This window comes from Saccharothrix deserti, assembly GCF_009769385.1.
In the GTDB taxonomy this organism is placed as follows: Bacteria; Actinomycetota; Actinomycetes; order Mycobacteriales; family Pseudonocardiaceae; genus Actinosynnema; species Actinosynnema deserti.
Genome location: NZ_ML775960.1, coordinates 420,308 through 477,978, shown reverse-complemented (window position 1 = coordinate 477,978; position 57,671 = coordinate 420,308). Strand labels below are relative to the sequence as shown.

The 57,671-nt window shown below is 71.1% G+C and carries 55 protein-coding genes and 1 riboswitch (1 of these 56 cut by a window edge); of the genes, 36 read left to right on the top strand and 19 right to left on the bottom strand.

What is annotated here, in order from left to right:
* The first annotated feature begins 113 nt into the window (after positions 1-113).
* Positions 114-524, top strand: a complete 411-nt coding sequence (gene ndk, locus FM051_RS04510; protein WP_158840884.1) for a nucleoside-diphosphate kinase — start codon at positions 114-116, stop codon at positions 522-524.
* Positions 525-629: 105 nt separating this feature from the next.
* On the opposite strand, the gene FM051_RS04505 is transcribed toward ndk, so the two are convergent.
* Together FM051_RS04505 and FM051_RS04500 are read right to left on the bottom strand one after the other, a co-directional pair.
* A complete protein-coding gene (locus FM051_RS04505) occupies positions 630-1,160 on the bottom strand; it encodes a GtrA family protein (protein ID WP_158840882.1) in 531 nt (176 codons plus the stop codon).
* An 88-nt stretch (positions 1,161-1,248) separates the two neighbouring features.
* Entirely contained in the window at positions 1,249-1,845 is a 597-nt protein-coding gene (locus tag FM051_RS04500) for a GNAT family N-acetyltransferase (protein WP_158840880.1), read from the bottom strand.
* A 56-nt stretch (positions 1,846-1,901) separates the two neighbouring features.
* Between FM051_RS04500 and FM051_RS04495 the strand changes: the two genes are divergently transcribed.
* The 5 genes from FM051_RS04495 to FM051_RS04475 are packed head-to-tail and all read left to right on the top strand — an operon-like array spanning position 1,902 to position 6,930.
* Entirely contained in the window at positions 1,902-2,822 is a 921-nt protein-coding gene (locus tag FM051_RS04495) for an ABC transporter ATP-binding protein (RefSeq protein WP_420803569.1), read from the top strand.
* Positions 2,822-3,610, top strand: coding sequence for an ABC transporter permease (locus FM051_RS04490; RefSeq protein WP_158840875.1), 789 nt, complete (start codon positions 2,822-2,824; stop codon positions 3,608-3,610). Before FM051_RS04495 ends, FM051_RS04490 begins: the two co-directional genes overlap by 1 nt.
* Complete coding sequence (locus FM051_RS04485) at positions 3,607-4,479, top strand: ABC transporter permease (RefSeq protein ID WP_158840873.1); 873 nt, start codon at positions 3,607-3,609, stop codon at positions 4,477-4,479. Before FM051_RS04490 ends, FM051_RS04485 begins: the two co-directional genes overlap by 4 nt.
* Positions 4,480-4,523: 44 nt before the next feature.
* Positions 4,524-4,934 carry a DoxX family protein gene (locus FM051_RS04480; RefSeq protein ID WP_158840871.1) on the top strand — a complete coding sequence of 137 codons (411 nt, stop codon included), beginning with the start codon at positions 4,524-4,526 and terminating at the stop codon, positions 4,932-4,934.
* Between the two features lie 31 nt (positions 4,935-4,965).
* Positions 4,966-6,930, top strand: coding sequence for a TIGR03960 family B12-binding radical SAM protein (locus FM051_RS04475; RefSeq protein ID WP_158840868.1), 1,965 nt, complete (start codon positions 4,966-4,968; stop codon positions 6,928-6,930).
* A 27-nt stretch (positions 6,931-6,957) separates the two neighbouring features.
* On the opposite strand, the gene FM051_RS04470 is transcribed toward FM051_RS04475, so the two are convergent.
* On the bottom strand, positions 6,958-7,893 hold the full coding sequence (locus tag FM051_RS04470) for a ferric reductase-like transmembrane domain-containing protein (protein WP_238412125.1): 936 nt from the start codon (positions 7,891-7,893) through the stop codon (positions 6,958-6,960).
* A gap of 279 nt (positions 7,894-8,172) precedes the next feature.
* On the opposite strand from FM051_RS04470, the gene FM051_RS04465 reads away from it, so the two are divergent.
* On the top strand, positions 8,173-8,706 hold the full coding sequence (locus tag FM051_RS04465; protein ID WP_158840866.1) for a sigma-70 family RNA polymerase sigma factor: 534 nt from the start codon (positions 8,173-8,175) through the stop codon (positions 8,704-8,706).
* A 258-nt stretch (positions 8,707-8,964) separates the two neighbouring features.
* Entirely contained in the window at positions 8,965-11,670 is a 2,706-nt protein-coding gene (locus FM051_RS04460; protein ID WP_158840864.1) for a helix-turn-helix transcriptional regulator, read from the top strand.
* A gap of 12 nt (positions 11,671-11,682) precedes the next feature.
* Here the strand turns inward: FM051_RS04460 and FM051_RS04455 are convergent, their stop codons facing one another.
* On the bottom strand, positions 11,683-13,176 hold the full coding sequence (locus FM051_RS04455) for a S8 family peptidase (protein ID WP_158840862.1): 1,494 nt from the start codon (positions 13,174-13,176) through the stop codon (positions 11,683-11,685).
* Between the two features lie 237 nt (positions 13,177-13,413).
* Between FM051_RS04455 and FM051_RS04450 the strand changes: the two genes are divergently transcribed.
* The 6 genes from FM051_RS04450 to proB all read left to right on the top strand — a co-directional run bounded on the left by FM051_RS04450 (position 13,414) and on the right by proB (position 20,933).
* Complete coding sequence (locus tag FM051_RS04450) at positions 13,414-14,157, top strand: TIGR03936 family radical SAM-associated protein (protein WP_158840860.1); 744 nt, start codon at positions 13,414-13,416, stop codon at positions 14,155-14,157.
* Between the two features lie 189 nt (positions 14,158-14,346).
* Positions 14,347-17,259, top strand: a complete 2,913-nt coding sequence (locus tag FM051_RS04445; RefSeq protein ID WP_158840858.1) for a translation initiation factor IF-2 N-terminal domain-containing protein — start codon at positions 14,347-14,349, stop codon at positions 17,257-17,259.
* A 365-nt stretch (positions 17,260-17,624) separates the two neighbouring features.
* Complete coding sequence (gene rplU, locus FM051_RS04440; protein ID WP_077008623.1) at positions 17,625-17,939, top strand: 50S ribosomal protein L21; 315 nt, start codon at positions 17,625-17,627, stop codon at positions 17,937-17,939.
* 14 nt (positions 17,940-17,953) lie between these two features.
* Positions 17,954-18,217, top strand: coding sequence for a 50S ribosomal protein L27 (rpmA, locus tag FM051_RS04435; RefSeq protein WP_077008624.1), 264 nt, complete (start codon positions 17,954-17,956; stop codon positions 18,215-18,217).
* A 95-nt stretch (positions 18,218-18,312) separates the two neighbouring features.
* Positions 18,313-19,806 carry a GTPase ObgE gene (gene obgE, locus FM051_RS04430; RefSeq protein WP_158840856.1) on the top strand — a complete coding sequence of 498 codons (1,494 nt, stop codon included), beginning with the start codon at positions 18,313-18,315 and terminating at the stop codon, positions 19,804-19,806.
* Positions 19,803-20,933: a glutamate 5-kinase gene (gene proB, locus FM051_RS04425; protein WP_158840854.1), complete on the top strand. Its 1,131-nt coding sequence runs from the start codon at positions 19,803-19,805 to the stop codon at positions 20,931-20,933. The genes obgE and proB overlap by 4 nt, the downstream gene beginning before the upstream one ends.
* Positions 20,934-20,935: 2 nt before the next feature.
* On the opposite strand, the gene FM051_RS04420 is transcribed toward proB, so the two are convergent.
* From FM051_RS04420 to FM051_RS04405, 4 genes are read right to left on the bottom strand one after another with little or no spacing between them, the layout of a single operon-like run.
* Entirely contained in the window at positions 20,936-21,169 is a 234-nt protein-coding gene (locus tag FM051_RS04420) for an ABC transporter permease (RefSeq protein ID WP_158840852.1), read from the bottom strand.
* Between the two features lie 40 nt (positions 21,170-21,209).
* A complete protein-coding gene (locus FM051_RS04415; protein WP_158840850.1) occupies positions 21,210-22,487 on the bottom strand; it encodes an MFS transporter in 1,278 nt (425 codons plus the stop codon).
* A 60-nt stretch (positions 22,488-22,547) separates the two neighbouring features.
* Positions 22,548-23,105 (bottom strand): GNAT family N-acetyltransferase, encoded by a 558-nt coding sequence (locus FM051_RS04410; RefSeq protein ID WP_238412123.1) that lies wholly within the window; start codon positions 23,103-23,105, stop codon positions 22,548-22,550.
* 38 nt (positions 23,106-23,143) lie between these two features.
* Positions 23,144-25,222 (bottom strand): RecQ family ATP-dependent DNA helicase, encoded by a 2,079-nt coding sequence (locus FM051_RS04405; RefSeq protein ID WP_158840848.1) that lies wholly within the window; start codon positions 25,220-25,222, stop codon positions 23,144-23,146.
* 153 nt (positions 25,223-25,375) lie between these two features.
* Between FM051_RS04405 and FM051_RS04400 the strand changes: the two genes are divergently transcribed.
* From FM051_RS04400 to FM051_RS04345, 12 genes are all read left to right on the top strand, one after another.
* Positions 25,376-26,641, top strand: coding sequence for a glutamate-5-semialdehyde dehydrogenase (locus tag FM051_RS04400; RefSeq protein ID WP_158840846.1), 1,266 nt, complete (start codon positions 25,376-25,378; stop codon positions 26,639-26,641).
* Positions 26,638-27,198: a TetR/AcrR family transcriptional regulator gene (locus tag FM051_RS04395; RefSeq protein ID WP_158840844.1), complete on the top strand. Its 561-nt coding sequence runs from the start codon at positions 26,638-26,640 to the stop codon at positions 27,196-27,198. Before FM051_RS04400 ends, FM051_RS04395 begins: the two co-directional genes overlap by 4 nt.
* Positions 27,199-27,256: 58 nt before the next feature.
* Positions 27,257-28,441, top strand: coding sequence for a cytochrome P450 (locus FM051_RS04390; protein ID WP_158840842.1), 1,185 nt, complete (start codon positions 27,257-27,259; stop codon positions 28,439-28,441).
* A gap of 4 nt (positions 28,442-28,445) precedes the next feature.
* On the top strand, positions 28,446-28,667 hold the full coding sequence (locus FM051_RS04385; protein WP_158840840.1) for a ferredoxin: 222 nt from the start codon (positions 28,446-28,448) through the stop codon (positions 28,665-28,667).
* A 155-nt stretch (positions 28,668-28,822) separates the two neighbouring features.
* The gene (locus FM051_RS04380; RefSeq protein WP_158840838.1) at positions 28,823-30,007 is read left to right on the top strand and encodes a cytochrome P450; all 1,185 of its coding nucleotides are present in this window, start codon (positions 28,823-28,825) and stop codon (positions 30,005-30,007) included.
* Positions 30,008-30,251: 244 nt separating this feature from the next.
* Positions 30,252-30,845, top strand: coding sequence for a nicotinate-nucleotide adenylyltransferase (gene nadD, locus FM051_RS04375; protein ID WP_158840836.1), 594 nt, complete (start codon positions 30,252-30,254; stop codon positions 30,843-30,845).
* Between the two features lie 70 nt (positions 30,846-30,915).
* Positions 30,916-31,311: a ribosome silencing factor gene (rsfS, locus tag FM051_RS04370; RefSeq protein WP_158840834.1), complete on the top strand. Its 396-nt coding sequence runs from the start codon at positions 30,916-30,918 to the stop codon at positions 31,309-31,311.
* On the top strand, positions 31,308-31,922 hold the full coding sequence (locus FM051_RS04365) for a histidine phosphatase family protein (RefSeq protein WP_158840832.1): 615 nt from the start codon (positions 31,308-31,310) through the stop codon (positions 31,920-31,922). Before rsfS ends, FM051_RS04365 begins: the two co-directional genes overlap by 4 nt.
* The gene (gene octT, locus FM051_RS04360) at positions 31,919-32,650 is read left to right on the top strand and encodes a diglucosylglycerate octanoyltransferase (RefSeq protein WP_238412121.1); all 732 of its coding nucleotides are present in this window, start codon (positions 31,919-31,921) and stop codon (positions 32,648-32,650) included. The genes FM051_RS04365 and octT overlap by 4 nt, the downstream gene beginning before the upstream one ends.
* Positions 32,651-32,661: 11 nt before the next feature.
* Positions 32,662-33,504, top strand: coding sequence for a DegV family protein (locus FM051_RS04355; protein ID WP_158840828.1), 843 nt, complete (start codon positions 32,662-32,664; stop codon positions 33,502-33,504).
* An 86-nt stretch (positions 33,505-33,590) separates the two neighbouring features.
* Positions 33,591-34,316 (top strand): ComEA family DNA-binding protein, encoded by a 726-nt coding sequence (locus tag FM051_RS04350; protein ID WP_162470680.1) that lies wholly within the window; start codon positions 33,591-33,593, stop codon positions 34,314-34,316.
* A 407-nt stretch (positions 34,317-34,723) separates the two neighbouring features.
* Positions 34,724-37,507 carry a DNA internalization-related competence protein ComEC/Rec2 gene (locus tag FM051_RS04345; protein WP_338019450.1) on the top strand — a complete coding sequence of 928 codons (2,784 nt, stop codon included), beginning with the start codon at positions 34,724-34,726 and terminating at the stop codon, positions 37,505-37,507.
* A 50-nt stretch (positions 37,508-37,557) separates the two neighbouring features.
* On the opposite strand, the gene thrC is transcribed toward FM051_RS04345, so the two are convergent.
* Positions 37,558-38,820, bottom strand: a complete 1,263-nt coding sequence (thrC, locus tag FM051_RS04340) for a threonine synthase (RefSeq protein ID WP_158840826.1) — start codon at positions 38,818-38,820, stop codon at positions 37,558-37,560.
* A gap of 11 nt (positions 38,821-38,831) precedes the next feature.
* Positions 38,832-38,956: riboswitch (SAM riboswitch) on the bottom strand.
* Between the two features lie 98 nt (positions 38,957-39,054).
* On the opposite strand from thrC, the gene holA reads away from it, so the two are divergent.
* A complete protein-coding gene (holA, locus tag FM051_RS04335; RefSeq protein ID WP_158840824.1) occupies positions 39,055-40,038 on the top strand; it encodes a DNA polymerase III subunit delta in 984 nt (327 codons plus the stop codon).
* A gap of 101 nt (positions 40,039-40,139) precedes the next feature.
* Here the strand turns inward: holA and rpsT are convergent, their stop codons facing one another.
* Positions 40,140-40,400 (bottom strand): 30S ribosomal protein S20, encoded by a 261-nt coding sequence (rpsT, locus tag FM051_RS04330; RefSeq protein WP_158840822.1) that lies wholly within the window; start codon positions 40,398-40,400, stop codon positions 40,140-40,142.
* A gap of 127 nt (positions 40,401-40,527) precedes the next feature.
* Complete coding sequence (locus FM051_RS04325; protein ID WP_158840820.1) at positions 40,528-42,810, bottom strand: glycoside hydrolase family 3 N-terminal domain-containing protein; 2,283 nt, start codon at positions 42,808-42,810, stop codon at positions 40,528-40,530.
* A gap of 144 nt (positions 42,811-42,954) precedes the next feature.
* Between FM051_RS04325 and FM051_RS04320 the strand changes: the two genes are divergently transcribed.
* Positions 42,955-43,758, top strand: a complete 804-nt coding sequence (locus FM051_RS04320) for a TSUP family transporter (RefSeq protein ID WP_158840818.1) — start codon at positions 42,955-42,957, stop codon at positions 43,756-43,758.
* Here the strand turns inward: FM051_RS04320 and FM051_RS04315 are convergent.
* From FM051_RS04315 to FM051_RS04305, 3 genes are all read right to left on the bottom strand, one after another.
* Positions 43,703-44,506, bottom strand: coding sequence for a VOC family protein (locus FM051_RS04315; RefSeq protein ID WP_158840816.1), 804 nt, complete (start codon positions 44,504-44,506; stop codon positions 43,703-43,705). The genes FM051_RS04320 and FM051_RS04315 overlap by 56 nt on opposite strands.
* Positions 44,507-44,628: 122 nt before the next feature.
* Complete coding sequence (locus FM051_RS04310) at positions 44,629-44,847, bottom strand: type II toxin-antitoxin system antitoxin (RefSeq protein WP_158840814.1); 219 nt, start codon at positions 44,845-44,847, stop codon at positions 44,629-44,631.
* A 1-nt stretch (position 44,848) separates the two neighbouring features.
* Entirely contained in the window at positions 44,849-45,772 is a 924-nt protein-coding gene (locus tag FM051_RS04305) for an SPFH domain-containing protein (RefSeq protein WP_158840812.1), read from the bottom strand.
* A gap of 121 nt (positions 45,773-45,893) precedes the next feature.
* On the opposite strand from FM051_RS04305, the gene FM051_RS04300 reads away from it, so the two are divergent.
* Together FM051_RS04300 and FM051_RS04295 are read left to right on the top strand one after the other, a co-directional pair.
* On the top strand, positions 45,894-47,480 hold the full coding sequence (locus FM051_RS04300; protein ID WP_158840810.1) for a DNA glycosylase AlkZ-like family protein: 1,587 nt from the start codon (positions 45,894-45,896) through the stop codon (positions 47,478-47,480).
* Between the two features lie 13 nt (positions 47,481-47,493).
* On the top strand, positions 47,494-47,862 hold the full coding sequence (locus FM051_RS04295) for a VOC family protein (protein ID WP_158840808.1): 369 nt from the start codon (positions 47,494-47,496) through the stop codon (positions 47,860-47,862).
* Here FM051_RS04295 and FM051_RS04290 read toward each other — a convergent pair.
* Positions 47,839-48,435 (bottom strand): class I SAM-dependent methyltransferase, encoded by a 597-nt coding sequence (locus FM051_RS04290; protein ID WP_158840806.1) that lies wholly within the window; start codon positions 48,433-48,435, stop codon positions 47,839-47,841. The two genes, FM051_RS04295 and FM051_RS04290, sit on opposite strands and share 24 nt — an antisense overlap.
* 156 nt (positions 48,436-48,591) lie before the next feature.
* Between FM051_RS04290 and FM051_RS04285 the strand changes: the two genes are divergently transcribed.
* The 3 genes from FM051_RS04285 to FM051_RS04275 are packed head-to-tail and all read left to right on the top strand — an operon-like array spanning position 48,592 to position 52,029.
* A complete protein-coding gene (locus tag FM051_RS04285; RefSeq protein ID WP_238412119.1) occupies positions 48,592-50,241 on the top strand; it encodes a circularly permuted type 2 ATP-grasp protein in 1,650 nt (549 codons plus the stop codon).
* On the top strand, positions 50,241-51,185 hold the full coding sequence (locus tag FM051_RS04280) for an alpha-E domain-containing protein (RefSeq protein ID WP_158840802.1): 945 nt from the start codon (positions 50,241-50,243) through the stop codon (positions 51,183-51,185). Before FM051_RS04285 ends, FM051_RS04280 begins: the two co-directional genes overlap by 1 nt.
* 1 nt (position 51,186) lies before the next feature.
* A complete protein-coding gene (locus FM051_RS04275) occupies positions 51,187-52,029 on the top strand; it encodes a transglutaminase family protein (protein WP_158840800.1) in 843 nt (280 codons plus the stop codon).
* 73 nt (positions 52,030-52,102) lie between these two features.
* Here the strand turns inward: FM051_RS04275 and FM051_RS04270 are convergent, their stop codons facing one another.
* Positions 52,103-52,537 carry a type II toxin-antitoxin system PemK/MazF family toxin gene (locus tag FM051_RS04270; protein ID WP_158840798.1) on the bottom strand — a complete coding sequence of 145 codons (435 nt, stop codon included), beginning with the start codon at positions 52,535-52,537 and terminating at the stop codon, positions 52,103-52,105.
* Positions 52,538-52,675: 138 nt separating this feature from the next.
* On the opposite strand from FM051_RS04270, the gene lepA reads away from it, so the two are divergent.
* On the top strand, positions 52,676-54,520 hold the full coding sequence (gene lepA / locus FM051_RS04265; protein WP_158840795.1) for a translation elongation factor 4: 1,845 nt from the start codon (positions 52,676-52,678) through the stop codon (positions 54,518-54,520).
* A gap of 162 nt (positions 54,521-54,682) precedes the next feature.
* Complete coding sequence (locus tag FM051_RS04260; RefSeq protein WP_238412118.1) at positions 54,683-55,090, top strand: Uma2 family endonuclease; 408 nt, start codon at positions 54,683-54,685, stop codon at positions 55,088-55,090.
* Positions 55,091-55,145: 55 nt separating this feature from the next.
* Here FM051_RS04260 and FM051_RS04255 read toward each other — a convergent pair whose 3' ends face one another.
* Together FM051_RS04255 and FM051_RS04250 are read right to left on the bottom strand one after the other, a co-directional pair.
* Complete coding sequence (locus FM051_RS04255) at positions 55,146-55,367, bottom strand: hypothetical protein (RefSeq protein ID WP_158840793.1); 222 nt, start codon at positions 55,365-55,367, stop codon at positions 55,146-55,148.
* Between the two features lie 173 nt (positions 55,368-55,540).
* Entirely contained in the window at positions 55,541-55,966 is a 426-nt protein-coding gene (locus FM051_RS04250) for an HD domain-containing protein (RefSeq protein ID WP_158840791.1), read from the bottom strand.
* Between the two features lie 108 nt (positions 55,967-56,074).
* Here FM051_RS04250 and FM051_RS04245 point away from each other — a divergent pair, with 108 nt between their 5' ends.
* Positions 56,075-57,538 (top strand): chitinase, encoded by a 1,464-nt coding sequence (locus tag FM051_RS04245; RefSeq protein WP_162470684.1) that lies wholly within the window; start codon positions 56,075-56,077, stop codon positions 57,536-57,538.
* Positions 57,539-57,619: 81 nt separating this feature from the next.
* Here the strand turns inward: FM051_RS04245 and FM051_RS04240 are convergent, their stop codons facing one another.
* A protein-coding gene (locus FM051_RS04240; RefSeq protein ID WP_158840787.1) for an alkaline phosphatase D family protein crosses the window boundary here: on the bottom strand, positions 57,620-57,671 show its 3' end. It continues 1,514 nt past the right edge of the window; only the last 52 of its 1,566 coding nucleotides appear in the window; its start codon lies beyond the right edge, outside the window; the stop codon is at positions 57,620-57,622.

The following is a 57,671-nucleotide window of genomic DNA, read 5'->3' as shown; positions in this document are numbered from 1 at the left end:
GATGATGTCCGCGTGGGGCTTTTCGGTGGTCACGGCGGGCACTGTCGCACCTGCGGCTACCCTTGACTCCAGTTGCACAGTTGCACAATCCGTACGAAGGAGTACCGACCGCCGTGAGCGAGCGCACCCTGGTCCTGGTCAAGCCCGACGGCGTCAGCCGCGGCCTGGTCGGCGAGGTCATCTCCCGCATCGAGCGCAAGGGCCTCACGCTGGCCGCCCTCGAACTGCGCACCGTGGACCGCGCGACCGCCGAGCAGCACTACGCCGAGCACGACGGCAAGAGCTTCTACAACGACCTGGTGGAGTTCATCACCGGCGGCCCGCTGGTGGCGATGGTCGTGGAGGGCTCCCGGGCGATCGCGGCGTTCCGCCAGCTGGCCGGCGGCACCGACCCGGTCGAGAAGGCCACGCCCGGCACGATCCGCGGCGACTTCGGCCTGGAGGTCCAGTTCAACCTGGTGCACGGCTCGGACTCGCCGGAGTCCGCCGAGCGCGAGATCAAGCTCTGGTTCCCGAACCTCTGAGCTGCCCGTAAGAACGGCCCGTAACGGCTTGTAACGGCCCGGAACCGCTTGGTTCCGGGCCGTTCGCCGTACTGGCGTACTGGCGGCACTCGCGCGGCCCGAGGCCTAGGAGCGCTGCGCCGCCGTGCTCGGGATCAAGTCCAGGTTCGCCAACCTCTGCGCGACGCCTGACCACCGGGCCGGTCCGAAGCCGAAGCCGAGGCCGGGCCGCCGCGTCCGAAGACCACGGGCCCGCACACCGAACACCCACAGGCGCAGGGCGGCGAACCGGGCGAGCCCGCCGATCACGCTCATCGCCAGCAGCACGGCCGACTCCTGGTCGACCGTCGGCGTCGCGACCAGCGACGCGACCAGGAACAACCCCAGCGAACTGGACGAGCAGGCCCACACCCCGCTGACGACGTTCTGCACGAGCATCCGGCCACCGGCGGCCCGCGCGCCGCCGAAGGTGAACCGGCGGTGCAGTTCGGAACCCGCCACGGTGGTCACCGTGACCGCCACCACGTTGGCCGTCATCGGGGACAGCCACCCGCGCAGCGCCGCGTAGATGGCGATGCTGGCGAGCGTGGACACCGCGCCGACCGAAGCGAACTTCGCCGCTTGTCCGAGAACCCCGCCCTTGCCCGTCAACATCATGAGAAGAAGTCTGACCGGTCATGCTGTCCGGACTCTGTGCGTTGTCTATGTGCCGGCTGTCGGTCTTGCCGTCCCGGTGAGAGCCTGGTCACGACCGGCTGGAGGCCTCGGAACGCCGGGGTGACGAGCCCAGGCCACCGGCCGCCGAGCCGTGCAGCACGACACCCTCCCGGTGGCCGAGCGGGAAGTACATGCGGACGTCGTCGAACCGCACGTCACCGACCGCGATCACGTTCGGCAGCCGTCCCCACTCGCGGAAGCCCAGGCGTTCGTACAGCTGGATCGCGCCGTGGTTGTTGCCGCGCACGCCGAGCGTCAGCATCTCCAACCCGGCCGCGCGGGCGTGCTCGATCACCGCCCGCACCAACCTCGAACCCAGCCCCAGCCCGCGTGCCGCCGGGTGCGTCGTCACCCGCCGCACCTCGGCCATGTGCCCGAACACCTCGCTGTCGGACCGGCGCCACGTCGCCGTGCCGCGCAGCACACCGTCCACACGCGCCACGACGAGCGCGCCGTCCTCCGGTGAGCCGAGCACGCTGTCCAGCCACGCGTCGGTCTCCGCGCGTCCCGGCGGGGTCAGCCAGCCGATCGCGCCGCCCGCGGCCACCACCACGTGCAGCACCTCGTGCACCTCGGCCCGCAGCTGTTCATCGGCCACCGTCGGCCAGATCAGGTCGATCTCCACGGTGTCACCCTAAAACGGCTCCGGGAATGTCGGACGCCGCCGCTAACGTGATGGTCGTGACCTCCACCCTCGTCCACGCCAAGGGCCTGACCAAACACTTCGGCTCGTTCGAAGCCGTCCGGGGCATCGACGTCGAGGTCGGCAAGGGGGAGGCGTTCGGCTTCCTCGGCCCCAACGGCGCGGGCAAGTCGTCGACCATGCGGATGGTCGCCTGCGTGTCCCCGCGCACCGGCGGCGAGCTGCGCGTGCTCGGCATGGACCCGGACGTGGACGGCCCGAGCATCCGCGCCCGCCTGGGCGTGGTGCCGCAACAGGACAACCTGGACACCGAGCTGACCGTCCGGCAGAACCTCCAGGTCTACGGCCGCTACTTCGGCCTGTCCCGGTCGGCGGTGCGCGAGCGTGCCGTGGAGCTGATGGAGTTCGCCCAGCTCACCGACCGCGCCGACGCCGAGGTGGAGCCGCTGTCGGGCGGCATGAAACGGCGGCTCACCATCGCCCGCTCCCTGGTCAACGACCCGGAGCTGCTGCTGCTGGACGAACCGACCACCGGCCTGGACCCGCAGGCCCGCCACCTGCTGTGGGACCGGCTGTTCCGGCTCAAGCAGTCCGGCGTCACGCTCATCATCACCACCCACTACATGGACGAGGCCGAGCAGCTGTGCGACCGGCTGGTGGTGATGGACGGCGGCCGGATCGCGGCCGAGGGCTCGCCGTCCGAGCTGATCCGCCGCCACTCGACCAGGGAAGTGCTGGAGCTGCGCTTCCCGCCGGGCGAGCAGAGCGCCGCCGAGGTGCGCGACCTGGCCGAACGGGTCGAGGTGCTGCCCGACCGGGTGCTGCTCTACACCGGGGACGGCGAGGCGGCGTTGTCCGCGGTCCACGCGCGGGGCGTGCGGCCGGTGTCCACTCTGGTGCGCCGCAGCACGTTGGAGGACGTGTTCCTGCGCCTGACCGGCCGGACGTTGGTGGACTGATGAACGCGCACGTCCTCGGCCCGTTCCGCGCCGCGCTGGTCGCGGTGGAGGGCCACTGGACCTGGTACCGCCGCAACTGGCGGGCCACGGTCATCTCCAACTTCCTCCAGCCGGTGCTGTTCCTGCTGGCCATGGGCGTCGGGTTCGGCTCGCAGGTGCAGGCGGGCGAGGCCACCGGCGGCCACCCGTACGTCGTGTTCCTGGCGCCGGCGCTGCTGGTGATCACCGCCGTGCAGAACGCCGTGTTCGAGGCCACGTGGGCGGTGTTCTCGGCGTTCAAGTGGCAGCGGTCGTACCTGGCGGTGGTGTCCACTCCGATCACCCCGGCCCACGTCCTCTACGGCCAGCTGCTGTGGATCGCGTTGCGCCTGGCCGCCGGCACCGCGGTGTTCCTCGGCATCGCCGTCGCGCTCGGCGCGATCACCAGCCCGTCGGCGGTGCTCGCCGTGCCGTTCGCGGTGCTCGCCGGCATGGCGTTCACCGCGCCCGTGGTGGCCTTCACCGCGACCAGGGAGAAACCGGACTCGTTCAACGCGATCTTCCGCTTCCTGGTGATGCCGATGACCCTGTTCACCGGCGGGTTCTTCCCGCTGAGCCAACTACCGGACTGGCTGCACCCGCTGGCCTGGGTCACGCCCGTCTGGCACGGCATCGAACTGGCCCGCGGCGTCACGTTCGGCACCCTGCGCCTGCTGCCCGCCGCGGGCCACGTCGCCTACCTGGCCGCCCTGGTCGTGCTCGGCATCGTCCTGGGGCGCCGCTACTTCCACCGGAGGCTGGCCGTATGACCCGCGAGTCCTCCACGCAGGCGCCGCGAACCGCGGACACCGCGAACCCGCCGGTCGCGCCGAGGAGCAGCAACGGCCTGCTGTTCCGGATCGTCCCGCCCGGTCTGTACGCGGGCCGTTCGCACGTCCTGGTCGAACGCTCCTACCTGGTCAGCAAGCGCGCCTGGATGTCGGTCCTCTCCGGCTTCTTCGAACCGCTGTTCTTCCTGTTCTCCCTCGGCTTCGGCTTCGGGCAACTGGTCACCACCGTCGAGGGCCCCGGCGGGCCGATGCCCTACGCCGCGTTCGTGGCGCCCGCGCTGCTGGCGGCGTCGGCGATGAACGGCGCGGTGTTCGAGGCGACGTTCAACCTGTTCTTCAAGTTCAAGTACGCCAAGGTGTACGACGCGGTGCTGGCCACCCCGATGGGCCCGGTCGACATCGCGCTCGGCGAGGTCACCTGGTGCCTGATCCGCGGTGGCCTGTACTCCGGCGGGTTCATCGTGGTCATGCTCGGCTTCGGGCTGATCAGCTCGCCGTGGGCGCTGCTGGCGCTGCCGGTGTGCCTGCTGGTCGCGCTGGCGTTCGCGGCGGCCGGCATGGCCGCGGCCACGTTCATGCGGTCGTGGCACGACTTCGACCTGGTGCAACTGGCCGTGATGCCGATGTTCCTGTTCTCGACCACCTTCTACCCGCTGTCGGTCTACCCGGGCTGGCTCCAGACCGTGGTCCAGTGGACGCCGCTCTACCACGCGATCGAGCTGATGAGGGCGCTGACCACGGGTTACGTCGGCTGGGGCGCGCTGGGCCACGTCGCGTACTTCGTGGTGATGGCGGCCATCGGAGTGGTTGTCGCGGCCCGGAGGCTCGGCAAGTTGCTGCTCACCTGAAGTAGTTGAACACTGGACGAACCCCGAGGATCGGAGGTCCGTCCATGGATGTCATCGCACTCGTCGGCCGCATCCTGTTCGTGTTCGTCTTCTTCGGTTCCGCGATCGGCCACTTCACCCAGACCGGGGCCATGGCCGGGTACGCCGCCTCCAAGGGCGTCCCGGCGGCGAAAATCGTCACCCTCGGCACTGGCGCGCTCCAGATCGTCGGGGCGTTGATGCTGCTCCTGGGTGTGTGGGCGGATCTCGGTGCGCTGCTGCTGGTGATCTTCCTGCTGCCGACGGCGTTCCTGATGCACCCGTTCTGGAAGGAGACGGACCCGCAGGCCAAGCAGATGGCGATGACCCAGTTCAGCAAGGACCTGTCCCTCGCCGGCGCGGCGCTGCTGTTCTTCGGCCTGTACGCGGGCGCGGGGTCCGAACTCGGCCTCACCGTCACCGGACCGCTGTTCTGACGCCCGACGGCGCTGCCGTTACCCTGAATCCGTGAGTGTCGAGTCGGTCTTCCCCGCCCTGGAACCCCTGCTGCCGAGGGTGTCCAAGCCGGTGCAATACGTCGGCGGGGAACTCAACGCCACCGTCAAGGACTGGGACGCCGCCGCCGTGCGGTGGGCCCTGATGTACCCGGACGCCTACGAGGTCGGGCTGCCCAACCAGGGCGTCATGATCCTGTACGAGGTCCTCAACGAGCAGCCGGACGTGCTGGCCGAGCGGACCTACGCGGTGTGGCCCGACCTCGAGAAGCTCATGCGCGAGCACGGCGTCCCGCAGTTCACCGTCGACGCGCACCGGCCCGTCGGCGCCTTCGACCTGTTCGGCGTCAGCTTCGCCACCGAGCTGGGCTACACGAACCTGCTCAACGCGCTCGACCTGGCGGGCATCCCGATCCACGCCGCCGACCGCACCGACGACCACCCCATCGTGGTGGCCGGCGGGCACGCGGCGTTCAACCCGGAGCCGATCTCGCCGTTCGTCGACGCCGCCGTGCTCGGCGACGGCGAGGAAGCCGTCCTGGAGATCACCGACATCGTCCGCGCGTGGAAGGCCGAGGGCCGTCCGGGCGGGCGGGACGAGATCCTGACCAGGCTGGCCGAGACCGGCGGCGTGTACGTGCCGCGCTTCTACGACGTGGAGTACCTGCCGGACGGCCGCATCCAGCGCGTGGTGCCCAACCGCGAGCGGGTGCCGTACCGGGTGTTCAAGCGGACCACGATGGACCTCGACGCGTGGCCGTACCCGAAGCAGCCGCTGGTGCCGCTCGCGGAGAGCGTGCACGAGCGGATGAGCGTGGAGATCTTCCGCGGCTGCACGCGCGGCTGCCGGTTCTGCCAGGCGGGCATGATCACCCGCCCGGTGCGCGAGCGGTCCATCGAGGGCATCGGCGCGATGGTGCAGCGCGGCCTGGAGGCGACCGGTTTCGAGGAGGTCGGCCTGCTGTCGCTGTCCAGCGCGGACCACTCGGAGATCGCCGAGATCACCAAGGGCCTCGCGGACCGCTACGAGGGCACGAACACCAGCCTGTCGCTGCCCAGCACGCGGGTCGACGCGTTCAACATCGACCTGGCCAACGAGCTGTCCCGCAACGGCCGCCGCTCGGGCCTGACGTTCGCCCCGGAGGGCGGCAGCGAACGCCTCCGGCGCGTGATCAACAAGATGGTGTCGGAGGAGGACCTGATCCGCACGGTCAGCGCGGCGTTCAGCGCGGGCTGGCGGCAGGTGAAGCTGTACTTCATGTGCGGCCTGCCCACCGAGACCGACGACGACGTGGTCCAGATCGCCGAGATGGCCAAGAACGTCATCCGCGCGGGCCGGGAGGTCTCCGGCCGCAAGGACATCCGCTGCACCATCTCCATCGGCGGGTTCGTGCCCAAGCCGCACACGCCGTTCCAGTGGGCCGCGCAGTGCGACCCGGAGACGGTGGACGACCGGCTGCGCAAGCTGCGCGAGGCGGTGAACTCCGACCGCGCGCTGGGCCGCAACATCGGCATGCGCTACCACGACGGCAAGCCGTCGCTGATCGAAGGACTGCTGTCGCGCGGCGACCGGCGCATCGGCCTGGTGATCGAGCGGGTGTGGCGCGAGGGCGGCCGGTTCGACGGCTGGTCCGAGCACTTCTCCTACGACCGCTGGGTGAAGGCCGCCGAGGCCGAGCTGCCGCCGCTGGGCGTGGACCTGGCCTGGTTCACCACCCGGGAGCGCGAGGAGCTGGAGGTCCTGCCCTGGGACCACCTCGACTCGGGGCTGGACAAGGAATGGCTCTGGGCGGACTGGCAGGACGCGCTGGACGAGCGTGAGCAGGACGACTGCCGCTGGACGCCGTGCTTCGACTGCGGTGTGTGCCCGGCGATGGGCACCGACATCGAGGTCGGCCCCACCGGTCGGGCGCTGCTGCCGATCTCGCCGGTCGGCAAGGGTTCCCCGGTGCGCAACCCGGCGTTGACGCAGGGCTGACACCGGCCCTGCGGCGGCGCTCGCCCCTCAGCGGTCCAGGTCGATCGTTGATCGGCGGTGCTTCGGCCCCGACGTCTCGGGGACGCGGATCTCGTCGCGGGTGTTCACGTCGCTGGCGTTCACGTTGATCGCGCGCATCGGGCACGCCCGTGCCGCCGCGTGCACCTGCGGGGCCTGGTCGGCGTCGGGGTTGCGCGCGTAGCGCAGCCGCCCGTCGTCCAGCATCCGGAACACCCTGGGCGCCTGCACCTGGCACAGCGCGAAGTGCCGGCAGCGCCCGTGGTCGACGGCGACCCGGAGCCCGGTCGGCGCGCCGTCGACCGGCCGGTCGTCCTCGGCCGGCGGCTGATCGTCCGTGACCGGCCGTCGACGGTCGTCGACCCGCGTCGGGGCGGCCTCGATCACGCCGAGCCGCGCGAGCACGTGCGCCGGCAGGAACCGCAGCATGGTCAGCGTGACCGCGGGCATCAGCACGGTGATCCCGCCGATCCACACCAGGGAGACGTGGCCGTTGGCGGCGGCGCCGAGCCAGGCGTGCATCGCGCCGAGCCACACGCCGATGTACGCGAGCCGGTGCAGGCGCAGCCAGTTCCGGTAGAACACCGTGCGCTGCAGCGAGGCCGTCACCGCGGCGGCGATCATGAGCTCCAGGCCGATCACGCCGAGCGCGTGTCGCATCTCACCGCCGCCGACGAGCGGCAGCACGAGCTGGTAGATCGCCAGGGATCCGTTCTCCAGCAAGAGGAACGTCACCGCGTGGACCACGGCCGTGGCCACGGCGAACGTCGCCAGCACCTGGTGCGTGATCCGCAGCGCGGCCCGTCCGGTGATCTTGCGGACCCAGCCGGTGGCGGTCAGCACACCCCAGCACGCGGTCAAGCACATGGTCACGTAGGCCATCCGGCCGGACAGCGTGGCGACGTCCCACACTCCCGAGTCGTGTTCCGAGACCGCGAGCACCACGTGTGCACCCCCTGTTAAAGAGAACCACTTCCACCCTCTACTGAGGAACTACGAACGTCGGGTGGGACGGTTCGACAGAAGGTTCAATTGAGATATGTGATCTGCATCACATCGATACTCCAGAACCGCGCGGATGGTCAACACGATGCGGCCCCTAGAACGCACGGTGACGTTCCCGGAACACGTTGCGCAGTGTTGGATCGGGGCGTTGTGTTGTAGTACGTTCGCCACTGTCTTATTCGCCCCGCCGCGCGTGAACTCTGGGAGGTTTGGTACTCCATGAATTCAGTGGGCGGTGTCTGCGTGGATGAGGGGCAGTCCGGCGAAGAACTCGTCACCGCGCTGTACTCGCAGTTCAAGGGCGCGTTGTACGCCCATGTGCTCGGCCTGACCAACCACGACCGGCAGTGGACCGAGGACGTGGTCCAGGAGACCTTGATCCGTGCGTGGCAGAACGCCGAGACGCTGGTCCGCGACCCGCGGATGCTGCGGGGTTGGCTGCTCACAGTGGCCAGGAGGATCGTCATCGACGGGTGGCGCACGAGGCAGGCGAGACCTCAGGAAGTTGAGCTGACCAGCCCGGACGCGGTCGAGGCGCCGGACGAGACCGAACAGCGGCTGTCCGCCATGGTGATCCACGACGTGATCAGCAGGCTCGGCGACGAGCACCGCGCCGCGATTTACGAGACGTACGTGCGCGGTCGCACCGTGCGTGAGGCCGCGCTGGTGCTCGGAATTCCGGAGGGAACCGTGAAGTCGCGGGTCTACAACGCGATGAAGATCCTGCGCCGCGCCTTGCGCGAGTTGCACTGAGAAAGCACGCCGAAGTCACCCGGAAGAAATACCCGGACCGTTGGGCGCGTGCATTGTTGGCGCGGTGGTCGAATCGGGTTTCCGAAGTGGGACCTCGATTCTTGCCGAAGACCGGCCGAAGGTCTCTACGGTGGGTACCGAAGGAAATTGCGGACCGGCGATCCCGGGCCTTCGGTACCGAGGGGACTGGACAGGTGTCCTACCGTGGTGGTCCCGATCCACCGCCCCGGGCTGGCCGCAGCAGATCGGAGCTATCCGGTGACAGCATCGAACCCGAGACTGCCGGGCCGGGACCGCGAACTGCGCTCCGCCCGCGCGCTGTTGCGCGGCGTGCTGACCGGCCGGACCACGACACTGCTGGTCACCGGCGAGATCGGCATCGGCAAGTCGGCCCTGTTGAGCGCGATCATCGACGACGCCCGTGAACTCGGGTTCACGGTGGCGTCGGCCATCGCCGCCCGGCTGGAGAGCGACCTGCACGGTGGCGTGGTCGGCCGGCTGGCCGAGGGCCTGCACGACGGGCAGGCCGACTCGCTGGACTGGTTCTACCGCGTGGTCCGGGAGGCGCTGGGCCGCGGGCCGCTGCTGCTGGTCGTGGACGACGTGGACCTGTCGGACAGCTGGTCCCTGCGCTGCCTGGCCTACGTGCTGCGCCGGGTCTGCGACCAGCCGTTGGCGGTCGTGTTCGCCGCCACCACCGGTCAGGCGCCGGTCGGCGAGGTGACCCTGCCCGAGCTGGTGGGCGCCCACCACGAGCACGTCGAACTGACCGGGTTGGACGTGGCGGCGGTCACCGCACTCGTCGGCGACGCGCCCGCGTCGGTCTGCCGGGAAGTGACCAGGGGCAACTCCAAACTGCTGGGAGCGCTGGTCGAACAGCTGCGTGCGCGCCCCGGCGCGACCGCGGCCACCGTGCGCGGGCTCGGCTCGGCGGAGATCGGGGCAGCGCTGCGGGTGCGACTGCGCCGTTACGAGGGTTCGGCGGAGGTCGTGCGCGCCGCGGCCGTGCTGGGTGAGGACGCGACCGTGGACCGCCTCGCCGCGATGGCGGGCGTCGAACCGCGCCGCGCGCTGCGGATCATCGACGGCCTGGTTCGGCTGCGCGTCTTCCGCGACGACTACCCGCTCGGCTTCTGCCACCAGTACCTGCGCAACTCCGTGTTAGCGGACCTCCCGGTCGCCACCAGGGCCGCCGACCACGCGCGCGCCGCCGTGCTGCTGCTGGACGCCGGCGCACCGGACGAGCGGATCGCCGTGCACCTTCGCGGAGCGCGCGCTGTGCCGCTTCCGTGGGGTGTGGAGGTCCTGCGGCGTGCGGCACGCAAAGCGACCTACGACGACCGGCTGGACGACGCACAGGACTACCTGGAGCGCGCGCTGGAGGAACGGCTGTCGTCGGACGAACGCCTTGCCGTGCAACTGGAACTCGTGCACATCACGTTCCTGGTCGACCAGGAGGCGGGCATGGCCCGGTTGCGGGACGCGTTGGCCCACGCCGACGACGCCCGCTCCGCCGCCGGACAGGCGGTCACCATGCTGCTGCGCCTGTGCAGCGCCCCGGAGGCCCGCCTCGCGCTGTCCATCGGCCTGCAACTGGTGTCCCGGCTCACCTCCCAGGAGCACGACGAGTCGTGGGAGCTGAAGGCCATGTCGTACCTCGCGGGTGCGGGGAACAACGTCGGCCTCGCGCTGCGCGCCAGCATGTTCACCGAGGAACTGGAGACCGACGTGCCGCAGTCGCCGCGGCTGCGCCAGGTCCACTCCGCGTTCCTGTCGCTCGGGCACGCGTTGCGCGGCGAGTCGGCCGAGAAGGCCCTCCAGTACGCCGCCGAGGCGTTGGAGGGCGAACGCTGCGACGTGTTCGTGCAGCCGTTCGTGTTCACCGTCAGCACGTGCTTCATGGCCGACGCGCCGGAGCTGTCCGACCGGTTCCGCCGCATGATCGGCAGCGAGGCCGAACCGCACGACTACCACCTCCGCAAGGGCACGGTCGTGTCGATGGCGCACGGCATGGACTTCCTCGCCCGAGGGGAACTGGTGCGCGCCAAGACGTTCCTCAAGTGGCAGCTGCGGCTGTTCGACGAACTGGGTGCGGTCGCGGTGTGCCCCATGGCGATCCTGTGCGCGGCCAGGCTGGCGGAGGTCCTGGTCGACCTCGGCCGGTTCGAGGAGGCCCGGGACCTGTTGGTGCGCTACGGCTTCGCCGACGAGCTGCCGGAGCTGTTCCAGCACAACGTGACGCTGTTCGCGCGGGGCAAGCTCAAGCTCGCCACCGACGACCCGCGCGGCGCGCTGGCGGACCTGCTCGAATGCGGGCGAAGACTTATCGCGTCCAAAATAGACAGCCCGGCGATCCTGCCGTGGCGTGCGTTGGCGGTACGTGCACACCTCGCGCTGGGACGCCGCGAGGCAGCCGCCCAACTGGCCGCCGAAGACCTCGCCCGCGCCAAGCGCTGGGGCACCCCGCGGGCGATGGGCACCGCGTTGATCTCCGTCGGGCTCACCACCGACGACGAAGCCGCGACCGGCGCGCTGCGCAAGGCCGTGGAGTACCTGACCGACTCGCCCGCCCGCCTCCTGCACGCCGAGGCGCTGTTGCAACTGGGCGCGCAGCTCAACCGCCGCGGTCAGGCGGAAGAAGCCATCCCGCACCTGCGGCAGGCCGTCGAGCTGAGCGCCCGGTGCGAGTCCAAGCCGCTGATCCGGCGGGCCGCCGAGGAACTGCGGGCCTGCGAACCGGCCACCGCGCAAGGCACCGTGCACGGGCTGACCAAGCAGGAGACCCGCGTCGCGGGCATGGCCGCGCAGGGCCTGACCAACCGGCAGATCGCCGAAGCCCTGTTCCTCACCCGCCGCACGGTCGAGCTGCACCTGTCCGGCGCCTACCGCAAGCTCGGCATCGCGGGCCGGGCGGACCTGGCGGGCGCGTTGCGCCGGCACCGGGGCCACCAGTACTCGGCCTGACCGCTCTGACCGCTACCGCACGGCGGCCAGCGCGTCGACCATGCCGTGCCCGTAGAAGCCGTTGTACTCCGAGTAGCCGGTGCAGTAGGCGTCCTGCACGCCCGTGCCGTTGAGGTCGTAGTCCGCCGGGCACGGCAGCGTCTCCGCCCGCGCGTTGAGCATCCGGCTCAGCTCGCCGGCGCTGGCCTCGGGGTGCGTGGACGCCAGCAGCGCCGCCACCCCGGACACGTGCGGCGCGGCCATCGACGTGCCGCACGAGTAGTCGTAGCCGGCGGCGGGCACGGTCGACAGCACGCACCCGCTCTTGTCGTCCGGCGCCTGCCTGCGGTCGCCGCCCGGTGCGGTCAGGTCCACCGCGCCCAGCCCGTACGAGCTGTACCCGGCCTTGACCTTGTCCGCGCCCACCGACGACACCGCCACCACGTTGCGCAGCTGCGCGGGCAGCACCAGGCACGTGCTGTCCACCGGACGCGGCTTCACGTCCTCCGCCGCGGCGTTGGTCGGGCTCAGCGCGTCACGGCCCGGCTTGGTCAGGTCGGCCGCCGCGTTGCCCGTCGCCGCCACCGTCAGCACGCCCTGCCCGGTGGCGTACTCGACCGCGCGCCGCACCGCCTCGTAGACCACGGACTGGCCCTGCTTGTTCTGGCAGGTGAACACCCACGGGTCGATGAAGTAGCTGTTGTTGGTGATGGTCATGCCCCGCTCGGCGGCCCACATGAACCCGCACACCGCGTACTCGGGGTAGATGAACCCGGCGTCGTCCACGACCTTCACCGACGCGATCCGCACGCCCGGCGCGACACCCGTGGTGCCCAGGCCGTCGTCGGCCGCCGCGATCGTGCCCGCCACGTGCGTGCCGTGCCCGGACGTCGTCGGCGACCACGCCGCGGGCGACGGATCGGCCACGCCCGTCGTGCAGCCGGCGGACAGCGCCGGGTCCAGCGCGCCGACCAGGTCCGGGTGCGCCGGGTCGATGCCCGAGTCGAGCACGCCGACCACCACGTCCCGGCTGCCGGTGCTCACCGCGTGCGCCTCGGCCGCCCGGATCAGGTCCATGTCCCACTGCTCGGCGGTGCGGTCCACCGCGCCCGTCGAGGCGGGCGCGAAGGCCGGCTCGTCGTCCTTCTTCCGCCGTCCTTCTTTTGGCTGGGCGGGCGCGCCGGTGCGCTTCGACAGGCCGTCGAGCTGCGCGCTGTACGCCCGGTCGACGCCGATCCGCTGCCCGAACCGCGGATCCGCCGACACGGCCACGGCCACCGCGATCTGCGGGTAGTACCGGGTGGTGGTGCCGCACGCGGCGGAGACCTGGGCCTCGGCCAGCGGCGCGCTGGTGCCGTGGCGGAACACGACCAGGTAGCGCAGCGTCGGACCGGGCTGGACGCAGCCCACCGCGGTCGCCGGCTCTTCGACGGGGTGGGCCGCGGCGGGCGTGCTCACCGCGAGGCAGCCGGTCGCGAGCAGCGTCGCGCTGACCGCGACCGCTCGGACGCGGCGGTGCAGAGGCACGGGGGACCTCCAGGGCTGAACCGGTCGGGGCGGCTGGCCGTCAACGGGACTGTTGCCGGACGGTAGCCAGACGGGGCGGAGCAGACAAGCGCGACGGTGCCGAACGGGTCCAAGGTACCGTCCTGGTGGAGTAGGAGCGTGGACCGCTTGGGGTGCTCACCCCATCGTGAGCCACCCGGGTACCCAAGGGGAGTAGCCCTGAGCCGCCAGCAGCAGCCCAACCCGTCGGCCGCACCTGTGCAGAAGCTCCGACTGCGCTACGCCAAGCGCGGTCGGCTGCGGTTCACGTCACACCGTGACATTGCGCGCACGTTCGAGCGCGCGCTGCGCCGGGCCGGCGTCCCGATGGCCTACTCCCAGGGCTTCAGCCCTCACCCGAAGGTGTCGTGGGTCGGCGCGGCGCCGACCGGTGTGGCGAGCGAGGCGGAGTACGTCGAGGTCCAGGTCGTCGACGCGGTCGACCCGGAGGCGCTGCGGACCGCGCTGGACGCCGTGCTGCCGCCCGGCCTCGACGTGCTGGAGGTCGTCCAGTCGGCCGGCGGCACGTTGCCCGAGCGGATCGAGGCCAGCGCCTGGCGGGTCGAACTGCCCGGCGTGTCGCCCGAAGAGCTGACCGAAGCCGTGTCCGCGCTGATCGCCGCGGAGTCCGTCGAGGTAGAGCGGTTGACCAAGGACGGCAAGAAGATCGTCGACGTCCGGCCCGCGATCGTGTCGGCCCAGGTGGAGACCGGGGCAGAGGTGCATTCGAGCGACGCGGGACACGATGGACGAGATTTGTCACAACCGTGTGGGATACTCATGACGGTCGTACGGCAGACAACCCCTACCGTGAGACCCGACGACGTGCTGAGCGCGCTCCGAGTCGTCGCCGACCTGGTTCCGCCGGTGCCCGCGAAGGCGACCCGGATGGCGCAGGGGCGGCTGGACGACGAAGGCGGCCTGGTCGACCCGCTTGCCCTGGACAGGGCGGCGGAGGTCTGACCGGGTGGTGCGGAACGGCGCTGACGGCGTCGTCGACAGAGTTATAGGACCTGCTGTGCCGCGTGCCCCACGGGTGGGCGCCACAGCGCGAGGCAAGGATTCCCGCCGCCAGCCGCGGCGGTGAGTGGACAAGAGAGGCCCCTGCGCGGCCGCGTCGGTTGGGACGCGCCCGGGGGCGGAGGAGCTGCATTGTCGAACACGGAAAAGCCTGCCGGCGCCGCCGGCGGGGGTAACGCCACACCCGCACACCCCGACTTGGCGGACCTACCCGCCAAGCTGAGGGTGCACGCGCTGGCCAAGCTGCTCGGTGCGAGCAGCAAGGACGTCGTGGCCGCCCTCGCCGATCTCGGCGAAACGGTGAAGGGCGCGCAGTCGAGCGTGAGCCGAGACCTCGCGCTCAAGGTCGCCGAGAGCCTGCTGGGCTGGGACGACATCGTCACCGGCGAGGTGGACGAACACACCGAGGAACCCGTGGCGGTGGCCCGCGAGGTCGCGCCGCTGGTGCCTCTGTTCGCCCCGCCGTCCGCGGTGTTCCTGCCGCCCACGCCGGTGCTCAAGGAGATCCCCGTCAGCCGGGACGAAGACCTCGACGAGGTCGACGACGAGGCCGGCGAGGAGACTGCCGCCGACGACACCGGTGACGAGGGCGAAGGCCGCCGCCGCCGTCGTCGTGGCCGGCGTGGCCGCGGTCGCGGCAAGGGCGTCGGCGACGAGAACGGCGAGGACGAGCAGGCCGAAGAGGTCGCCGAGGCCGAAGCCGAGACCGAAGCCGCCGAGGAGCCGTCGGCCGACGAGGAGGGCGCGGGCAGCCGCCGCCGTCGGCGTCGCCGTCGCCGCAAGACCGGCGCCGAGGAAGAGGCCGCGCCGAGCGAGGACGACCCGCCGAACACGGTCGTGCACGTCCGCGAGAGCACCATCCGCGACGCGCGTGACGACAAGGCCGACTCCGAGGCCGCGCAGAACGAGGTCCGCAGCGTCCGCGGCTCCACCCGGCTGGAGGCCAAGCGCCAGCGCCGCCGTGACGGCCGCGAGGCCGGTCGCCGCCGTGCCCCGGTGCTGTCCGAGGCCGAGTTCCTGGCCCGCCGCGAGGCCGTCGAGCGCACGATGGTGGTGCGCGAGCGCGGCGACCGCACGCAGATCGGCGTGCTGGAGGACGGCGTCCTGGTCGAGCACTTCGTGACCTCGTCGGGCAGCGGTTCGCTGGTCGGCAACGTCTACCTCGGCCGGGTGCAGAACGTGCTGCCCTCGATGGAGGCGGCGTTCATCGACATCGGTCGCGGCCGCAACGCGGTGCTGTACGCGGGCGAGGTCGACTGGGACGCGGCCGGCCTGGAGGGCAAGGCCCGCAAGATCGAGCAGGCCCTGTCGACCGGCGACAGCGTGTTGGTGCAGGTCACCAAGGACCCGGTCGGCCACAAGGGCGCCCGGCTGACCACCCAGATCAGCCTGCCCGGCCGCTTCCTGGTGTACGTGCCCGGCGGTGGCGCCACCGGCATCAGCCGCAAGCTGCCCGACAACGAGCGCAAGCGCCTCAAGGACATCCTCAAGCGCGTCGTCCCCGAGGACGCGGGCGTCATCATCCGCACCGCCTCGGAGGGCATCGCCGAGGAGGAGCTGGCCCGCGACGTGACGCGCCTGCAGGCGCAGTGGCAGGTCATCAAGGAGAAGGCCGACGTGCCCAAGGCCCAGGCTCCGCAGCTGCTGTACGAAGAGCCGGACCTGCTGGTGAAGGTCGTCCGCGACCTGTTCACCGAGGACTTCGCCCAGCTCGTCGTCCAGGGCTCGGACGCGTGGGACACCATCGACGCGTACGTCCGCCACGTCGCGCCCGACCTCCAGGAACGGCTGCGCCGGCACGTGGGCAACAACGACGCGTTCGTCGAGTACCGCATCGACGAGCAGCTGCTCAAGGCACTGGACCGCAAGGTCTGGCTGCCGTCGGGCGGCTACCTGGTCATCGACCGCACCGAGGCGATGACCGTCATCGACGTGAACACCGGCAAGTTCACCGGTTCGGGTGGAAACCTCGAGGAGACGGTCACCCGGAACAACCTGGAGGCGGCCGAGGAGATCGTCCGCCAGCTGCGGTTGCGGGACGTCGGCGGCATCATCGTGATCGACTTCATCGACATGGTGCTGGAGTCGAACCGCGACCTGGTGCTGCGCAGGCTGACCGAGTGCCTGGGCCGTGACCGGACCCGCCACCAGGTGGCCGAGGTGACGTCGCTGGGTCTGGTGCAGATGACGCGCAAGCGCGTCGGCACCGGCCTGCTGGAGGCGTTCTCGACGACCTGTGAGCACTGCCGCGGCCGCGGCGTGGTCGTGACGACCGACCCCTCCGCGCACTTGCACGGCAACGGCGCCGGCAACGGCGGTGGCCAGCCGCCGCCGCAGCAGCAGCAACAGCCGCAGGGCGGTGGCCGCAAGTCGCGTCGGGGCAGGAACGCGGAGGTCCCGGAGCCGGTGGCCGAGCCGACCGTGGAGCCGACCGAGGAGCCCGAGGCGATCATCGAGCCGTCCACCTCGGAGGAGCCGGTGGCCGCCGTGGTCGAGGAGGAGGCCGCGCCGGAGACCCCGAAGCGCGACCGCCGCCAGCGCCGCCGGGCACGCCGGGAAGCGGGCGCCGTCATCAAGCACGGTGACGAGCCCGCCGCCACCCCCGCCGCCACCCCCGCGGTCCCCGCCGCCGAGCCCGCCCAGCCCGAGACGAGCCCTGCCGCAGCCGCGGGCACGGCCACGACGGGCGCCGAGACGGCCCCTGAGCCCGCTCAGGAGGCCCAGCCGGTTCCGGCTGCCGAGCCCGCTCCCGCCGCACCCGCGGCGGCGGAGGAGCCCGCTGCCGCGCCGGTCGAGGTCGCCCCGGCGGCCACGGCGAGCGCCCCGGCCCCGGTCGAGGTGCCCACCCAGCCCGATGCCGCCCAGACCGACGCCGCCGAGGCGGAAGCCGCCCAGGCCGCGGCCACGTCCGAGCCCTCCGTCGAGCAACCGCTCAACGGCCGGACCCCGGAGCCCGCGGCGCCCGTGGTGACCACGCGTCGCCGCACGGCCCGCCGTGCCGCCTCCAGGCCCGCCGGACCGCCCCTGGGCGTCAAGGAAGGCTGATCCACGGCTGATCCACCACCACACGGCGAACCGCCGCCCAGCTCCGGCTGAGCGGCGGTTCGCCGTACCCGGCCCAGCCCACCCCACCCGACTTTGTCGGTGCCCCGTGGTTGGGTATGTGCGAGGGGTCCCGCGCCGAGGGGTACCCCCGCCCCGGCTTTGCGCCCGCTCCCGCCACGCGGCTCTCACCAGGGCGAACCCGGTTCGCCGACCCCGGTTTGACCACGCAGTCCACCGCCACGTAACCTGATACACGGCCCGCCGTCCGGTGGGCCCTGTCGCGTGAAGCCCAGCTTGCCCGATGTTCAGTGCAGCCGTGGCGCGCGCGATCCCGTCCCGTCGAGTAGCAGGAGACTTCCGTCCCGATGTACGCGATCGTCAAGACCGGCGGCAAGCAGTACAAGGTGGCTGTCGGCGACGTCATCGAGGTCGAGAAGCTCGAAGGCGAGCCGGACACCGAGATCACCTTCGCGGCGCCGCTCCTCGTCGTGGACGGCGAAGACGTCACCTCCGCGGCGGACGCCCTGGCGAAGATCTCGGTGACCGGCAAGGTCGTCGAGCAGACCAAGGGCCCCAAGATCCGCATCCACAAGTTCAAGAACAAGACCGGCTACCACAAGCGCCAGGGTCACCGCCAGAAGCTGACCCGCGTCGAGGTCACCGGCATCACCGGTAAGTGAGGATCTGACTAGCCATGGCACACAAAAAGGGCGCATCCAGCTCCCGCAACGGCCGTGACTCGAACGCCCAGTACCTCGGGGTGAAGCGGTTCGGCGGTCAGGTCGTCAAGGCCGGCGAGATCCTGATCCGCCAGCGCGGCACCAAGTTCCACCCCGGCGTCAACGTCGGCCGCGGCAAGGACGACACGCTGTTCGCGTTGGCGCCCGGCGCGGTCGAGTTCGGCTCCAAGCGCGGTCGCAAGACCGTGAACATCGTCCCGGTCGAGGTAGCTGCTTAAGCGCCTCGGGCGTAGACGGAACGACCTCCGACGAGGGGCGGGACCGGTGCATTCCGGCTCTCGCCCCTCGTTGCTTCTTTGGAAAGGAAATCCCCGTGTCCCGCTTCGTCGACCGGGTCGTCATCCACGTCGCCGCAGGTGACGGGGGCAACGGGGTCGCCTCCGTGCATCGCGAGAAGTTCAAGCCGCTGGGTGGTCCGGACGGCGGCAACGGCGGCAAGGGCGGCGACGTCGTGCTGGTCGTCGACTCGCAGGTCCACACGCTCCTCGACTTCCACTTCCGCCCGAACGCCGCCGCCGGCAGCGGCAAGGGCGGTCAGGGCGGCAACCGCGACGGCGCGAACGGCGCGGACCTCGAACTGCGCGTCCCCGACGGCACCGTGGTCCTCAGCCCCGAGGGTGAAGTTGTCGCGGACCTCGTCGGCGAGGGCACCCGGCTGATCGCGGCCCAGGGCGGTCGCGGCGGTCTCGGCAACGCCTCGCTGGCGTCCAAGGCGCGCAAGGCGCCCGGTTTCGCCCTGCTGGGTGAACCCGGTGAGCAGCACGACCTCGTGCTGGAGTTGAAGTCCGTCGCGGACGTCGGCCTGCTGGGCTTCCCGTCGGCGGGCAAGTCGTCGCTGATCTCGGTGCTGTCCGCGGCCAAGCCGAAGATCGCCGACTACCCGTTCACCACGCTGGTGCCGAACCTGGGTGTGATCACCGGCGGCGAGACCATCTTCACCATGGCCGACGTGCCCGGTCTGATCCCCGGCGCGTCCGAGGGCAAGGGCCTCGGCCTGGACTTCCTGCGGCACATCGAGCGGTGCGCGGTGCTGGTGCACGTCGTGGACTGCGCGACGTACGAGGCGGGCCGCGACCCGCTGTCGGACATCGACGCGCTGGAGGAGGAGCTGGCGAAGTACACCCCCTCCCTGGCCGACGACCTGGCCGAACGACCGCGAGTCGTGGTGCTGAACAAGATCGACATCCCGGAGGCGAAGGACCTGGCGGAGATCGTGCGCCCGGACATCGAGGCGCGTGGCCTGCCGGTGTTCGAGGTGTCCACGGCCACCCGCGAGGGCCTGCGTGAGCTGACGTTCGCGCTGGCGCGCGTGGTGGAGGAGTACCGGGCTTCGCGGCCGAAGCAGGAGTCGACCCGGATCGTGCTGCGGCCCAGGGCCGTGGACGACCAGGGCTTCACCGTGGTGGAGGACCCGGAGACCGAGGGCGGCTTCATCGTGCGCGGCGAGCGGCCCGAGCGGTGGATCCGGCAGACCGACTTCAACAACGACGAGGCCGTCGGCTACCTGGCCGACCGGCTCAACCGCCTCGGCGTCGAGGAAGTGCTGGTCAAGATGGGCGCCCAGCCGGGCTGCCAGGTCACCATCGGCGACCTGGTGTTCGACTGGGAGCCGACGACGCCCGCCGGCATCGCGATGACCATGACCGGTCGCGGCACGGACCCGCGGCTGGAGGCGCACAACCGCGTCGGCGCGTCCGAGCGACTCGCGGCGAAGAAGGCCCGCCGCATCCCCGGCACGTACGACGAGTTCGACGCGGACGACGAGTTCAAGGCGGACGACGAGTTCGAAGAGGACGACGACGAGTGATCGGTTCGGTGGCGGCGTCGCAGGCCCGGCAGGCGGTGTCCGCGGCGTCCCGGGTCGTGGTGAAGGTCGGGTCCTCGTCGTTGACCACCGCCGCGGGCGGGCTGGACCCGGCGCGGCTGGACGCGCTGGTGGACGCGGTCGCGGCGCGGCGTGCGGCGGGCAGCCAGGTGGTGCTGGTGTCGTCGGGCGCGATCGCGGCCGGTCTGGCGCCGTTGGGTGTCACCCGGCGGCCCCGTGACCTGGCCACGCAGCAGGCGGCGGCGAGCGTCGGGCAGTTGGCGTTGGCGCACGCGTACGCGAACTCGTTCGGGCGGTACGCGCTGACCGTCGGGCAGGTGCTGCTGACCGCGGACGACGTGGTGCGGCGTTCGCACTACCGGAACGCGCAGCGCACGTTCTCCCGGCTGTTGGCGCTGGGCGCGGTGCCGGTGGTGAACGAGAACGACACGGTGGCCACGGAGGAGATCCGGTTCGGCGACAACGACCGGCTGGCGGCCCTGGTGGCGCACCTGGTGGGCGCGGACGCGTTGTTCCTGCTCTCCGACGTCGACGCGTTGTACGACGGCGATCCCCGCCTGCCGGGCGCGCAGCGCATCACCGAAGTGGCCGGGGCGTCCGATGTGGACGGTGTGCGGGCGGGTTCGGTCGGCGCGTCCGGGCTGGGTACCGGCGGTATGGCGTCCAAGCTGGCCGCGGCACGGCTGGCGGCCTCGGCGGGCATCCCCGTGTTGCTGGCGGGCGCGGCGGACGCGACGCGGGCGTTGAGCGCGGCGGACGTCGGCACGGCGTTCGCGGTGACCGGACCCCGCCTGTCCGCGCGCCGCTTCTGGCTCGGGCACGCGGCCGACGCGACCGGCAAGCTGTGGCTGGACGACGGCGCGGTGGCGGCGGTCGTGGGTCGCAGGCGGTCGTTGCTGGCGGCGGGCATCACCGACGTGGAGGGCGCGTTCGAGGCCGGTGACGTGGTCGAGCTGGTGGACCTGTCCGGGCACGTGGTGGCGCGCGGCGTGGTCGGTTTCGACGCCGCCGAACTGCCCGCGTTGATCGGCCGGTCGAGCCACGACCTCCCGACGGAACAGCGACGAGAGGTCGTGCACGCCGACGACCTGGTGCCGTTGCGGTCCTGACCTCACTCGTGGCGCAGCGCCATCGACGGGGCCATCCGCGCCGCGCGGATCGCCGGGAGCAGCCCGAACAGCACGCCGATGCCGACCGAGACGGCAACCGCCAGTGTCGCCGTCGACGCACGGCGCAGGCCGGTCTCGCGGGTCCGCTCCGTCACCGCGTCGACGAGCATGTCCGCCAACGGCTCCTCGTCATCGACGACCAGCAGCGTCGCCCGATCCCGTTCCTGCAGCCACACCGCCGGCTGCAGGAACGGATGCTGTGCGCGGGCTGAAGCCTCAGTGCAGCTGTTTGGCCTTGGTCTCGGGCATCGCGAGGATCACGAAGAACGCGATGACGGCGCCGATCGCGACGTAGACGAAGAACGTCGTGCCCGGCAACGCCTGGATCACCAACGGCGCGGTGCCGCCGAACAGCGCCACGGTCAGGTTGTACCAGGAGCCGATGCCCAGGGCGCGCAGCTCGGTCGGGAACAGCTCGCTCATCACGGCGGGCGCGATGGACGTCATGGCCGTGTAGAGGCCGAGGCCGACGCAGAACACCACGAGCAGGTTGCCGACGCCCGGCCCGATCAGCGTGGACAGCGGCACGACGAGCAGCGCCGTCGCGGCCGACCAGGCGAGCAGCTGCGGTTTGCGGCCGAACCGGTCCGACAGCGCGCCCATCGGGTACTGCAGGGCGATGAACAGGACCGTCGCGATCGACAGGGCGAGGAACACGTCCACCGCGTCCGCGCCGCGCTTGGACACCGCGAACGGGGTCAGCGCGCTGAAGAAGGTGTAGTAGCAGAGCGTCGACAGCATGGTGAAGCCGACGAGCCGCCCGACCGCCTTGGGGTGGTCGCGCAGGGTCGTCAGCAGTGGGCGCTTGAGCTGCTGCGCCTTGGCCTTGTTCTGCTCGAACTGCTCGGTCTCCTCCAGGCTGCGCCGCAACCACAGGCCCACCAGCCCCAGCACACCGCCGACCAGGAACGGGATGCGCCAGCCGTAGGACGACAGCTGCGCGGCGTCGAGCGTGCGGGCCAGCACGAACCCGAGCAGCGACGCCACCAGCACCGAGACGCCGGTGGAGATGTAGAAGAACGCCGAGTACCGCCCGCGACGCTCCGGCGGCGCGATCTCCGCCAGGTACGCCGAGGCGTTGGACACCTCACCGCCCAGCGAGAGACCCTGTGCGACGCGGGCGAGCAGCAACAGGATGGGCGCCAGCCACCCGACCTGCGCGTAGGTGGGCAGCAGTCCGATGGCGACCGAACCGCCGGCCATCAGGATGATGGTCAACAGCATCGCCGTCCGCCGCCCGCGCAGGTCGGCGAACCGACCGAGCAGGTACCCGCCCAACGGCCGGAAGAAGAACGCGATCGCGTACGCCGCGAGCGTGTTGATCAGCGCGAGTCTGGGGTTGTCCTTGGGGAAGACCTGGGTGGCGAAGTAGATGCTGAACGTCGCGTAGATCGTCCAGTCGTACCACTCGATGGCGTTGCCGATGCTCGCCGCGACGAGCTTGCGGACAGGCAGGCGGTGCGGGGTCTCGGACTCGGTCTCCACGGCGGCCATGGGTGGACACAACCACAAAGCCGCCGAAGTCGGTAGATCCTTCACCGAACCCCGTCGCGCTCACCTCCCGTGATCAGCCGCGGCCGGCCACTCGGTGGCGAGCAAGCCGAACAGCAGGTCGTCCGTCCACTCTCCCTTCATCCACGTGTTCCGCACCCGGTGTCCCTCCTGCCGGAACCCGAGCCTGGCCAGCAGTCGCGCCGACCTTTCGTTGCGGGCGTCGCACTCGGCGGACACCCGGTGCAACCCGCGTTCCTCGAACAGGTGCGCCAGCACCCGTCGCACGGCCTCCGTCGCGTACCCGCGCCCCTGGTACGCGGTCGCCAACGTGTACCCGATGTCGGCCTGCATCAGGTTCAGGTGCAGGCCGACCCCGACATCGCCGACGAGCACCCCGTCCGCCTCGACCGCGAACTGGTACCACCCCGCCGCGGTCGGGTCCGCCGGGCCGACCTCCCGCACGAATTCCTCGGCGTCCGCCAAGGAGAACGGCGCTTCCCACCCCTGGTACCTCGCCACGTCCGGGTCCGACCGGTACGCGGCGAACGCCGGCGCATCGGCCGCCGTGAAAGGCCGCAGCACCAACCGTTCCGTCGTCAGCCTCATGTCGCCGCTCACGCTCCGGATCTCACGCTCTGGGCCTCGCGCTCTGGATCTCATGCCGTCACCGCCAACGCGAACGGCAGCACCGCCGACGCACCGGCCCGCCGCAACAGCCGGGCGGCCACCGTCATCGTCCACCCGGTGTCGACCTGGTCGTCCACCAACAACACCGGTCCGTCCACAGTGGACAGATCTGGAACGTCGGTCTCCCGCACCAGCCCCGCCAGCCGCTGCGCGCTGTTCGCCCGGTGCGTCGACTCGCCCAACCACACCTGCCCGAGCAGCGGTAGCCGCCCGACCGCCGAGATCCGCTGCCCGAAGCTGCCCACCAACGCCGGCCTGGTCCGCGACCCGACCGTCACCACACCCACCGGCCGCTCCGCCCAACCCCACGCGGCCAGCACCTTCACGCACGCGGCGAACACGTCCTCCGGGATCTCCCGGTCGTCCGCACCGAACAGCGACCGCAACCGGTTGCCCCAGCCGATATCGGTCAACCGCCCCAACGCCCGCCCCGTCGTCGCGCTCTCACCCGCCGGGATCTTCCCGGACAACGACACCCCGGCCGCCGCCATCCCCGTCGGCCACATCTTGCGCGGCTCCACCTCGACACCGGGCCGCAGCAGCCGTTCCCGCGCCGCCGACGCCGCCACGTCCGACACCTCCGCCGACGGCCGCTGCCCCGTGCAGTTGTCGCACCGACCGCACGGCGCCGCGTGCGGGTCGTCCAACTGCCGCAACAGGAACTCCATCCGGCAGCCGTCGGTCGCCAGGTAGTCCAGCACCGCCTGCCGCTCCACCTGCCGCGCCGCCTCGATCCGCTCGTACCGCTCGGCGTCGTAGGACCACGGCTGCCCCGTCGACACCCACCCGCCGCGCACCCGCCGCACGGCGCCGTCCACGTCGAGCACCTTCAGCACCACTTCGAGCCTGGTGCGCGACAACTCCACCAGCGGCTCCAACGCGGCCGTCGACATCGCCCGGTCCGACGGCAACGCGTCGAGCACCTGCCGCACCACCCGTTCCGGCGGGAACGCCAGCGACGCGAAGTACGCCCAGATGTCCTTGTCCTCCGGGCCGGGCAGCAACAGCACCTCGGCCCGCTCCACCCCGCGACCCGCGCGGCCGATCTGCTGGTAGTAGGCGATGGGGGAGGGCGGCGCGCCCAGGTGCACCACGAACCCCAGGTCCGGCTTGTCGAACCCCATGCCCAGCGCCGACGTCGCCACCAGCGCCTTGACCCGGTTCGCCAACAGGTCCTCCTCGGCGCGCTGGCGCTCCGCCGGGTCGGTGCGCCCCGAGTACGCCGTCACCTCGTACCCGCGTTCCCGCAGGAACGCCGCCACGTCGTCGGCCGAGGCCACCGTCAGCGTGTAGATGATCCCGGAGCCCGGCAGCTGCTCCAGCCGTTCGGCCAGCCACCCCAGCCTGGCCTCGGCGGTGGGCAGCCGCACCGCAGACAGCCGCAGGCTCTCCCGGTCCAGCGGCCCGCGCAGCACCAGCGTGTCCGTGCCCGCGCCCAACCCGAGCTGGTCGGCCACGTCCCGCACCACCCGGTCGTTGGCCGTGGCCGTGGTGGCGAGCACCGGCACACCGGCCGGCAGCTCGGTCAGCAACGTCCGCAGCCGCCGGTAGTCCGGCCGGAAGTCGTGGCCCCAGTCGGAGATGCAGTGCGCCTCGTCCACCACCAGCAGCCCCGCCGACGCGGTCAACGACGGCAGCACCGTGTCCCGGAAGTCCGGGTTGTTCAGCCTCTCCGGCGACACCAGCAGCACGTCGACATCACCGGACGCCACCCGGTCCTGCACGTCCTGCCACTCGTCGGTGTTGGCCGAGTTGATCGTCGCCGCGTGCACGCCCGCCCGCGCGGCCGCGTCGACCTGGTTGCGCATCAACGCCAGCAACGGCGACACGATCACCGTCGGACCCTCGCCCAGGGACCGCAGCAACGCCGTGGCGATGAAGTACACGGCGGACTTGCCCCACCCCGTGCGCTGCACCACCAGCGCCCGCCGCCGTTGGGACACCAGCGCGTGGATGGCCGTCCACTGGTCGTCCCGCAGGACGGCCTGAGGACCTGCCAAAGCCCTCAGCCGTTCCTCGGCCAGTTCGCGGAGCGCACCCTCGTCCATGCGCCACACCATGGCAGACAGCCCCGACAATCCGAGGCCCGGTCCCGCACGGCTCCCGCGTCCATTCACTCGATCGATACCGCGGCTTCGGCGCATCCAGCCCAGTGGGAACCTCGAAGACATCCACCACCGGGTGACCGTAGGCTGGACGACGTGACTGATGACCTGCGCGAACAGGTGCACGCCGCGGCTCGGCGCGCCCGTGTCGCCGCCAACGAGCTCGTCCTCGCCACCCGTGAGAGCAAGGACGCCGCACTGCACGAGATGGCCGCCGCGCTGCGCACCCGCGCCGCCGAGGTGCTGGAGGCCAACGCCAAGGACCTCGAAGCGGGCCGGGCCGCCGGAATGGGGCAGGGCCTGCTGGACCGCCTCGCGCTGACCGAGGCGCGCATCGAGGGCGTGGCCCAGGGCCTGGAGACGGTGGCCGGCCTCGCGGACCCGATCGGCGAGGTGCTGCGCGGCTCGATCCTGCCGAACGGCCTGGAGCTGAAGCAGGTCCGCGTTCCGATGGGCGTGGTCGGCATGGTCTACGAAGCCCGCCCGAACGTCACCGTGGACGCGGCCGGCCTGGCGTTGAAGTCCGGCAACGCGGCACTGCTGCGCGGCTCGTCCTCCGCCGACCACTCGAACACCGCGCTGGTCGCCATCCTGCGCGACGCGCTGGAGACCGTCGGTCTGCCCGCCGACTCCGTGCAGTTGCTGCCGTGCCACGACCGCGCCTCCGTCACCCACCTGATCACCGCGCGAGGCCTCGTCGACCTGGTGATCCCGCGCGGCGGTGCCGGCCTGATCAACGCCGTCGTGCAGCAGGCCACCGTGCCGACCATCGAGACCGGCGTGGGCAACGTGCACGTGTACGTGGACGCGAGCGCGGACCTCGACATGGCGCAGCGCATCGTGCTCAACTCCAAGACCCGCCGCGTCAGCGTGTGCAACTCGGCCGAGTCGCTGCTGGTGCACGCGGCCATCGCGGACGAGTTCGTGCCCCGCGTCACCGACGCCCTCATCGCGCAGAACGTCACCATCCACGGCGACGACCGGTTCGCGAGCGACCCCAGGGTGCGGACCGCGACGGACGAGGACTGGGACACCGAGTACCAGTCCCTGGACATCGCCGCCCGCGTGGTCGGCTCGATCGACGAGGCCATCGAGCACATCGCCGAGCACGGCTCCGGTCACACCGAGGCGATCGTGACCAGCGATCTCGCCGCGGCCCGCCGGTTCACCACGAGGGTCGACGCGGCGGCGGTCATGGTCAACGCGTCCACCGCGTTCACCGACGGCGGCGAGTTCGGCATGGGCGCGGAGATCGGCATCTCCACCCAGAAGCTGCACGCCCGCGGCCCGATGGGGCTGGCCGAGCTGACCTCGTCCAAGTGGGTGGTCTGGGGCGAGGGGCACGTCCGGTCGACGTCGTGAGCAGGCCCCGGGACGCCGCCGCGACCAAGGCGGCGTTGCTGGACGCCGCCACGAAGCTGTTCGGTGAACGCGGGTTCGACCGCACCACGGTGCGGGACATCGCGAACCTGGCGGGCGTGAACCAGGCCCTGCTGTTCCGCTATTTCGGCAGCAAGGACGCTCTGTTCGCGACCGTGCTGACCACGCAGAGCCGTGAGCTGCTGGAGGACTCGCCCGCCGAGCACCTGCTGCGCAACGTGCTGCTGCGGATGCTGGAGGAGAAGCCGAGGCGCGAGGACCACCCGTTGTACGCGGTGCTGCGGTCCTCGCACCACGACTCGGCGGCCGATCTCGTCCGGCGGCAACTGGGGGAGGAGTACGCGCGTGCTCTGGCGTCCCTTACGGACGCCGACGACGCACAACTGCGCGCGGACCTCGTGCTGGCGTGGATCGTGGGCATCGGTGTGCTGCGCACCATGTTCGGCAAAGAGCCCCTCGCGGGCGCGGACCGCGCCGAGGTGGCGGCTCTGGTGACCAAGGCCGCCTCGGTGTTGCTGGAGCACACCGAACCCGGTTGACGGTCGGTAGCGATCTGCCTACTGTCGGATGTAAGCAACTGCTTACATGGGGGTACCGATGGAGATCAGGTCCTACCCGTTCACCGAGCTCGACGACCTCGAGCTCCACCCCGCCTACCTCGAGCTGCAACGGGACGAGCCGGTGGCCAGGGTCCGGCTGCCCTTCGGCGGCGACGGGTGGCTGGCCACCCGCTACGAGGACGTCAAGACCGTGCTCGCCGACCCGAGGTTCAGCCGCGCGGCGGTGATGGAGCCGGGCGCCGACGTGCCGCGCACCCTGCCGACCATGCCGACCGAGTCGAACATCCTGAGCATGGACCCGCCGGACCACACGCGGCTGCGCAGGCTGGTCGCGAAGGCGTTCACCGCGCGGCGCACCGAGCAGCTGCGCGAGCGCGCCCAGGAGATCGTGGACGGCCTGCTGGACGAGATGGAGGCGCAGGGCCCGCCCGCCGACCTGGTCGAGGCGCTGGCCATGCCGCTGCCCATCACGATCATCTGCGAGATGCTGGGCGTGCCGTACGAGGACCGGGGCAAGTTCCGCGCCTGGTCGGAGGCGGCGGTGGCGATCACCGCGTTCACGCCCGAGGAGATCATCGCGGCCAACGAGTCGCTGCGCGCCTACATCGGCGGGTTGGTCGAGCGCAAGCGCGCCGAGCCCGCCGACGACATGCTGTCCGTGCTGGTCGCGGCGCACGACAACGAGGACCGGCTGAGCACGCAGGAGCTGGAGTCGTTCGGGGTGGCGCTGCTGGTCGCGGGCCACGAGACCACCGCGAACCAGATCGGCAACTTCGTCTACCAGCTGCTGCGCAACCCCGACCGGCTCGGCGAGTTGCGCGCCGACCCGTCGCTGGTGCCCGCCGCGATCGAGGAGCTGCTGCGGATCACACCACTGGGTGGTTCCGCGGGCTTCCCCCGGATCGCGACGGCGGAGGTCGAGCTGTCCGGCGTGACGATCAAGCCCGGTGACGCGGTGTTCGTCAACAACGTCGCGGCCAACCGCGACCCGTCGGTGTTCGAGAACCCGAACGAGCTGGACTTCCACCGCGAGCACAACCCGCACATCATGTTCGGCCACGGCGCGCACCACTGCATCGGCGCACCGCTGGCGCGGATGGAGTTGCAGGTCGCCATCGGCACCCTGCTGAAGCGGTTCCCATTGCTCCGACTGGACGGTGACGTCACCTTCAAGAAGGGCAGACTGATCCGTGGTCCGCAGGCCCTTTCGGTGAGGTGGTAACGCGATGAGCAAGTGGACGATCGAGCTGGACCGGGGCACCTGCATCGGCACCGGCATGTGCACGGCGACCGCGCCGGACCACTTCCGCCTCGAAGGCGGCACGTCGACGCCGGTCAACGAGACCGTCGACGAGGACGAGGCGGTGGTCGACGCCGCCGAGTCGTGCCCGATGGAGGCCATCCTGGTCCGGTCGGCCGACGGCACCGTGCTCGCGCCGCAGGTCTAGCGGGAGCACTCGGCCCGACCACGTGGGGGAGCGGGCTCCGCAGTGCCGCCGGCCAAAGCCGTAGCGGTGTCGCGGAGCACGCACCGATGCGATTGACGGTGCGTGACGGCCTGCCTACCGTCGGGTGTAAGTGATCACTTACATGGGGGTTCGCGATGGAGCCCAGGTCCTACCCGTTCCCCGAACCCGACGACCTCGTCGTCAACGAGACCTACCTGGAACTCCAACGGGACGAACCGGTCGCCCGGGTGCGCCTGCCGTACGGCCGCGAGGCCTGGCTGGCCACCCGGTACGCCGACGCCAAGATCGTGCTGGCGGACCCGAGGTTCAGCCGCGCGCCGGTGATGGACGCGGGCTACGACCCGCCGCGGACCATGCCCGAGGTGCCGCGGATCAGCACCATCCTGAGCATGGACCCGCCGGAGCACACCCGGCTGCGCCGGATCCTGGCCAAGGCGTTCACCGCCCGCCGCACCGAGCAGCTGCGCGAGCGGGCCCAGCAGATCGTGGACGACCTGCTGGACGAGGTGCAGGCGCAGGGACCGCCCGCCGACCTGGTCGACGCGCTGGCCATGCCGGTGGCGATCACGCTCATCAGCGAGATGCTGGGCGTGCCAGCACTGGACCGGGCCAAGTTCCGCGAGTGGTCGGACGCGGCGGTGGCGATCACCGCGTTCACCGTGCCGGAGATCGAGGCGGCGGCCGCGTCGCTGCGCGCCTACATCCGTGACCTGGTCGAGGAGAAGCGCGAGAACCCGGCCGACGACATGCTCACCGTGCTGGTGCACGCGCACGACAACGAGGACCGGCTCACCGAGGAGGAGCTGGTGTCGTTCGGCGTGACGCTGCTCATCGCCGGTCACGAGACGACCGGCAGCGAGATCAGCAACTTCGTGTACCAGCTGCTGACCCACCCGGACCGGCTGGCCGAACTGCACGCCGACCCGTCGCTGGTGCCGGCCGCCGTGGAGGAGCTGCTGCGGGTCACCAAGCTCTCCGGGTCGCCGGGGTTCCCCCGGATCGCCACCGCCGACGTCGAGCTGTCCGGTGTGACGATCCGCGCAGGTGAGGCGGTGTTCGTGGACGGGCTGGTCGTCAACCGCGACCCCGCCGTGTTCGCCAACCCGCACGAGCTGGACTTCCACCGCGCGCACAACCCGCACTTCGCGTTCGGCCACGGCGTGCACCACTGCATCGGCGCGCCGTTGGCCCGGATGGAGTTGCAGGTGTCCATCTCCACCCTGCTCAGGAGGTTCCCGGGCCTGGAGTTGTCCGGTGAGGTGGTGTTCAAGAAGGGCCGGCTGGTGCGAGGCCCCGAACGCCTGCCGGTGCGGTGGTAGCCCCCGCACTGGTTCGCGCGCCGGCTCGCGCGACAGGCGGCACAACCCTGGCGAAAAAAGTTCATCCGATCACGTCATGGCGGCGTCAGGGCCACGTTTCACTGTCGCGCGGCTCCATTCGGGGGGCGCGTGATCCGCGGATGCGACCTCCTCCCCCTGGGCCGCGTCCGGGAGTCGAGTGCGCGGGCGGCCTTTCGGGGAGCGACGGGCCGTCCGCGCACCACCCGAACTAGGCTCACACCCCATGTCCAAGCGGCGGATCGGCGTCATGGGTGGCACTTTCGACCCGGTGCACCACGGCCACCTGGTCGCGGCCAGCGAGGTCCAGGCCCGCTTCGACCTGGACGAGGTCGTCTTCGTGCCGACCGGTCAGCCCTGGCAGAAGACCGAACGCGAGGTCAGCCCCGCCGAGGACCGGTACCTGATGACGGTCATCGCCACCGCCTCCAACCCGCGGTTCTCGGTCAGCCGGGTCGACATCGACCGGGCCGGGCCCACGTACACGATCGACACGCTCACCGACCTCAAGGTGGCGCACGGTGACGCGGACCTGTTCTTCATCACCGGCGCGGACGCGTTGGAGCAGATCCTGTCGTGGCGGCGGGCGGACGACGTGTTCGGCCTCGCGCACTTCATCGGCGTCACAAGACCGGGCTACGAGCTGGACGACACCCACCTGCCGCCCGGCGCGGTGTCGCTGGTGGAGGTGCCCGCGATGGCCATCTCGTCCACCGCCGTGCGGGCCCGGACGGCCGCCGGACTGCCGGTCTGGTACCTCGTGCCGGATGGTGTCGTTCAGTACATCTCCAAGCGCGGGCTTTACTCGATGCCGGACTGAGCCGGGACGCCGGTACCCTCATTGACTCGTGCGGGCGTATAGGCGTCCGCCGGTGTGATTGAGGAGTGACGTGGCAGCCACCGACGAGGCACGACGGTTGGCGCTGGTCGCCGCTGACGCGGCAGCCGACAAGAAAGCGCACGACGTGATCGTGCTCGATGTTTCCGACCAACTGGTGATCACCGACGTGTTCGTGATCGCCTCCGCCGCCAACGAGCGGCAGGTCGGCGCGATCGTGGACAACGTTGAAGAGAAGTTGCGCGAGGCCGGTCGCAAGCCGGTCCGCCGTGAAGGCGCGCGCGAGGGTCGCTGGGTCCTGCTCGACTTCGTGGACCTGGTGGTGCACGTCCAGCACGCCGAGGAGCGCAGCTTCTACGGCTTGGAGCGGCTGTGGAAGGACTGCCCGCGGATCGAGTTCGACGCCCGGCCGGCGACCGATGAGGCCGACGAGGTCGCCGAGGCATGACCCTGAACCGGCTCGTGCTGTGGCGGCACGGTGAGACCGACTACAACGCGACCGGCCGCATGCAGGGCCACCTCGACTCGGCGTTGACCGAGACGGGGTGGAACCAGGCGCGGTTCGCGGTGCCGGTGCTCGCCGGGTTCACACCCGAGCTGGTGGTCGCGTCCGACCTGCACCGGGCCCGGGACACCGCGACGGTGTTCACCGACGCGACCGGCGTCGAGCTGCGCATCGACGAACGGCTGCGCGAGACGCACCTGGGCAAGTGGCAGGGGATGACGACGGCCGAGATCGAGGTGGAGTGGCCGGGCGCGCTGGACCGCTGGCGGGCGGACGGCACCCTGGCGCCGCCGGACGGCGAGCGGCGCGTCGAGGTCGCCGAGCGCGCTCTGGCCGTGGTGGACGAGGTGGACGCGGAGTTCTCCGGGACGGTGATGCTGTGCGCGCACGGCGGCCTGATCAGCGCGTTGACCGGGCGGTTGCTGGAGTTGCCGGTCGACCGCTGGGCGCTGCTGGGCGGGATCGGCAACTGCCACTGGACGGTGTTCACCCGCCGGCCGCACGGTGACGGCCGGTGGCGGCTGTCCTCGTACAACGCCGGAACCACCCGGTGAGGCTGCTCGTCCTCGGCGATTCGCTGACGTTCCACGGTCCGCAGGGTCCTCTGCCCGCCGATCACCCGCGGTTGTGGCCGAACGTGGCGGCGGCGGCGTTGGGCGGGCACGCGGAGCTGGCGGCGGGGTTCGGCTGGACGGCCCGTGACGCCTGGTGGTCGTTGACCGGGGACCCTCGGGTGTGGTCGTTGTTGCCGCGCACGGACGTGTTGGTGCTGGCGGTGGGGCACATGGACACGCTGCCGTCGCCGTTGCCGACGTTCCTGCGGCAGGGGCTGCGGTACCTGCGGCCGGACCGGCTGCGGCGTCGGGCGAGGGCCGGGTACCGGGCGGCGCAGCCGGTGCTGTCGCGGCTGCTCGGCGGGTATCCGGTCGCGTTGCCGCCGCACCTGACCGTGCGGTACATGGACGACTCGGTGCGCGCTGTGCGTGCTCTTGAGCCGGGGATCAGGGTGGTCGGGATGACGCCTTCGGTGCACCGTTCACCGGCTTATGCCGGTGTGCACAGTGGACGTGCGGCGGCGGAGCGCGCGCTGCGCGGGTGGGCTGCCGGTGCGGACGTGCCGCTGCTGGACGTGCCGCCGTTGGTCGGTGAGCACGTTCGGTCACGGCTCGGCAACCCGGACGGTATGCACTGGGGCTGGGAAGGCCACGAGCTGGTCGGGAACGCGATGGCGGGACTGATCAGGTCCGTGGCGGTCAGCCACTCGGGTACGGCGGAGCCGTAGTCTCGGCACTCGTGTCCACCACGATCGTCACCGACTCCACGGCGTACCTGCCCGAGGGGTTCGCCGAGCGGCACGGCATCCGCGTCGTGCCGCTGCACGTGGCTGTGGACGGTCGCAGCAAGTTGGACGGTGTCGACTTCGGACCGGCGGAGCTGGCGGCGGCGTTGGGCGAGCACCGCCGCGTGACCACGTCCCGGCCCACGCCGGGCGAGTTGGCCGAGGTGTACCGGTCGGTGCTGGCCGAGGGCGCCGAGGCGATCGTGTCCGTGCACCTGTCCCGTGAGCTCTCGGGCACGTGGGAGGCCGCGCGGTTGGCCGCGGAGGAGGTCGATCCGACCCGCGTCCGGGTGGTCGACTCGCGGGCCACGGGCATGGGCCTGGGGTTCGCCGCGCTGGCCGCGTGTGCCGCCGATGGTGACGGGGCGTTCGCGGAGGAGGCGGCCGCTGCCGCCGCTTCCCGCGTCAAGATGTTCTTCTGCGTGGAAACGCTCGACCACCTGCGCCGTGGCGGCCGCATCGGCGCCGCGGCCGCTCTGGTGGGCACCGCGCTGGCGGTGAAGCCGATACTGCACGTCGACGACGGTCGGATCGTGCCGCTGGAGAAGGTGCGCACGCTGAGCCGGGCGATCGGCCGTCTGGTGGACCTGGCCGCGTCGGCGGCGGGTTCGGGGCCGGTCGGTCTGGCTGTCCACCACTTGGCCGCGCCGGAACGCGCGGCGGAACTCGCGACTCTGCTGGACGAACGCGTCCCCGGCTCGACCGGCTGCCTGATTTCCGAGGTCGGAGCGGTGATCGGCGCCCACACGGGTCCCGGTGTGCTGGGTGTGGTGGTCCTGCCCGGCGGGGTGTCCTAGCCCGCTTTATCCATCACTGGCGGAGTTGTCCACAGATCGCCGGCAACCTCCCCGCCCGCTGCTCCACCCGGCCTAACGTCGACCGCATGTTCGACAAGAACCCGGAAACCACGACAGCCCGCCTGAAGGCCCTCGTCTCCCAGGAGCGGGGCAGACACCGCGCGCCGGACGCCGAAAAGCTGGTCTTCGTCTCGGCGGACGGCGGTTCGGACCCGCCCGGCCCGTTGCGCCGCCTGTTGCACCGCTGGCTGCCGGAGCCCGCCGTGCCACACCGCCGCAGAGTCCTGCTGGCGGGCGTCATGGCCGGTGTGGCGCTGGCGGTCGCGCTGGCCCTGTGGTGGCAGCGCCCGGTGCCGGAGACCCCACCGGACCTCCCGGTGGCCGAGGCGGCTGCCGTCACCCGCACCGAGGAGCACCTGGTCGTCAACGTGGTGGGCCTCGTGCCCACCCCCGGCCTGGTGACCGTGCCCAGCGGCGCCAGGGTGGCCGACGCGCTCCAGGCGGCGGGCGGCGCCAACGCGGGAGCCGACCTGACCGCGCTCAACCTCGCCCGCAAGGTCGCCGACGGCGAGCAGATCGCCGTGGGCATCCCCGTACCGCAGCCCGCCGGTGCGGCAGCCGAGCCGTTGGACCTGAACACCGCGACCAAGGAGCAACTCGACACCCTGCCGGGCGTGGGCCCGGTGACGGCGCAGCGAATCGTCGACCGGAGGCAGAAACGCGGCCCGTTCACCTCCCTGGAACAGCTGGGCGAGATCGAGGGGATCGGCGACGCGAAGCTGGCCAAGCTGCGCGAGCTGGTCCGCCTCTGACGCCTTCGACACCACCACTCGGAGATCACCATGCGTCCCACCCGCGTCCGTGCACACCTGGCCAACCCGACCCGAGTCCGCGTCGAAACCCGTGCCGCACCTGAGGAACACACCCCCGCCTGCCCACGGCTACCGCAGTGCCTGCGAGCGCCGTCCACTTCGGACCGCTGCCTGCCCGCCATCCCGTCCCGACGAACCGAAATCCCCGAGCGTGTCCTGGCAGCCCGACAACTCCACATCGTCCACATCGAGCGCACCCACCGCACAGGTCGCCGCCCTCGCCGCCATCGCCTCCGGCGACTGCTGGACCGCGCCCGCCGGTTCATCCGGCTCCGCCGCCTCATTCGGGGCGCACGTGGCGACCGTTCACACGTCGTCAACCTGTCCAGATTCCGGTGGGTGGGGTCATGAATCCCCGCGCACACCTGGTCCCGGCCGCGCTGGCGGTGTGGGCCACGGCGATCGCCGGGCTGCTCTGGACGTGGTGGGCCGCGTTGGCGGTCGGCCTGGCAGCTGCGGTTGTCGGCGGCGTGGCACTGCGCCCGTGGCGACCGGCCGCGGTGGCGGTGGCCGTCGCGGCTCCGGTGGCGGCGTGCTGGATCGGGGCCCAGGTCCACGGTGCGGCCCACCACCCGCTGCGGGAAGCCGCTGAACGTGGCACGCTCACCACCGTCCACTTCGAACTCGACGACCGGCCGCACGGCCTGCGCACCAGTGGCTTCGGTTCGCGGGCGGGCGGGGTCGACCTGGTGCTGGTCCGTGCGACCCTCGATGACGGCGGCCGGATCGCCGTGCTGGCTCCAGCGGCCAGATGGCGGGACTTGCTGCCCGGCCAACGAGTCACGGCCCGAGGCACGCTGGCCCCGCCACGGGCCGGCGAGCTGACGGTCGCGGTGCTGCGGGTTCGCGGACCTCCGCAGGACGTCACGGAGGCGCCAGTGTGGCAACGCGTCGCCGAAGACCTGCGTGCCGGACTGCGGAGCGTGAGCACCGCCCTGGAGCCGGAACCGGCGGGTCTGCTGCCCGCGCTGGTCGTCGGCGACACCTCGGGCCTGGCGCCCAGGGTGGTGGAGGAGTTCCGCACGGCGGGTCTCGCGCACCTCCTCGCGGTCAGCGGTGCGAACTTGGCGATCCTCTGCGGTGCGGTCCTGTTGTTGCTGAGACTGCTCCGCGTCGGTCCGCGAGGCTGCGCGGTGGGTGCGATGGCCGCGCTGGTCGGGTTCGTGGTGCTGGCCGGGCCGGAGCCGAGCGTGCTGCGGGCCGCTGTGATGGGTGCGGTGGCGTTGCTCGCGCTGGTGCTGGGACGGGAGCGGTCGGCGTTGCCCGCGCTCGCGGCGGCGGTGGTGGTCCTGGTGCTCTACGACCCGGAGTTGGCTACCGAACCGGGGTTCGGGCTGTCGGTGGTGGCCACGGCGGCGCTGGTGCTGCTCGCGCCGAGGTGGGCCGCCGCGATGAAGGAGCGCGGCGTCCCGGTCGGTTTCGCCGAGGCGCTGGCGGTGCCGGTGGCCGCGAACCTGGCGACCGCGCCGCTGGTCGCGGGGCTCTCCGGCCAGGTGAGCCTGGTCGCGGTGCTGGCGAACCTGCTGGTCGCGCCGGTGGTGGCGCCGGCCACCGTGTTGGGCGTGCTGGCCGCCGTGCTGGCGCAGGTGCACGAGCCGACGGCGCGGCTGGCCGTCGAGCTGGCCGGTCCGGCGGCGAGCTGGCTGATCACCGTCGGCAGGCACGCGGCGGCGGTGCCGGGTGCGGCGGTCGGCTGGCCCGAGGGCTGGGCGGGTGGGGTGTTGCTGGCCGGGGTCCTGGTGCTCGGCTACGCGGTCACCAGGCTTCGCCGGCTGCGGACGCTGGTCGTGGCGGCCATCATCGGCGCGGTGGTGGTGGTCGTGCCGCTGGGTGTCATCTCGCCCCGTTGGCCCGCGGCCGACTGGTCGGTAGTGGCCTGCGATGTCGGACAAGGCGACGCGGTGGTCCTGGCCACCGCCGAGCGGGACCGGGCAGTGCTGGTCGACACCGGTCCGGACCCGGTGCCGGTGCTGTCCTGCCTGCGGCGGTTGGGCGTGCGGCGCATCCCGCTGGTGGTGCTCAGCCACCTGCACGCCGACCACGTGGGCGGGTTGGCCGCGGTGCTGGCGGATCGGGGTGTGGGCGCGGTGGCCGTGGGGCCGTCACGACAGCCGGAGTGGGCGTGGGAGGAGGTGAGGGCACAGGCGCGGACGGCCGGCGTCCGCGTGGTCGAACTGGGTGCCGGGCAGCGGCTGAGCTGGCCGGGGCTGGAGCTCGACGTGCTGGGTCCCCGGACGGACCCGGCGGGTGAGACGAACACGGCGGTCAACGACGCGTCGCTGGTGCTGCGGGCCGTCACCGCGGCAGGGCGGGTGTTGTTGACCGGCGATATCGAGTTGGCCGGGCAGGCGGACCTGCTCGGCGGGCACGTCGACCTGCGGGCCGACGTGCTCAAGGTGCCGCACCACGGTTCGCGGTACTCGTCACCGGCGTTCCTCGCGGCGGTCCGGCCGCGGATCGCCCTGGTGAGCGTCGGCGCGGGCAACCGCTACGGCCACCCCAGCGGGGTGCTGGTCGACGCCTTGACGAGCCGAGGCGTGCTGGTGCTGCGCACAGACCGGGACGGCGACACCGCCGTCCTGGCCGGCCCGGACGGGCCGCGGATCGCCCGCAGGGGCGGCCCATCCGACAACGGACAAGGGGAGAACGATGAGGAACGACGTCTGGATCCGACTGCACTCCGGCTGGGCGCGCCAAGACGGCGGCAGGGCGGTGGCGTGGGCGCTGTGGCAGCCCGGCTACACCGCCCAACCCTGGCCACGCGACGAACTGCGGCCCGCCTTCACCTACTACGTGTGCGAGGACCTGCCCGGCGGCGGACGGGGCATCGTCGCGAGGGCCACCGCCACCGGCGTGATCCGCATGGCACAGGTGCCCAACGCCGACACCGCCTACCGCCTGGTCGCCGACGCCCTGTTCGACGACGACCTGGCCATACCCCCGGAGGAGTGGCACGTCGAGCGCTACAACCAGGAAAAGGCGAAACGCCCGTGGCCCCAGATGCTCACCGCCTGGCGAGTGGTCACGGAACAGGTCGGACCACACGTCCTGCCCGAACTGGCGGCCTTCCCCCGAACCGGCTGGCTGCGCACGTCGAGGATCGCTCTATGAGGCCGGCCCGGCCGGGTTGACCAGGGCCGGGCCGGCGGGTTCCCCGGCCCCCGGCCCTGGTCGGACGGGCTCAGTCCTGGAGAGCCTTCAGGACGGCTTCCGCGGACGGCGGGACGTTGGCCTTCGGACCGACTCGGCCGCCCAGGGCGTCCAGGGTCTTGAGGCCGTCGCCGGTGATCAGCAGGACGGTCTCGCCGTCCGGGTCGAGTTGGCCGGATTCGATGAGCTTCTTCGCCGTCGCGACGGTCACGCCGCCGGCGGTCTCGGCGAAGATGCCTTCGGTTCGGGCCAGCAGCTGGATGCCCTCGACGACCTCTTCGTCGGTGACGTCCTCGATCGCGCCGTTGGTGCGGCGGACGGCGTCCAGCACGTAGGGGCCGTCGGCGGGGGCGCCGATCGCGAGTGAACGCGCGATGGTGTCCGGGCGGACCGGGGTGACGACGTCGAGACCCGCCTTGAACGCCGCCGAGACGGGGGAGCAGCCGGTCGCCTGGGCGCCGAACACCCGGTACGGGGTCTCGTCGACCAGGCCCAGGGTGCCCAGCTCGCGGAACGCCTTGTCCACCTTGGTCAGCTGGGAGCCGGATGCGATGGGCACGACGATCTGGTCGGGCAGGCGCCAGCCGAGTTGTTCGGCGACCTCGTAGCCGAGGGTCTTCGAACCTTCCGCGTAGTACGGGCGGACGTTGACGTTGACGAACGCCCAGTCCTCGTGCTCCGCGGCCAGTTCCTGGGCCAGCCGGTTCACGTCGTCGTAGTTGCCGTCGACGGTGATCAGGTTGCCGCCGTAGACCGCCGTCATGAGGATCTTGGCCTGCTCCAGGCTGGACGGCACCAGGACCACCGACTGCCAGCCCGCGCGGGCCGCGGCGGCGGCCACGGCGTTGGCCAGGTTGCCGGTGGACGGGCAGGCCAGGACCTTGAAGCCCAGCTCGCGGGCGGCGGCCAGGGCGACGCCGACGACCCGGTCCTTGAACGAGTGGGTGGGGTTGCCGGTGTCGTCCTTCACCCACACCTTGCGCACGCCCAGGGCCTTGGCCAGGCGGTCGGCCTCGACCAGGCGGGTGCCGCCGGGGTTGGTGTTGGGGTGCGACTCGACGTCGGACGGCACGGGGAGCAGGCCGCGGTAGCGCCAGATCGAACGGGGGCCGGCCTCGATGTCCTCACGACGGACCCGGCCGAAGTCGTAGGCCACTTCCAGCGGCCCGAAACACTCCAGACAGGCGTATTCGGGGGCGAGCGGCGTCTCGTGCCCGCACTCGCGACAGGACAGCGCCCGAGCGGGACCGAGGTCGAAGGTGGTGGAGGCCGAAGGCACACTGACAGCAGTCATCGCGAGGTATCTCCTCATCTTTCCCGCGCGTCGCGGGTCGGAATTGGCACCGTGATCGCCGCGCACGAGGACGCGCGCTGAACGACGGGTTGCCGGGGCTTCTTCGGGCCGATCCCTCTGCCCCTCTGGATGAGCGGTATTCAGTTGTGGTCGCTTCAAGCTACGGCACGATCCCGACCCTCAGCCAGCGACGTCCACCATCCGGACGTCGGTCGCCCGTGGGAGGATCGCGCCGTGAGTGCGCCCGCTGACACGCCCGACGCAGTGCACCTGATCGTCGGCGAGGAGGAGTTGCTGGTCGAGCGCGCGGTGCGCGGCGCGCTGGAGGTGGCGCGGAAAGTCGATCCGCAGGCCGACCTGACCCGCGTCCGCGTGACCGATCTCACCCTGCCTGAGCTGGTCGAACTGGTGAGCCCGTCGCTGTTCGCCGAGGGTCGGGTGATCGCCCTGGAGGCGGCGCAGGAGATCGGCAAGGAGATCGCCGACGCGGTCATCGCCTACGCCAAGGCCCCGGCCGACGGGGTGACGCTGGTGGTCGTCCACACCGGCGGCGGGCGCAGCAAGGTGGCCAAGGACCTGCCCGCGGCACTGCGCAAGGCCGGCGCCCGGGTGACCGAGTGCCCCAAGATCACCAGGGCCGCGGACCGCGAGGCGTTCGTCCGCAACGAGATCCGGTCGGCGGGCGGCGGCAAGGCCGATCCGGAGGCCGTGGCGGCGCTGATCGACGCGGTCGGGTCGGACCTGCGCGAGTTGGCGGCGGCGGCCTCGCAGCTCGTCGCGGACACCGACGGCAAGGTCGACGCCGAGGCGGTCCACCGCTACCACCGGGGCCGGGCCGAGGTGACCGGGTTCGCGGTCGCGGAGAAGGCCGTGATGGGCGACCGGGCCGGTGCGCTGGAGGCGTTGCGGTGGGCGATCCAGCTCGGTGTGCCGCACGTGCTCGTGGCCGACGCGCTGGCGGACGCCGTGCGCACGGTCGCACGGGTGTCCGCGGTGGGCCGGGGTGACCCGAACAGGCTCGCGGGCGAGCTGGGCATGCCGCCGTGGAAGATCAGGAAGGCCCAGGGGCAGACGCGTGGCTGGGACGACCGGGGGCTCGCGGCGGCCATGACGGTCGTCGCCGATCTGAACGCCGACGTGAAGGGCGTCGCGGCCGACTCGGGTTACGCGCTGGAGCGCGCGGTGTTGAAGATCGTCGCGGCGCACGGGCGGCGCTGAGCGCCGGCAACGGCACCGGAAACGCGACCGAGCGTCGGAAACGTGAAAGGGCCGCTCACCCCGTGCGGGGGAGCGGCCCTTTCAGGCGACGGAGAACCAGATCAGATCTGGTTGGCGCGCCGGGCGAGCGCCGACTTCTTGTTGGCGGCCTGGTTGGCGTGGATGACGCCCTTGGAGACGGCCTTGTCGAGCTTGCGGGAAGCCTCCCGCACCAGCACGAGGGCCTTCTCCTTGTCACCGGCCTCGGCGGCCTCACGGAACTTGCGGATCGCGGTCTTGAGCGACGACTTGACGGCCTTGTTGCGCAGGCGCGCCTTCTCGTTGGTCTTGATCCGCTTCAGCTGGGACTTGATGTTCGCCACGCGAAAGCCACCTTTTCCTCGGTCTAGGAGTCGTACCGCGCTTGTCACCGGCTCCGCCCCCGGAAGGGCGGTTTTCCTCCACAGCGGAATGCCGCGCGGGTACGGCAAAGAAGGATATCAGGGCAGCTCACCGCACCGTGAATCGAGCCCTCCCGTCGCCGACCACGACCTCGTAACCGCCCTTCGCCACCTCCGGCGTGCCCGAGCCGTCCATGTCGCCCGAGGTCACCGCGAGGCGCTTCACGTCGAACGCCACCTCGACGGTCCGCTCCTCGCCCGCCTTCAACGCCACGCGCGTGAACCCGACCAGGCGCTGCTGCGGCGTCAACACCTTGCTCACCGGCTGGTGCACGTACACCGGCACGACGAGCGTCCCGTCCCGCGCACCGGTGTTGGCCACGGTCACCGACACCTTCACCTGCTCGTCCCGCCGCACCTGCGCGGACTTCACCGTCGGCGTCGACGTGGTGAACGTGGTGTACGACAGGCCGTGCCCGAACGCGAACGCCGGGTCGTACCCCGATCCCGGAGCCGCGTTCGCGCCGCGCACCTGGTCGTACGAGAACGGCTGGTCACCGACCTCCTTCGGCCACGACACCGGCAGCTTCCCGCTCGGGTTCACCGTGCCGAACAGCACGTCGGCGATCGCGCTCCCGCCCTCGGAGCCCGGCAGCCAGCCCGCGACCAGCGCGGGAGCGTCGGCCACCGTGCCGAGCACCTGCGGGCGGCCGGTCAGCAGCACCACCACGACCGGCTTGCCGGTGGCCCGCACCGCGTCCACCAGACCCTGCTGCTCGGCGGTCAACGCGGGCGACTCGGTGTCCGCCTCGCCCTCCGCGCCGGGGTCCTCGCCGAGCACCACGACCACCGCGTCGGCATCACCGGCCTGCGCGACCGCGTCGGCCCGAGTCGGAGCGCTGACCACGTTCGTCGACGGCGCGGCGGCCCGGATGCCCTGCAGCACCGTCACCGTCGGCGGCAGCGGGGACGAGTCGGGCACGCCCTGCCAGCCGACCGTCCAGCCGCCGAGCTGCCTGGTCACGGAGTCGGCCGCGTCACCGGTCACCACGAGCTTGCCCGCGCCGGTCGACAGGGGCAGGACACCGCCGTCGTTGCGCAGCAGCACCGCGCTCTCCGCCGCCGCTTGACGGGCCAGCGGGCGGTCGGCGCCGTTCACGATCGCGTCGGCCCGCTCCGGGTCGACGAACGGCTTCTCGAACAGACCGAGGTCGAACTTCAGCTTCAGGATGCGCCGCACGGCCTGGTCGATCCGCTTGCCGCTGATCGCGCCGCCGCGCACACCGGCCAGCAGCCCGGCGGTGAACTCCGCGGCGTTCGACGGCTCCATCGCCATGTCCACCCCGGCGTTGACGGCCATCGCGATGGCCTCCTGGTAGTCCGCCGCCACGTGGTAGCGGTCCACCAGGTACCGGATGTCCTCCCAGTCGGTGACCGCCACGCCGCGGAACCCCATCCGGTCGCGCAACTGCGTGGTCAGCAGGTACTTCGACGCGTGCGCGGGCACACCGTTCACCGCGCCCGAATTGATCATCACGGTGCCGACGCCGGCGTCGAACTGCGGCTGGAACGCGGGCAGCACGGTGTCCTGGAGGTACCGGATCGGCAGTTGGGCGGGCGCGCGGTCGTGGCCGTTGAACGGCTCCGAGTACCCCGCGAAGTGCTTGGCGGTCGCGGTGAGCTTCGCGGTGCCGTCGGTCGGGGAGCTCTGCTGCCCGCGCACGTTCGCCGCCGCCAACGCGCCCGCCAGCACCGGGTCCTCGCTGTAGGTCTCGTAGTAGCGGCCCCACCGGGTGTCGCGCGCGATGTCGGACACCGGCGCGAAGTTCCAGAACACGCCGGTGGCGCGCATGGCCCGCCCGGTCGACGCGCCCAACTGCTCCTGCAACTGCGGGTTCCAGGTCGCGCCGAGGCCGATCTGGTGCGGGAACATGGTGGCGCTGAGCACGTTCGAGTGCCCGTGCACGCCGTCCGCGCCGTAGATCAGCGGAATCCGCAGCCTGCTGTGGTCCAGCGCGTACTTCTGGACGGCGTTGGTCATCTCCGCCCACGCCCGCGGCGTGTTCGGGATCGGCGCGTCACCGCCGCCGGACAGGATCGAGCCGACCTTCGCGTCCGCCAGCACGGTCTTCATGCAGTCCTCGCGCAGCGGACCGGGGTTCCACTCGCAGTTGCCGCGCAGCTTGCCGAGCCGGATTTGCGTCATCTGGCCGACCTTCTCCTCCAGCGTTATGCGCCCGAGGAGGTCGTCGACCCGCCGGTCGACCGGCGCGCGGGCGTCCTGGTAGCCCTGGCCTGCCGGTTCGATGATGCCGCCGGCCTGTGCGCCGGTGGCCAGGAGGGCCAGTGCTGCCAACGCGGCGACGGCGGTGCGCTTGCGGGATCTCGACATCGAGAACCTCCAGGTGGATCGCGGGAACCGGAATCACCCTTCCCGCGTGACCTGGCCCACAACAGAGCTGAACGGCGGATTCTGGGAGCGCTTCCACCCCGTAAGGGATGAAATGCAGTACGCTTGTACTGTTTGATCGGTCGCGTGACCGCCGCACTCGACTGGCCCGGATTCGGCCAGATCTCCCTCGCCGCCCTGTTGTTCCTCTGCCTGGCCGCCACCCTCGCGGGCACGGTCGACGCGGTGGTGGGCGGCGGCGGGTTGATCAACGTGCCCGCGCTGCTGTTGGTCGCGCCCGGCGGCGAGCCGCTGTTCGCGCTGGCCACGAACAAGATCGCGTCGGTGGTCGGCACGTCCGCCGCCCTGCACACGTACGTCCGGCAGACCACGATCGACTGGCCGTCGGCGCTGCCGATGGCGTCGGCGGCGTTCGCCGGGGCGGTGGGTGGTGCGGCGGTCGCGGGTGCGTTGGCCCCCGGTGTGCTCAACGCCGTGGTGCTCGTCGCGCTGGTCGGCGTCGGCCTCTACACGTGGCGCAAACCGGAGCTGGGCGCGGCGGAGACGTCGAAGTTGACCCGCCCGGCGCAGATCGCCGTGATGGCCTCGGGTGGCGCGCTGATCGGCTTCTACGACGGGCTGGCCGGACCGGGCGCCGGCACGTTCCTGGTGTTCCTGCTCGTCGGCGTGGTCGGGTTCGCGTTCCTGCGCGCCTCGGCCACGGCCAAGCTGGTCAACGTCTCGATGAACCTGGGCGCTCTGCTGTACTTCATCCCGGCCGGAAAGGTGTTGTGGGGCTTGGGTCTGGTGCTCGCGCTCTGCAACGTGACCGGCGCGGTGTTCGGGGCGCGGATGGCGGTGCGGCGCGGATCGGCGTTCGTGCGCCGGGTGTTCCTCACCGTCGTGGTGGCGCTGGTGGTCGGTCTGGGGTGGAAGGCGGCGATTGGATGAGCCTGAATGTCGCCCCCAACGGGTCGCCGACCGTGGTGAACCGGCCGAACCGCGACTCGACCACGTCGCCGACCGTGACGCCGCCCAGTTCGCGCACCCGCTCGACCGCCGCGTCGGCGTCGGACACCGCGAAGTAGGTCATCCAGTGCGGCGGGATCTCGGCGGGGATCTCGTTGGCCATCCCGAACACGCCGGCCACCGCGCGGCCGTTCACCTGGAGCTGCGTGTACGGGAAGTCCGGCAACGGGTCCAGGCCCACGCCGAACACCTGCCGGTAGAACTCCGCCGCGCCGAACTGGTCCCGCGTGGCCAACTCGTTCCACACCACCGAACCGGGCTCGTTCACCACGTACGCGCCGATGTGCGTGCCCGCCTCCCACAGCCCGAACACCGCACCGAACGGGTCCACCGCGATCGCGCCGCGCCCCGGTCCGCCGGTGTCGAACTCGGGCACGAGCACCTTGCCGCCGTTGGCGTTCAGCACTTCCAGGGACTCGTCGAGGTCGTCGGTGGCCAGGTACGTCGTCCACACCACGGGGAACGTCACGTCCGCCGGCATCTCGCCGAACCCGGCCACGGGCAGCCCGCGCACCAATGCCATCGTGTAGTGCCCGGTCTCGGGCCCGCCGATCTCGAAGTCCCAGCCGAACAGGCCGCCGTAGAAGTCCATGGTGGCCTGGCGGTCGGTGGTCATCATGTCCACCCACGCCGGCGTTCCGGGTGCGTACGGGGAGTTCAGCTCGCTCACCCCGTCAACGTTCGCACCGGCCGGCCCGCTCCGCGAGTTGATCAAACACCGGGTCGATCGAATGCCGGGTCGATCGACCGCCGAACGCCGCCGGCGCGGTGATCCGCACCGACGGCGTTCGGCTAGGAGTCGGGTTCGCCGCCCGCACCGCTCTTGCGGGGCCGACCGCGCCTGGGTTGGTCGGCGGCCCCGGAGGGCAGCCGACCGGCTTCGGCGAGCGCGCGGCGCAGCAGGAACTCGATCTGCGCGTTCGTGCTGCGCAGCTCGTCGTTCGCCCACCTCGTCAGCGCGTCGTGCACCGCCGGGTCGAGGCGCAGCAGGACGCTCTTGCGCTCGGCCACGTCAGGTGTACAACGACCCGGCGTTGACCACGGGCTGGGTGGATCGGTCGCCGCACAGCACGACCAGCAGGTTCGACACCATCGCCGCCTTGCGCTCCTCGTCCAGTTCCACCACGTCCTCCTCGGCGAGCCTGGCCAGCGCGAGCTGGACCATGCCGACCGCGCCCTCCACGATCCGCGTCCGCGCCGCGACGACCGCACCCGCCTGCTGGCGTTGCAGCATCGCCTGCGCGATCTCCGGAGAGTAGGCCAGGTGCGTGAGCCGTGATTCGATCACCTTCACACCGGCCGCCTGCACCCGTGCCGCGATCTCCAGCGACAGCGTCTCGGTGATCTCGTCCGCGTTCTCCCGCAGCGACAGCCCGGTCTCGTCGTGGTTGTCGTACGGGTAGCTGGTGGCGATGTGCCGCACCGCGGTCTCGGTCTGGATGCCGACGAACCGCACGAAGTCGTCCACCTCGAACATCGCCCGCGCGGTGTCGTCCACCTGCCACACCACCACGGCGGCGATCTCGATCGGGTTGCCGTCCGCGTCGTTGACCTTGAGCGTGGCGGTCTCGTGGTTGCGGATCCGGGTGGAGACCTTGACCCGCGTGCTGAACGGGTTCGCCCAGCGCAGGCCGTCCTGGCGGACCGTGCCGATGTAGCGGCCGAGGAACTGCAGCACCCGCGCCTCGCCCGGCGCCACGGTGAACAGCCCCCGCATCGCGATGCCGCCGCCGGTGAGCACCAGCACGCCGGTGATCACCACCGGCACGTTGGGGCCCTCGTCCGGCGCCACGCCCACGACCACCAGCAGCGCGCCGATCGCGATCACCAGCAGCCCGATGAGGAACGCCAGGATCCCCGGCACGGCGTTGGCTTCCTTCTCCCGCACCGCGGGAGCGGGCATCCGCGCCGCCACGTCCGTCGTCGTCGCGTCCATGTTCCACCCCTTGATGTCATATCGCTTGCTTAGCAAAGTGATATCACTTTTTCGGCCGGAGGGGCAACTCGCACCCGATACGAGGACTGAAGTTGTCCGCAATGGGTTCTACCGTGGGTGCATGACCCCGGTACTGACCCGTCGCGCCCTCGGTCGAGCCACCCTGGCCCGCCAGTTCCTGCTGAGCCGCACGGACCGGACCGTGCCGGAGGTCGTCACGCACCTGGTCGGACTGCAGGCCCAGACCCCGCACACCTGGTACACGGGCCTGTGGTCGCGCATCGCCGGGTTCACCCCCGACCAGGCCGCCGACCTGCTGGTGGACCGCGCGCTCGTGCGCATCGCGGTGATGCGTTCCACGATCCACCTGGTCACCGCCGAGGACGCCCTGAAGCTGCGTCCGCTGGTCCAGCCCGTGCTCGAACGGGACCTGTTCCGCAACTCCACCCACGGCCGCGACATGCGGGGTCTGGACGTGGACGCCGTGGTGGCCGCCGGCCGTGTGCTGCTGGCCGAGAAGCCGCGCACCAACAAGGAGTTGGGCACCCTGCTGCACGAGCAGTGGCCGGACCGCGAGCCCGCCGCGCTGGCCTACGCGATCCGCTGCCTGGTGCCGTTGGTGCAGGTGCCGCCGCGTGGCGTGTGGGGTCGCAGCGGCGCCATCGCGCACACGAGTGTGGAGACGTGGCTGGGCGCCTCCCCAATGGACAAGTTCTCTGTAGATGAGCCGTCGGTGGACGACATGGTGCTGCGGTACCTGGCCGCGTTCGGTCCGGCGACGGTGAAGGACGTCCAGACCTGGTCCGGCCTGACCAGGCTGCGCGAGGTGGTCGAACGGCTGCCCCTGCTGCGGCTGCGCGACGAGGACGGCCAGGAGCTGTTCGACCTGCCCGACGCGCCCAGGCCGGCCGAGGACGTGCCCGCGCCGGCGCGGTTCCTCTACGACTTCGACAACATCCTGCTCTCGCACGCCGACCGACGCCGGGTCGTCACCGATGACGTGCGCGCGCGGAACTACGACCCGCACGGCCCGGTGCCGCAGTTCTTCCTGGTCGACGGCCTCACGGCGGGCGACTGGAAACTGCACCGCACCAAGGAGGTCGCCACGCTGGAGCTGCGACCGTTCCACCGCTTGTCCACAATGGACGAGGTGGAACGCGAAGGTGAGCGGCTGCTGGCGTTCCTCGCGCCGGACGTGCCGAAGCACGAGATCCGGACAACCTCGCCAACGCTGTCGCGTCCCTGGAACATGGGGACGATCACCGTGCGCACGCCGCGCCAAGACGACATGACGCAGCTCGTCGACGTGTACGTGAAGGCCCGGCGGAGCTACTACGACGGACACCTGCCCGAGTCGGAGCTGGCCGAGTGGGAGCGGTCGGCGCGGGCGGGCGGCTACGACTTCGAGAAGCCGGGCCGGGTGTGGCTGTGCGCCGAACTGGACCGCGAGTTCGCCGGGTTCGCGCTGGTCACGCCGGACGGCGAGCTGTTGCAGCTCCAGGTCGACCCGGCGCGTTGGGGCAACGGCGTCGGCCTCGCGCTGCACGCCGCCGCCATGGACACCCTGCGCGACCACGGCGTCACCACCGCGCACCTCGAAGTGTTCAAGGAGAACCACCGCGCGCGGCGCTTCTACACCGACCGGGGCTGGCGTGAGGTCGCCCGAAACGACGACCACGTGCGAATGGCGCTGGGCCTCGACGTGTGATCGCCTTGACGGCGTGGAGATCCTGAGCAGCCGAATCCTCGTCCGCTCCCGCGACCCGGAGCGCGCCCGGACGTTCTACCGGGACGTGCTGGGCCTGGCCGTGTACCGCGAGTTCCCCGGCGGCACGGTGTTCTTCCTCGGCCAGGGGTTCCTGGAGGTCTCCGGGAGCACGACCGAGGACCCCACCGGCGGCACGCAGCTGTGGCTGCAGGTGCGCGACCTGGCCGAAGCCGCCGGGGAGCTCTCCGAGCACGTCGTCCGGCCCGCCCGGCGCGAGCCGTGGGGCCTGGACGAGATGTGGATCGCCGACCCGGACGGCCGGCGGATCGTGCTGGTCGAGATCCCCGCCGACCACCCGCTACGCCGGGACGTCCGCGAGTAGCTGCACCGCCGGCCCCACCACGCCGCCGTACTGGTGCAACGACGTGCGCACCCCGGTGAACCCCGCCGCCTCGGCCTCCCGCATCAGGTCGTACTCGGAGACGTCCAGCACCCGCCGGTGCACCGACACCACCAGCCGACCGCCCGGCCGCAGCACCCGGAACAGCTCGTGGAACGCGGCCGGCCGGTTGCCCCACAGCTGGAGGTTGTTCACCGAGATCACCACGTCGACCGAGTCCTCGGGCTGCCCGGTCCGCGTCGCCGCGCCCTCGCGCAACTCGACCCGACCGGACACGATCAGCTCCGCGCACCGCTGGCGCGCCTCGTCCAGCATGACCTGCGACGGGTCGACGCCGATCGCCTTGAGCGCACGTTCACCGGCCAGCTTGAGCCCCACGCCCGGACCGGGGCCGAGCACCAGCACGACCTCCTCGGGCGTCGGCGCGGCCACCTCGATGACGTGTTCCTCCACCTTCGCGTTGACCACGGCCATCACCCGGCCACCCAGCTCGCCGACCTTGCCGCGCGGGTGGCCGAACGCCGCGTCGAGGGCCTTCATCAGGTTGTTCGCCATGTGTCCAGGGTCGCGACAGTGCACTCCGAACGCATCCGGGATCGCCCCGAGATGGTTCGGGGGCGCGTTCCGGGATGTTTCCGGGATGTTTCCGTCCTGGACTTCCCGGCGTCCGGGTAGTGCGTTCGGGGCATTTGCACAGTCAAGATGTTGCACATGACGCACATCCGAGCACGCACGTCAGGACTGCGCCGAACGCCGGCCCGCGCCGTCGCACGCCTCGGTGAGCTGTTCGACGGCTATCTGGAGCCGACCCGGCCGCACGCCGACGCCTACGACGAGATGTTCGAAGAGGACTCTTCGGTCCGCTCCGCGTACCGGACGCTGTACGAGTCGATCGCGCCGTCCAGGGTGGCCGACCTGACCGCGCGTGCCGAGGCGCTGGACCGGGCGTTCGTGGACCAGGGCATCACGTTCTCGCTGTCCGGCCAGGAGCGGCCGTTCCCGCTGGACCTGATCCCGAGGGTGCTCACCGCGTCGGAGTGGTCGAAGCTGGAACGCGGCATCGTCCAGCGGGTCCGGGCGCTGGAGATGTTCCTGGCCGACATCTACGGCGACGCCCAGATCGTGCGCGACGGCGTGCTGCCGCGCCGGCTGATCACCTCGTGCGAGCACTTCCACCGCGAGGCCGCGCTGATCAACCCGCCCAACGGCGTGCGCATCCACGTCGCGGGCGTCGACCTCGTGCGTGACGAGGTGGGCACGTTCCGCGTCCTGGAGGACAACCTGCGCTGCCCGTCCGGTGTGTCGTACGTGATGGAGAACCGGCGCACGATGGCGCGGGTGTTCCCGGACCTGTTCGCCCGGCACCGGGTGCGGTCCGTCGGCGACTACGCCGTGCACCTGCTGCGCGCGCTCCGCAACGCCGCCGCGCCCAACGCGGCCGACCCGAACGTCGTCGTGCTCACGCCCGGCGTGGCCAACTCGGCGTACTTCGAGCACTCGCTGCTGGCCAGGCAGATGGGCGTGGAGCTGGTCGAGGGCCGTGACCTGTTCTGCCGCGACAACCTCGTCTACCTGCGCACCACCGAGGGCGAACGGCAGGTCGACGTCATCTACCGGCGCATCGACGACGACTTCCTCGACCCGGTGCACTTCCGCCCGGACTCGGTGCTCGGCGTGGCCGGGCTGCTCAACGCGGCCCGCGCGGGCAACGTCGTCATCGCCAACGCGGTCGGCAACGGCCTGGCCGACGACAAGCTCGTCTACACGTACATGCCCGAGATCGTGCAGTACTACCTCGGCGAGAAGCCCCTGCTGCCCAACGTGGACACGTTCCGCTGCTGGCTGCCCGAGGAATGCGCGCACGTGCTCGACCACCTGGACGAACTGGTGGTCAAGCCGGTGGAGGGCTCCGGCGGCTACGGCATCGTGTTCGGCCCGCAGGCCTCCGTGCGCGAGCTGAACGGGCTGCGCCGGACCATCAAGGCCAACCCGCGCGGCTGGATCGCGCAGCCCGTCGTGCAGCTGTCCACCGTGCCGACCAAGGTCGGCGACCGGCTCGCGCCCCGGCACGTCGACCTGCGTCCGTTCGCGGTCAACGACGGCAACTCGATCTTCGTCCTGCCCGGCGGCCTGACCAGGGTCGCGCTGCCCGAGGGCAGCCTGGTCGTCAACTCCTCGCAGGGCGGCGGCTCGAAGGACACGTGGGTGCTCGCGCCCCGGTCGTCCACGGTGGACCGGGAGCTGGCCGAACCGGGCCTGAAGATGGCCGCGGTGGAATCGCCCGCCGCCGAGCAGGGACCGGAGCTGACCACGTCCCAACAGCAACAACAGCAGCAACAACAGTCAGGGAAGGGGGCGTGATGCTGGCTCGCAACGCGGAGTCCCTGTACTGGATCGGCCGGTACGTCGAACGCGCCGACGACACGGCGCGCATCCTGGACGTCTCGGTGCACCAACTGCTGGAGGACGCCACCGTCGACCCGGACGCCACCAGCCGCCAACTGCTCGCCGTGCTCGGCATCGACGCACCGAAGGACGCGTCGTTCGACGTGTGGTCGCTCACCGAACTGGTCGCGTACGCGTCCGATCACGCAGGGTCGATCGTCGCGTCGATCAACAGCGCCCGCGAGAACACGCGCGGTGCGCGCGAGGTCGTCTCCACCGAGATGTGGGAATGCCTCAACGCGATGTACAACGCGGTGGAGGAACGGCAGGCGTACGCCCGCGCCATGGGGCCGCACGCGTTCTTCGCGTTCGTGGAGGAGCGGGCGGCGATGTTCGCCGGGCTCGCGGACTCCACCATGAGCCGCGACGACGGCTGGCGGTTCCTGGTGCTCGGCCGGTCGGTCGAGCGGGTCGACATGATCGTGCGGCTGCTGCTGTCCCGCGTGGGCGACAAGGCGTCGTCGCCGGGCTGGGTGACCGTGCTCCGGTCGGCCGGCGCGCACGACACGTACCTGCGCACGTACCGGGGCGCGATGGACGCCTCGCGGGTGGTGCAGTTCCTGCTGCTCGACCGGCTGTTCCCGCGTTCGGTGTTCCACGCGCTCCGCCAGGCCGAAGCCTGTCTGGAACAGCTCGACCACCAGCCGCACGTGCGCGTCGGCGCACGGGCCGAGGCGCTGCGGCTGCTCGGCCGGGCGCGCAGCGACCTGGAGTTCCTGCGCCCGCACGACCTGCTGGACGACCTGCCACGTCGGCTCAAGGCGTTGCAGGGCACCGTGCGCGACGTCGGCGAGGCGGTGTCCCAGCAGTACTTCCACACCGCGCCCTGGGTCGCCTGGACGAACGCCGAGGTGATCTGACATGTCGTGGCGGGTGCGGATCGTGCACACCACCGGGTACCGGTACGAGCTGCCGGTGACCCAGTCCTACAACGAGGCGCGGATGACCCCGCGCGCCGACCGGCGGCAGAACGTGGTGGTCAGCCGGGTCGAGACGACGCCCGCGACCCGTGCCTATCGGTACACCGACTACTGGGGCACCGAGGTCACGTCGTTCGACCTGCACGCGCCGCACGTGGAGCTGAAGGTCGTGGCGTCGTCCGTGGTGGAGACCGGCGCGGAGGAGGAGCCGGTGCGCACCGCCTCCTGGACCGACCTGCGCGCGGACGCGCTGCTCGACCGGTACACCGAGTTCCTCGACTGGACGGGGTACGTGCCGCGGGACCGCGAGCTGGCAGCCGTGGCGCGCGGGCTCAAGCGGGGACTGGGACCGGCGGACGCGGTGCTGGCCGCGTCGAACTGGGTGCACGAGCAGTTGACCTACCAGTCCGGCACCACCGGCGTGCACAGCTCGGCCACCGACGCGTGGCAGGCCCGTGAGGGCGTCTGCCAGGACTTCGCGCACGTCACGCTGGTGCTGCTGCGCGCGATGGGCATCCCGGCCCGGTACGTGTCCGGGTACCTGCACACCAAGCCGAACGGCGCCATCCGGGAGACCGTGCGCGGCGAGAGCCACGCGTGGATCGAGGCGTGGACCGGCGGCTGGTGGGGGTACGACCCGACCAACGGCATCCCGGTCGGGCCGAGGCACATCTGGGTCGCGCACGGCCGTGACTACGCCGACGTCGCGCCGTTGAAGGGCATCTACTCGGGCGGCGCGTCGTCGGCGCTGGACGTCACGGTGGAGGTGACCAGGCTCGCCTAGTCCGTCGGCTACCTGAAGCCCTCCAGGAGTGCTTACCGGACGAGTCCGGTAAGCACTCCTGGAGGGCCGCCTCTCAGCGCCAGCCCATCCGCCGCAGCGCGTCCACGACCAGCGAGAACCGCTCCGGCTCCAGCACCGAGCCCTCACGCCGGATGTCGTCCTCGTCCAGCTCGAACACCCGGTCCAACCGCAGGTAGGAGCGCCGGCCGTCGCGGTCCCAGCGGCCCGAGCCCAGGTCGAGGCTGTCGTCCTCCTCGTGCCGGTCGGGCGTCTTGCTGGTCAGCATCAGGGCGAGCAGGGCCCGCCGGTGGCGGCCGACGACCAGCAGCGGCCGGTCCTTGCCGCGGCTCGCGTCCTCCTCGAAGGGCACCCAGGCCCACACCACCTCGCCCGGATCGGCCAGGCCGTCCAGGTCGGGGGAGTACTCCAGGGTGGCCGCCACCGCGGCCGTGTGGACCTCTCGCACCGCGCCCCTGACCGGGCGGGCGTCCTCACCGTTCGCGTACACGGCGGGCAGCTTATGGCCTCGGTCACGCCCACGTGGAACGCCACGGCGGCGTGACGTGAGATGCTGTGTCTAGTTGAAATGGGCCCCGTCCCTGTCCAGTTGAAATAGGCCCCCGTCCTTCCTGTGCGAGGAACCTGAGTGACCACGTTCGCCGACCAGACGTTCACGCCTCCGGAGCTGATCCGGAACTTCTGCATCATCGCGCACATCGACCACGGCAAGTCGACCCTGGCCGACCGCATGTTGCAGCTCACCGGCGTCGTCGAGGAGCGGGCGATGCGCGCTCAGTACCTCGACCGCATGGACATCGAGCGCGAACGCGGCATCACGATCAAGGCGCAGAACGTGCGGTTGCCGTGGCAGGTCGACGGCCAGGACCACGTGCTGCACATGATCGACACCCCCGGCCACGTCGACTTCACCTACGAGGTCTCGCGGGCGCTGGAGGCGTGCGAGGGCACCGTGCTGCTGGTCGACGCCGCGCAGGGCATCGAGGCGCAGACGCTCGCCAACCTGTACCTGGCGATGGAGAACGACCTCACCATCATCCCGGTGCTGAACAAGATCGACCTGCCCGCCGCGGACCCGGACAAGTACGCCAAGGAGCTCGCGCACATCGTCGGCTGCGAGCCCGAAGAGGTGCTGCGCGTCTCGGCCAAGACCGGCCTCGGCGTCGGCGCGCTGCTGGACGAGGTCGTCAAGCGCGTGCCCGCACCGGTCGGCGACGCGGACGCGCCGCCCCGCGCGATGATCTTCGACTCGGTGTACGACACCTACCGCGGCGTGGTCACCTACATCCGCGTGGTGGACGGCAAGATCACCCCGCGCCAGCGCATCCGGATGATGTCCACCAACGCGACCCACGAGCTGCTGGAAGTCGGCATCATCTCGCCCGAGCCGAAGGTCAGCGCCGGCCTGGGCGTCGGCGAGGTGGGCTACCTCATCACCGGCGTGAAGGACGTGCGCCAGTCCAAGGTCGGCGACACGGTGACGGCCGAGAAGCACGGCGCCACCCAGCCGCTGGCCGGGTACCGCGAGCCGCGCCCGATGGTCTACTCCGGCCTCTACCCGGTGGACGGCTCGGACTACCCGATCCTGCGCGAGGCGTTGGAGAAGCTCCAGCTCAACGACGCCGCGCTGACGTTCGAGCCGGAGACGTCGGCCGCCCTGGGCTTCGGCTTCCGCTGCGGCTTCCTCGGCCTGCTGCACCTGGAGATCACCCGCGACCGGCTGGAACGCGAGTTCGGCCTGGACCTCATCTCCACCGCGCCCAACGTGGTGTACCGGGTGGTCATGGAGGACGGCACCGTGCACGTCGTGACGAACCCGTCCGACTGGCCGGACGGCAAGCGCGCCGAGGTGTACGAGCCGATCACCAAGTGCACCATCATCGCGCCCAGCGACTACATCGGCGCGATCATGGAGCTGTGCCAGTCCAAGCGCGGCCAGCTGGGCGGCATGGACTACCTGTCCGAGGACCGCGTCGAGCTGCGCTACACCATGCCGCTCGGTGAGATCATCTTCGACTTCTTCGACGCCCTGAAGTCGCGCACGCGCGGTTACGCGTCGCTGGACTACGAGGAGTCGGGCGAGCAGGACGCCGAGCTGGTGAAGGTCGACATCCTGCTGCAGGGCGAGCCGGTGGACGCGTTCAGCGCGATCGTGCACAAGGACTACGCGTACGCCTACGGCACGAGGATGGCCACGAAGCTGCGCGAGCTGATCCCGCGGCAGCAGTTCGAGGTGCCCATCCAGGCCGCAGTGGGCGCCCGCGTGATCGCCCGCGAGACGATCCGCGCGATGCGCAAGGACGTGCTCGCCAAGTGCTACGGCGGTGACATCACCCGTAAGCGCAAGCTGCTGGAGAAGCAGAAGGAAGGCAAGAAGCGGATGAAGATGGTGGGCCGGGTCGAGGTCCCCCAGGAAGCCTTCGTCGCAGCTCTGTCCACCGACGACTCCGGCAAGGACAAGGGCAAGAAGTAGGACCACCGGCCAAATCCGCGCCGACCGGCACATCTTCGGGTGACCGGTCGGCGCGGATCGCTGTTTCCTCGGGTTCTCTCCGCCATGGTTGGCGCACCAACCGGAAGGAGGGGACCACGATGATCCTTGATGACGGCCGTCGTTACGAACTCATCGACGGGGATGCTGCACGTCAGCCCGGTGCCTGGCCTTCGGCATCAGATGGCCGTCATGATGCTCATCGTCCTCTTGCACGCCGAATGCCCCGACACACTGCACGCGCTTCCGGGTCCGCTCGCGGTGCGGCCGTCCGAGTCGACCGAGGTGCAGCCTGACTTCCTGGTGGCCCGCGTCGAGGATTTCACCGAGGAGTTGCTGCCGGTCGCACCGCTGTTGGCGGTCGAGGTGTTGTCGCCGGAAACAGAGCTGTACGACCTCACCCTCAAGAAGGCGATGTATGAGCGCATCGGGGTTCGCAGCTACTGGGTGGTCGATCCAGGCGAGGATCCGTTCGACGCGACCCTGCCGTACCCGGTGCGGATCGTGCCCGCCGAACTGCTCGACACCCTGTGTGAAAGGCCCCGGGGATGACGAAAGGGCCCTCAGGACGCCCCTGTCCTGAAGGCCCTCGAAAGGGTGCGGCGGCTCAGCTGTAGTTGCGGAGCATGCCGTTCACGGCGTGGCGGCGGAGGATCGCTTCGATCTCTCGCGCCTCGTGGGTGGAGTGGCGAGCGAGGATCGCTTCCATGTCCATCCGAGCGCTCGGGGTGTTGTAGTCGGCCAGCTCGCGGTTGAGGTCCGCTTCCCGCTTGCGGATCTGCCGCCGGGTGGCGAGGTACGTGCGAACGGTCTTCAGAGGGTTGGTCATGTCGCCTTTCGGTGGTCTCTCTGTATCGGTTCACCTACTATGATGCCGCACGTCAGAGGCTTGTGCCGCCAAATGAGGCGTGATCTCCCTCGCAACTGTTACGACCGCGTCAGCGCCCGACCGGGGCACCCCGCCGCAGACGTCGGCCGGGTAACGGCGAGGCGAACCCGACCTCACCGCCCGAGGATGTCCAGCGCCCGCGCGTACTTCGCCCGCAGCCGGTCCTGGGTGGCGACGTCGAGCAGTGCCAGCCGGGGCGGCGACATGTTGTCGGCGATGTCCGCCCGCTTCACCTCCACCGCGACCGGGTCGGCCCGCACCCGCGCGAGGTAGTCCTCCTGCGCCTCGCCGTCCCGGTGGCTCAACGCGAGCACGGTCGCCACCACCTCCGGCGGGCACCCGGCGGCCAGCAGGTCGTCACCCGTGACGGAAGTGTCCTCGACCACGTCGTGCAGCACGGCCGCCATGCGCGCGTGCTCACCGGACACCCGGCCCATCACCCGCAGCGGGTGGCCGATGTAGGGCTTGCCGGACTTGTCGACCTGCCCGTCGTGGGCCGCACGTGCGATCCGGATCGCGTCATCAACGGTGAACGTCATCCGCCCATGGTCACACCTCTTGACAAGCCACAGTGGTCTAGTCCATTTTTCGAGTGGCCCACGTCACCCGTGCTGGGCTTGGCCGCCGAGGACAACGTGGAGGTGGACGTGGTTCCGAGGACGAGACGAGCATTAGGCGCGGCGCTGGCGGGCCTGCTGGCGATCGCGGGCCTGACCCTGGTGGTCGCGGGCAGCGCGTCGGCCGCCAACCTGGTGGTCAACCCCGGTTTCGAGGGCGGCACCAGCGGGTGGACGTGCACCGCCGCGGCGACCGCGGTGACCACGCCCAAGCGCAGCGGCACGCACGCCATGGCGGGCACTCCCGCCGGTCAGGACAACGCCCGCTGCTCGCAGACGATCGCCGTGCAGGCCAACACCGCGTACAAGCTGTCCGCCTGGGTGCAGGGCAGTTACGTGTACCTCGGCGTGACGGGCACCGGCAGCGGCGACAAGAGCACCTGGACGCCGGGCTCGACGGGCTTCAGCCAACTCGCCGTCGACTTCACCACCGGCGCGACCGGCAGCGTCACGATCTACGTGCACGGCTGGTACGGCCAGCCGACGTTCTACGTGGACGACGTGAGCCTCGACGGTCCGGGCACCCCGCCGACCAGCACGACCACCACCGGCCGCACGACGACAACCACCACGACAACGACCACGACCGGCAACCCGAACCCGACGCTGCCCAAGCACGCCCTGACCGGCTACTGGCACAACTTCGACAACGGCGCACGGGTGCTCAAGCTCGCCGACGTGCCCACCACCTACGACATCGTCGCCATCGCGTTCGCCGACGCCACCACCACACCCGGCGCGGTCGCGTTCAACCTCGACCCGACGTTGTCGGGCAAGCTCGGCGGCTACACCGACGCCCAGTTCAAGGCCGACGTGCGCACCCTCCAGAACCGCGGCCAGAAGGTGGTCATCTCGGTCGGCGGCGAGAGGGGCACGATCAGCGTCGGCAACTCCACCGCCGCGACCAACTTCGCCAACAGCGTCAAGACCCTGATCGCGAACTACGGGTTCGACGGCGTGGACATCGACCTGGAGAACGGCGTCAACGCCACGTACATGGCGCAGGCGCTGCGGGCCATCCACGCGGGTGGCGGCCGGGTCATCGCGATGGCGCCGCAGACCATCGACATGCAGTCCACCGGCCAGGAGTACTTCAAGCTGGCGTTGGCGGTGAAGGACATCCTCACCGTGGTCAACACGCAGTACTACAACTCCGGCTCGATGTTGGGCTGCGACCAGAAGGTCTACGCCCAGGGCACGGTGGACTTCCTCGTCGCGCTGGCCTGCATCCAACTCCGGAACGGCCTGCGACCGGACCAGGTCGGCCTCGGTCTGCCCGCCTCGCCGTCCGGTGCCGGCGGCGGCTACCAGTCGCCCGCCAACGTCAACGCGGCGCTGAACTGCCTGGCCAGGGGCACGAACTGCGGTTCGTTCAAGCCCGCGCAGACGTGGCCGGGCATCCGCGGCGCGATGACGTGGTCGATCAACTGGGACGCCTCCAACAACTGGCAGTTCGCCAACACGGTGGCCCCGCACCTGGACACGCTGCCGTAGGGCGGCGGAAGCCGTCCCTCCCGCCGCGCCGTGGGAGGGACGGCCCTACCGCTGAACCGATCCGCCGCTAACCGATCGCTGCTAACCGATCCGCTGCGTGCCGGACAGGACCGTGACCGTCTTCGCCAACGCG

Coding starts and splice junctions, on each gene's coding strand:
- FM051_RS04505 (WP_158840882.1), bottom strand. CDS start 1,160: ATGATGTTGACGGGCAAGGGCGGGGTTCTCGGACAAGCGGCGAAGTTC.
- FM051_RS04490 (WP_158840875.1), top strand. CDS start 2,822: ATGAACGCGCACGTCCTCGGCCCGTTCCGCGCCGCGCTGGTCGCGGTG.
- FM051_RS04485 (WP_158840873.1), top strand. CDS start 3,607: ATGACCCGCGAGTCCTCCACGCAGGCGCCGCGAACCGCGGACACCGCG.
- FM051_RS04480 (WP_158840871.1), top strand. CDS start 4,524: ATGGATGTCATCGCACTCGTCGGCCGCATCCTGTTCGTGTTCGTCTTC.
- FM051_RS04465 (WP_158840866.1), top strand. CDS start 8,173: ATGAATTCAGTGGGCGGTGTCTGCGTGGATGAGGGGCAGTCCGGCGAA.
- rplU (WP_077008623.1), top strand. CDS start 17,625: ATGTACGCGATCGTCAAGACCGGCGGCAAGCAGTACAAGGTGGCTGTC.
- rpmA (WP_077008624.1), top strand. CDS start 17,954: ATGGCACACAAAAAGGGCGCATCCAGCTCCCGCAACGGCCGTGACTCG.
- FM051_RS04415 (WP_158840850.1), bottom strand. CDS start 22,487: ATGGCCGCCGTGGAGACCGAGTCCGAGACCCCGCACCGCCTGCCTGTC.
- FM051_RS04405 (WP_158840848.1), bottom strand. CDS start 25,222: ATGGACGAGGGTGCGCTCCGCGAACTGGCCGAGGAACGGCTGAGGGCT.
- FM051_RS04390 (WP_158840842.1), top strand. CDS start 27,257: ATGGAGATCAGGTCCTACCCGTTCACCGAGCTCGACGACCTCGAGCTC.
- FM051_RS04385 (WP_158840840.1), top strand. CDS start 28,446: ATGAGCAAGTGGACGATCGAGCTGGACCGGGGCACCTGCATCGGCACC.
- FM051_RS04380 (WP_158840838.1), top strand. CDS start 28,823: ATGGAGCCCAGGTCCTACCCGTTCCCCGAACCCGACGACCTCGTCGTC.
- nadD (WP_158840836.1), top strand. CDS start 30,252: ATGTCCAAGCGGCGGATCGGCGTCATGGGTGGCACTTTCGACCCGGTG.
- FM051_RS04365 (WP_158840832.1), top strand. CDS start 31,308: ATGACCCTGAACCGGCTCGTGCTGTGGCGGCACGGTGAGACCGACTAC.
- FM051_RS04350 (WP_162470680.1), top strand. CDS start 33,591: ATGTTCGACAAGAACCCGGAAACCACGACAGCCCGCCTGAAGGCCCTC.
- FM051_RS04345 (WP_338019450.1), top strand. CDS start 34,724: ATGAATCCCCGCGCACACCTGGTCCCGGCCGCGCTGGCGGTGTGGGCC.
- thrC (WP_158840826.1), bottom strand. CDS start 38,820: ATGACTGCTGTCAGTGTGCCTTCGGCCTCCACCACCTTCGACCTCGGT.
- FM051_RS04325 (WP_158840820.1), bottom strand. CDS start 42,810: ATGTCGAGATCCCGCAAGCGCACCGCCGTCGCCGCGTTGGCAGCACTG.
- FM051_RS04305 (WP_158840812.1), bottom strand. CDS start 45,772: ATGGACGCGACGACGACGGACGTGGCGGCGCGGATGCCCGCTCCCGCG.
- FM051_RS04300 (WP_158840810.1), top strand. CDS start 45,894: ATGACCCCGGTACTGACCCGTCGCGCCCTCGGTCGAGCCACCCTGGCC.
- FM051_RS04290 (WP_158840806.1), bottom strand. CDS start 48,435: ATGGCGAACAACCTGATGAAGGCCCTCGACGCGGCGTTCGGCCACCCG.
- FM051_RS04285 (WP_238412119.1), top strand. CDS start 48,592: ATGACGCACATCCGAGCACGCACGTCAGGACTGCGCCGAACGCCGGCC.
- FM051_RS04280 (WP_158840802.1), top strand. CDS start 50,241: ATGCTGGCTCGCAACGCGGAGTCCCTGTACTGGATCGGCCGGTACGTC.
- FM051_RS04275 (WP_158840800.1), top strand. CDS start 51,187: ATGTCGTGGCGGGTGCGGATCGTGCACACCACCGGGTACCGGTACGAG.
- FM051_RS04260 (WP_238412118.1), top strand. CDS start 54,683: ATGCTGCACGTCAGCCCGGTGCCTGGCCTTCGGCATCAGATGGCCGTC.
- FM051_RS04255 (WP_158840793.1), bottom strand. CDS start 55,367: ATGACCAACCCTCTGAAGACCGTTCGCACGTACCTCGCCACCCGGCGG.
- FM051_RS04250 (WP_158840791.1), bottom strand. CDS start 55,966: ATGACGTTCACCGTTGATGACGCGATCCGGATCGCACGTGCGGCCCAC.